This window comes from Marinomonas aquiplantarum (assembly GCF_003314975.1).
GTDB classification, from domain to species: Bacteria; Pseudomonadota; Gammaproteobacteria; order Pseudomonadales; family Marinomonadaceae; genus Marinomonas; species Marinomonas aquiplantarum.
Genome location: NZ_QNRF01000001.1, coordinates 634388 through 692058 on the forward strand (window position 1 = coordinate 634388; position 57671 = coordinate 692058).

General features: G+C 45.8%; 54 protein-coding genes and 2 riboswitches (2 of these 56 running past the window's edge). Of the genes, 22 read left to right on the plus strand and 32 right to left on the minus strand.

The annotated features are described in order from the left end of the window. Positions 1-550: the beginning of an MFS transporter gene (locus tag DFP76_RS02990; RefSeq protein ID WP_113873178.1), read on the minus strand. The gene continues 656 nt to the left of window position 1, outside the view; only the first 550 of its 1206 coding nucleotides appear in the window; its start codon is at positions 548-550; the stop codon falls past the left edge of the window. Positions 551-599: 49 nt separating this feature from the next. Next, a complete protein-coding gene (locus tag DFP76_RS02995) occupies positions 600-917 on the minus strand; it encodes a DMT family transporter (protein ID WP_113873179.1) in 318 nt (105 codons plus the stop codon). A gap of 90 nt (positions 918-1007) precedes the next feature. Here DFP76_RS02995 and DFP76_RS03000 point away from each other — a divergent pair, with 90 nt between their 5' ends. Beyond that, entirely contained in the window at positions 1008-1892 is an 885-nt protein-coding gene (locus tag DFP76_RS03000) for a LysR family transcriptional regulator (protein ID WP_113873180.1), read from the plus strand. A 77-nt stretch (positions 1893-1969) separates the two neighbouring features. Further along, positions 1970-2380: a winged helix-turn-helix transcriptional regulator gene (locus DFP76_RS03005; RefSeq protein WP_113873181.1), complete on the plus strand. Its 411-nt coding sequence runs from the start codon at positions 1970-1972 to the stop codon at positions 2378-2380. On the opposite strand, the gene DFP76_RS03010 is transcribed toward DFP76_RS03005, so the two are convergent. The 4 genes from DFP76_RS03010 to DFP76_RS03025 form a co-directional block, all read right to left on the minus strand. Further along, a complete protein-coding gene (locus DFP76_RS03010; protein WP_113873182.1) occupies positions 2372-3370 on the minus strand; it encodes a DUF2955 domain-containing protein in 999 nt (332 codons plus the stop codon). The genes DFP76_RS03005 and DFP76_RS03010 overlap by 9 nt on opposite strands. After that, entirely contained in the window at positions 3370-4275 is a 906-nt protein-coding gene (locus DFP76_RS03015) for an efflux RND transporter periplasmic adaptor subunit (protein WP_113873183.1), read from the minus strand. Before DFP76_RS03015 ends, DFP76_RS03010 begins: the two co-directional genes overlap by 1 nt. A gap of 89 nt (positions 4276-4364) precedes the next feature. Beyond that, on the minus strand, positions 4365-5042 hold the full coding sequence (locus DFP76_RS03020) for a type 1 glutamine amidotransferase domain-containing protein (RefSeq protein WP_113873184.1): 678 nt from the start codon (positions 5040-5042) through the stop codon (positions 4365-4367). 34 nt (positions 5043-5076) lie between these two features. Continuing rightward, positions 5077-6582 (minus strand): coniferyl aldehyde dehydrogenase, encoded by a 1506-nt coding sequence (locus DFP76_RS03025; protein WP_113873185.1) that lies wholly within the window; start codon positions 6580-6582, stop codon positions 5077-5079. Positions 6583-6610: 28 nt separating this feature from the next. On the opposite strand from DFP76_RS03025, the gene DFP76_RS03030 reads away from it, so the two are divergent. Next, positions 6611-7513, plus strand: coding sequence for a LysR family transcriptional regulator (locus DFP76_RS03030; protein ID WP_113873186.1), 903 nt, complete (start codon positions 6611-6613; stop codon positions 7511-7513). Between the two features lie 31 nt (positions 7514-7544). On the opposite strand, the gene DFP76_RS03035 is transcribed toward DFP76_RS03030, so the two are convergent. Together DFP76_RS03035 and DFP76_RS03040 are read right to left on the minus strand one after the other, a co-directional pair. Further along, positions 7545-7856 (minus strand): hypothetical protein, encoded by a 312-nt coding sequence (locus DFP76_RS03035; protein ID WP_113873187.1) that lies wholly within the window; start codon positions 7854-7856, stop codon positions 7545-7547. Positions 7857-7963: 107 nt separating this feature from the next. Next, a complete protein-coding gene (locus tag DFP76_RS03040) occupies positions 7964-8539 on the minus strand; it encodes a histidine phosphatase family protein (RefSeq protein ID WP_113873188.1) in 576 nt (191 codons plus the stop codon). Between the two features lie 685 nt (positions 8540-9224). Between DFP76_RS03040 and DFP76_RS18185 the strand changes: the two genes are divergently transcribed. The 4 genes from DFP76_RS18185 (at position 9225) to DFP76_RS03055 (ending at position 12091) form a co-directional block, all read left to right on the plus strand. Continuing rightward, positions 9225-9716, plus strand: a complete 492-nt coding sequence (locus DFP76_RS18185; RefSeq protein WP_220150971.1) for a Fic/DOC family N-terminal domain-containing protein — start codon at positions 9225-9227, stop codon at positions 9714-9716. Beyond that, positions 9717-10304: a Fic family protein gene (locus DFP76_RS18190; RefSeq protein WP_220150972.1), complete on the plus strand. Its 588-nt coding sequence runs from the start codon at positions 9717-9719 to the stop codon at positions 10302-10304. A 238-nt stretch (positions 10305-10542) separates the two neighbouring features. Next, positions 10543-10869 (plus strand): helix-turn-helix domain-containing protein, encoded by a 327-nt coding sequence (locus DFP76_RS03050; protein WP_113873189.1) that lies wholly within the window; start codon positions 10543-10545, stop codon positions 10867-10869. Then, positions 10862-12091, plus strand: a complete 1230-nt coding sequence (locus DFP76_RS03055) for a type II toxin-antitoxin system HipA family toxin (protein WP_113873190.1) — start codon at positions 10862-10864, stop codon at positions 12089-12091. Before DFP76_RS03050 ends, DFP76_RS03055 begins: the two co-directional genes overlap by 8 nt. Before the next feature lie 92 nt (positions 12092-12183). Here DFP76_RS03055 and DFP76_RS03060 read toward each other — a convergent pair whose 3' ends face one another. Then, on the minus strand, positions 12184-13050 hold the full coding sequence (locus DFP76_RS03060; RefSeq protein WP_113873191.1) for a YicC/YloC family endoribonuclease: 867 nt from the start codon (positions 13048-13050) through the stop codon (positions 12184-12186). 147 nt (positions 13051-13197) lie between these two features. Between DFP76_RS03060 and rph the strand changes: the two genes are divergently transcribed. The 3 genes from rph to DFP76_RS03075 all read left to right on the plus strand — a co-directional run bounded on the left by rph (position 13198) and on the right by DFP76_RS03075 (position 15806). Beyond that, complete coding sequence (gene rph, locus DFP76_RS03065) at positions 13198-13917, plus strand: ribonuclease PH (RefSeq protein WP_113873192.1); 720 nt, start codon at positions 13198-13200, stop codon at positions 13915-13917. Between the two features lie 239 nt (positions 13918-14156). Then, entirely contained in the window at positions 14157-14663 is a 507-nt protein-coding gene (locus DFP76_RS03070; RefSeq protein ID WP_113873193.1) for a hypothetical protein, read from the plus strand. Between the two features lie 129 nt (positions 14664-14792). Continuing rightward, positions 14793-15806, plus strand: coding sequence for an alpha/beta hydrolase (locus DFP76_RS03075; protein WP_113873194.1), 1014 nt, complete (start codon positions 14793-14795; stop codon positions 15804-15806). Between the two features lie 70 nt (positions 15807-15876). On the opposite strand, the gene ushA is transcribed toward DFP76_RS03075, so the two are convergent. The 7 genes from ushA to DFP76_RS03110 all read right to left on the minus strand — a co-directional run bounded on the left by ushA (position 15877) and on the right by DFP76_RS03110 (position 24464). Continuing rightward, positions 15877-17484, minus strand: a complete 1608-nt coding sequence (ushA, locus tag DFP76_RS03080) for a bifunctional UDP-sugar hydrolase/5'-nucleotidase UshA (RefSeq protein WP_113873195.1) — start codon at positions 17482-17484, stop codon at positions 15877-15879. Positions 17485-17731: 247 nt separating this feature from the next. Further along, a complete protein-coding gene (locus DFP76_RS03085) occupies positions 17732-18841 on the minus strand; it encodes an ABC transporter ATP-binding protein (RefSeq protein ID WP_113873196.1) in 1110 nt (369 codons plus the stop codon). Between the two features lie 69 nt (positions 18842-18910). Next, positions 18911-19795: a carbohydrate ABC transporter permease gene (locus tag DFP76_RS03090; RefSeq protein WP_113873197.1), complete on the minus strand. Its 885-nt coding sequence runs from the start codon at positions 19793-19795 to the stop codon at positions 18911-18913. Beyond that, complete coding sequence (locus tag DFP76_RS03095) at positions 19788-20717, minus strand: carbohydrate ABC transporter permease (RefSeq protein WP_113873198.1); 930 nt, start codon at positions 20715-20717, stop codon at positions 19788-19790. Before DFP76_RS03095 ends, DFP76_RS03090 begins: the two co-directional genes overlap by 8 nt. Before the next feature lie 91 nt (positions 20718-20808). Next, positions 20809-22056, minus strand: a complete 1248-nt coding sequence (locus tag DFP76_RS03100; RefSeq protein ID WP_113873199.1) for an ABC transporter substrate-binding protein — start codon at positions 22054-22056, stop codon at positions 20809-20811. A gap of 211 nt (positions 22057-22267) precedes the next feature. After that, the gene (locus DFP76_RS03105) at positions 22268-23734 is read right to left on the minus strand and encodes an ATP-binding protein (protein WP_113873200.1); all 1467 of its coding nucleotides are present in this window, start codon (positions 23732-23734) and stop codon (positions 22268-22270) included. After that, positions 23724-24464, minus strand: coding sequence for a response regulator (locus DFP76_RS03110; RefSeq protein WP_113873201.1), 741 nt, complete (start codon positions 24462-24464; stop codon positions 23724-23726). Before DFP76_RS03110 ends, DFP76_RS03105 begins: the two co-directional genes overlap by 11 nt. A gap of 203 nt (positions 24465-24667) precedes the next feature. Between DFP76_RS03110 and DFP76_RS03115 the strand changes: the two genes are divergently transcribed. The 7 genes from DFP76_RS03115 to DFP76_RS03145 all read left to right on the plus strand — a co-directional run bounded on the left by DFP76_RS03115 (position 24668) and on the right by DFP76_RS03145 (position 33782). Continuing rightward, positions 24668-25639, plus strand: a complete 972-nt coding sequence (locus DFP76_RS03115) for a carbohydrate kinase family protein (RefSeq protein ID WP_113873202.1) — start codon at positions 24668-24670, stop codon at positions 25637-25639. 453 nt (positions 25640-26092) lie between these two features. Further along, positions 26093-27445, plus strand: coding sequence for an ABC transporter substrate-binding protein (locus DFP76_RS03120; RefSeq protein ID WP_113873203.1), 1353 nt, complete (start codon positions 26093-26095; stop codon positions 27443-27445). A gap of 118 nt (positions 27446-27563) precedes the next feature. Next, positions 27564-28574: a carbohydrate ABC transporter permease gene (locus DFP76_RS03125; RefSeq protein WP_113873204.1), complete on the plus strand. Its 1011-nt coding sequence runs from the start codon at positions 27564-27566 to the stop codon at positions 28572-28574. A gap of 1 nt (position 28575) precedes the next feature. Beyond that, the gene (locus tag DFP76_RS03130; RefSeq protein WP_113873205.1) at positions 28576-29718 is read left to right on the plus strand and encodes a carbohydrate ABC transporter permease; all 1143 of its coding nucleotides are present in this window, start codon (positions 28576-28578) and stop codon (positions 29716-29718) included. Positions 29719-29789: 71 nt separating this feature from the next. Continuing rightward, a complete protein-coding gene (locus DFP76_RS03135; protein WP_113873206.1) occupies positions 29790-30884 on the plus strand; it encodes an ABC transporter ATP-binding protein in 1095 nt (364 codons plus the stop codon). A 72-nt stretch (positions 30885-30956) separates the two neighbouring features. Beyond that, positions 30957-32576 (plus strand): alpha-glucosidase family protein, encoded by a 1620-nt coding sequence (locus tag DFP76_RS03140; protein ID WP_113873207.1) that lies wholly within the window; start codon positions 30957-30959, stop codon positions 32574-32576. Positions 32577-32723: 147 nt separating this feature from the next. Continuing rightward, positions 32724-33782, plus strand: coding sequence for a LacI family DNA-binding transcriptional regulator (locus DFP76_RS03145; protein WP_113873208.1), 1059 nt, complete (start codon positions 32724-32726; stop codon positions 33780-33782). Between the two features lie 6 nt (positions 33783-33788). Here DFP76_RS03145 and DFP76_RS03150 read toward each other — a convergent pair whose 3' ends face one another. The 11 genes from DFP76_RS03150 to DFP76_RS03205 all read right to left on the minus strand — a co-directional run bounded on the left by DFP76_RS03150 (position 33789) and on the right by DFP76_RS03205 (position 46910). Next, a complete protein-coding gene (locus DFP76_RS03150) occupies positions 33789-34499 on the minus strand; it encodes a 3'-5' exonuclease (RefSeq protein ID WP_113873209.1) in 711 nt (236 codons plus the stop codon). A gap of 3 nt (positions 34500-34502) precedes the next feature. Next, positions 34503-36359 (minus strand): DUF294 nucleotidyltransferase-like domain-containing protein, encoded by a 1857-nt coding sequence (locus DFP76_RS03155; protein ID WP_113873210.1) that lies wholly within the window; start codon positions 36357-36359, stop codon positions 34503-34505. Between the two features lie 11 nt (positions 36360-36370). After that, entirely contained in the window at positions 36371-36937 is a 567-nt protein-coding gene (locus tag DFP76_RS03160; RefSeq protein ID WP_113873211.1) for a TMEM165/GDT1 family protein, read from the minus strand. Between the two features lie 84 nt (positions 36938-37021). Continuing rightward, positions 37022-37129: riboswitch (yybP-ykoY riboswitch) on the minus strand. 69 nt (positions 37130-37198) lie between these two features. Next, complete coding sequence (locus tag DFP76_RS03165) at positions 37199-38782, minus strand: BCCT family transporter (protein WP_113873212.1); 1584 nt, start codon at positions 38780-38782, stop codon at positions 37199-37201. Between the two features lie 374 nt (positions 38783-39156). Next, positions 39157-40326, minus strand: coding sequence for a radical SAM family heme chaperone HemW (hemW, locus tag DFP76_RS03175; RefSeq protein ID WP_113873214.1), 1170 nt, complete (start codon positions 40324-40326; stop codon positions 39157-39159). Then, complete coding sequence (locus DFP76_RS03180) at positions 40323-40928, minus strand: XTP/dITP diphosphatase (RefSeq protein ID WP_113873264.1); 606 nt, start codon at positions 40926-40928, stop codon at positions 40323-40325. Before DFP76_RS03180 ends, hemW begins: the two co-directional genes overlap by 4 nt. Before the next feature lie 51 nt (positions 40929-40979). Further along, on the minus strand, positions 40980-41576 hold the full coding sequence (metW, locus tag DFP76_RS03185; protein WP_113873215.1) for a methionine biosynthesis protein MetW: 597 nt from the start codon (positions 41574-41576) through the stop codon (positions 40980-40982). Further along, entirely contained in the window at positions 41566-42747 is a 1182-nt protein-coding gene (gene metX / locus DFP76_RS03190; protein ID WP_113873216.1) for a homoserine O-succinyltransferase MetX, read from the minus strand. Before metX ends, metW begins: the two co-directional genes overlap by 11 nt. Before the next feature lie 159 nt (positions 42748-42906). Next, the gene (locus DFP76_RS03195) at positions 42907-44793 is read right to left on the minus strand and encodes a methyl-accepting chemotaxis protein (RefSeq protein WP_113873217.1); all 1887 of its coding nucleotides are present in this window, start codon (positions 44791-44793) and stop codon (positions 42907-42909) included. Between the two features lie 195 nt (positions 44794-44988). Then, positions 44989-45594, minus strand: coding sequence for a 16S rRNA (guanine(966)-N(2))-methyltransferase RsmD (gene rsmD, locus DFP76_RS03200; protein ID WP_113873218.1), 606 nt, complete (start codon positions 45592-45594; stop codon positions 44989-44991). Beyond that, positions 45594-46910, minus strand: a complete 1317-nt coding sequence (locus DFP76_RS03205) for a peptidase M16 family protein (RefSeq protein WP_113873219.1) — start codon at positions 46908-46910, stop codon at positions 45594-45596. Before DFP76_RS03205 ends, rsmD begins: the two co-directional genes overlap by 1 nt. A 171-nt stretch (positions 46911-47081) precedes the next feature. Here DFP76_RS03205 and ftsY point away from each other — a divergent pair, with 171 nt between their 5' ends. The 4 genes from ftsY to rpoH all read left to right on the plus strand — a co-directional run bounded on the left by ftsY (position 47082) and on the right by rpoH (position 51039). Continuing rightward, entirely contained in the window at positions 47082-48329 is a 1248-nt protein-coding gene (ftsY, locus tag DFP76_RS03210) for a signal recognition particle-docking protein FtsY (RefSeq protein WP_113873220.1), read from the plus strand. 36 nt (positions 48330-48365) lie between these two features. Then, complete coding sequence (gene ftsE / locus DFP76_RS03215) at positions 48366-49037, plus strand: cell division ATP-binding protein FtsE (RefSeq protein ID WP_013797893.1); 672 nt, start codon at positions 48366-48368, stop codon at positions 49035-49037. Then, complete coding sequence (gene ftsX / locus DFP76_RS03220; RefSeq protein WP_113873221.1) at positions 49037-50044, plus strand: permease-like cell division protein FtsX; 1008 nt, start codon at positions 49037-49039, stop codon at positions 50042-50044. Before ftsE ends, ftsX begins: the two co-directional genes overlap by 1 nt. Positions 50045-50172: 128 nt before the next feature. Then, positions 50173-51039: an RNA polymerase sigma factor RpoH gene (rpoH, locus tag DFP76_RS03225; RefSeq protein ID WP_113873222.1), complete on the plus strand. Its 867-nt coding sequence runs from the start codon at positions 50173-50175 to the stop codon at positions 51037-51039. 75 nt (positions 51040-51114) lie between these two features. Here rpoH and DFP76_RS03230 read toward each other — a convergent pair whose 3' ends face one another. The 5 genes from DFP76_RS03230 to metK form a co-directional block, all read right to left on the minus strand. Then, positions 51115-51975, minus strand: a complete 861-nt coding sequence (locus DFP76_RS03230; RefSeq protein WP_113873223.1) for an energy transducer TonB — start codon at positions 51973-51975, stop codon at positions 51115-51117. Between the two features lie 4 nt (positions 51976-51979). Then, a complete protein-coding gene (gene gshB / locus DFP76_RS03235) occupies positions 51980-52927 on the minus strand; it encodes a glutathione synthase (RefSeq protein ID WP_113873224.1) in 948 nt (315 codons plus the stop codon). Positions 52928-53145: 218 nt separating this feature from the next. Further along, positions 53146-54648: a TolC family outer membrane protein gene (locus DFP76_RS03240; protein WP_113873225.1), complete on the minus strand. Its 1503-nt coding sequence runs from the start codon at positions 54646-54648 to the stop codon at positions 53146-53148. 97 nt (positions 54649-54745) lie between these two features. Continuing rightward, positions 54746-55480 (minus strand): 16S rRNA (uracil(1498)-N(3))-methyltransferase, encoded by a 735-nt coding sequence (locus DFP76_RS03245; protein WP_113873226.1) that lies wholly within the window; start codon positions 55478-55480, stop codon positions 54746-54748. Between the two features lie 88 nt (positions 55481-55568). Then, positions 55569-56732, minus strand: a complete 1164-nt coding sequence (gene metK, locus DFP76_RS03250; RefSeq protein WP_113873265.1) for a methionine adenosyltransferase — start codon at positions 56730-56732, stop codon at positions 55569-55571. 77 nt (positions 56733-56809) lie between these two features. After that, positions 56810-56885, minus strand: a riboswitch (SAM riboswitch). Between the two features lie 214 nt (positions 56886-57099). Here metK and tkt point away from each other — a divergent pair. Continuing rightward, a protein-coding gene (gene tkt / locus DFP76_RS03255) for a transketolase (protein WP_113873227.1) crosses the window boundary here: on the plus strand, positions 57100-57671 show its 5' portion. The gene runs 1429 nt beyond the window's last position; 572 of the gene's 2001 nt are visible here — the first part of the coding sequence; the start codon lies at positions 57100-57102; the stop codon falls past the right edge of the window.

Here is a 57671-nt window from a genome sequence, read left to right on the forward strand (position 1 = left end):
TAATCACCGCCTGACAAGCCAAGGCAAATGACCAACCGCTGATGGGAAGTTGCGCTTGATTGGCGAAGTCGCTTAATGGCACAGCAAAACTCGACATCACAAAGCCGCCAACGCCCATCATCAAAACGTAAATGGCGGTGAGCTGTACGACAAACTGAGGAAACTCGCGTTTTAATAAGCTTGGTAGCAATACATTGCCAATGGCAATGCCTGCACCGATCAAAAGTGCGCCCAAGTAAAGGCTACCTATCGAGCCGGTGGTGCGAATCAACATACCGATGGCGATCAGCGCCACACCACTGGCGAGAATCTTTTCAATGCGAAAAAAACGCGTTAGCCAGGAAGCCACAGGGGCAAATAGCGCAAAGGCCAGTAAAGGAATACTGACCAGTAAGCCGGATTGTGAACTATTTAATTGTAATTCCTGACTGATACGATCCAGTAGCGGTGGTAACCCCGTGACTGGGCCACGCAAACACAGGGCAATGAGAAAAATAAAGAGTAGCAAGAACCAAGCATCATGCTTCATTAATTGTTTTATTGTATTCATGGATGTCCTTAATATTGCTTATTACTAGCGCAAGGTCGCCATTATACGCTCAAGCTGCGAACTTAAGTAAGGCCACGCCAAGAATGATCAGCAGTACGCCCATGTAGCGCATTAATGAGGTCGGGTCACCATAAAACCAGACGCCGACGAGGAACGTACCTGCAGCGCCGATGCCTGTCCAGACGGCATAAGCGGTTCCCATCGGAATGTCTTTTTGTGCCATCCATAGCAAGCTGCCACTGATCAACAAAAAGATCACAGCAATGCTGATGCCTAACAAACGTGACTCACTGGACTGGGCCATTTTTAGACCAATGGGCCAACCAATTTCGGTGAAACCTGCTAACAACAAATACAACCAACTCATGACAATTCTCTCCCAATGCAGAGACTATTTGCCGTGCATACTATCAACAACTAAGATGATTAAAAGTTAGTAACTATCGAAATAATTCATATGTTGAATCTAGAACAAATAAACATGCTGGTTTTGTCTGCTGAGCTCGGCTCCTTTTCTGCGTGTGCGAGGAAGTTGGGCAAGGTGCAGTCTGCGGTCAGTCATGGCATCAATAATTTAGAATTGGATTTGGGCGTCACCTTGTTTGATCGCTCGTCACGCAGTCCGAAACTCACGCCCGAAGGTGAGCGCTTAGTACGCAGTGCCAAGGCACTGCTAACGCAATCGTTAGAATTTGAAAAAATTGCAGAATCCATCATACGCAAGGAGGAAAGTGCACTTAGCATAGTATTGGATGACGCTTTGTTGGAAACGCCGGTTGCCACAGTGCTAGCGGATTTTGCCGAGCAATTTCCTCATCTACAACTAGATGTTTTGTCCATGGCGTCGGTGGAGGTGACGCAAGCGGTAGCCGCGGGCGCGTGTGATTTAGGCATCATGTTTTCCGAGGTGGACATTAATAAGCAAGTGGACTTCTGCTATGTTGGCGGTGTGGATTTTATTGCGGTTTGTCATCCTTCTTTTGCCTTGGCGACGAAAAAAGTGGTGTCGGAGTCCGATCTGGCGCCTTATCGACAAATTTCTGTGCGTGGCAAAAGCAAACAAGAATCGCAGATTCTCATCAGTATGACGCCCTCTGTGTGGTGGTGTTCCAGTTATTATTCCGTGTTGGCATTGGTGGAGCGCCAGATTGGTTGGGCTTATGTGCCTGTCTCATTGGCACAACCCAAAATCGCTCAAGGGCGTTTGGTGAAAATGGATGCGGCGTTTGATCACAAGCCTTGGTCAGTACCTGTGGATTTGGTGTTTAAAAAAGGCGGCGAGCGTGGACCGGCGTTGCAATGGTTGTTTGATGCGTTCAAAAATGCCTTTTCTGCAGGATAGAAAAATTTGGTATGAAAGGGGTTTATCTGTAGAATATCACATACAAACTTTTAGTAAGTATGAGAAAGAAGGTGAGTATGGGTGTTTCTATAGAGACGCAAGAAGGCAAGGTTGTTGAATTCACACGCGGGAATGTGCTGTCGACTAAATGCCCTTCACGAGAAATTTTAAAGCACGTTACCAGTCGTTGGGCTGTGCTGATTTTTATGGTGCTGCGAGACGGTGAACGCCATAGATTCAGTGATCTGCGTCGCACCATTGAAGGGGTAAGTGAGAAGATGCTCGCGCAGACTCTGCAAACCCTTGAGCAGGATAACTTTGTACAGCGTACTTCTTATCCTGTGGTGCCGCCGAAGGTGGAATACAACTTAACGCCAACCGGGCTGAAAGTGGCGGATCATGTTATCGAGCTAGTTTCTTGGCTGGAAGACAATATCTTTGATATCTTGCCAGCGGACAGCATCAAGGCATCACAGACTTCAAACTGACGTCTGTGATAGGGCTTTTTGCCCGAGTCGGTTCAGCCAATGGGCCAAGGTATAAATAATCAACAGGGCAATTAACAGCTCTACCGCTCGCAAGGCAATGGCGCTCAAGCCAAAATCATTACTATATCGTGCCACGTAGAGCTGATATGGAATTAAAAAGCCCATCAAGGCGTCCGCATGAATGGCACGATCTCCCACTTCAGCGTAATGACTCCAGTGTAAAATCAAATACACCAGCAGAAATGACACCACAAAATAGGTGAATAAATTCACTTCTGTCCCAGAGTAAATCAGTGAAGCAATCACCGCCAAACTACAGCCGCCAATCTGTGACAGTATCTTCTCGGTAGCGTGTTGTTTCATGTGAGCATGGGTTGGTTGCATCGCTGAGGTAATCAAAGGCACCAAACAAAACACAGCACTGGTGATTTCATTAATCATAATGAAAGCTAATCCACCACCTACCAGTACCAGCATTTTCAAACGATCATTGCCAGTAACGGGCTGTGGAACAATAACGGGCTTAGCTGGCTGTGCTTTCACTGGCATTAAATGATTCACTAAACTGGCTACCAAGGCCGCCAATAGGGCGCTCAATACCACGTCACGGATAATGTTTGGTATGGCTAAGGTGTAATCACTGCTGTTGTGATAAGTGGTAATGAAAATGATCATGAACAAAGGCAGGGTTGCCATGCGAATGCGCAGATTATTGTCGGCGTGACGACGAACGTGATCAAAATACAGAACACAACAAGTCCAAATAATAAAAGGATGTGCCGCAAAGGCCTGATTCACTAAAACCGCTCCGATTGCTGCCACCACCGACGGCGTTAAGCGCTGCAATAGGCTGGATAAGTGCTTAGAAAAGCTGGTGGTTGCGACCACGATGGCGAACAACACCACATAGACACTGACACTAAGGTGCAGCATTTTGCTCAACATTAAGCACAATACGATGATCAGGGTTTTGCGAATCAGTTCGTACATTAGTAGATGTACCTCATCCAACTCAGTATGGTCATCCAAATATCAGCCACATGACTGCCATCGCGGACCATCACACTGGCACGACTTCCCGCCACTAATAATGCAGGCGCTTGATCAGCTTGAATGCGTACCCGAATTTTTTGTTGAGGGCGAATCCAGCGAGTTTCTTCCTCAACTTGTGCCAAATTAGCCGTGCTTTCGGCACCAATGGAAATAGCCGGATCAACAGAACGGATATGACCTCGAAATACTTGATTGGGATACGCATCAAATACGATGTTCACTTCGCGATTGGTGGTCAGTGCCGGTAAGCCTTTTTCCGTAAAGTCGGCGGCGATCCATAAGCCTTGTGGGTTCACTATGTGTACTAAGGTGTCAGCTGGCGTGACATACATTCCAGCCTGATAGGTCAGGTTAGTCACAATACCGTCTTGCGTAGCCGTAATGGTGGTGTGTTCTAGATTACGTTGGGCAATCTTTAAATCGGTTTTAGCGGCTTGTAAATTGGCACTGGCACTTTGCTCATTCGTAAGGGCTTCATCACGCTGCTCCTTGCTGGTGGAGGCCGATTGGTACAAAGACTGAATACGTTGCAAGTAGCGATCCGCTTGTTGCCATTGGCTTTGTGCTTGTTGAAGATTTGCTTGCGCTTTGTCCACGGCCAATTGGTATTGGCTGTCGTCTAACTCAAATAAACGTTGACCGGCGACGACACGATCCCCTTCATTGACTAAAACTGTGGCAATGTGACCAGAGACTTCGGGAGACAAATCTAAGGCTGCCGTTTTAACGCGAGCCTGAGTGGTGAAAGGAACCTCGTTGTCACTGATCACCAAAAAGACACTAAACGCAATGGCCAAAATCAGCACAAAAGACGTTAGGTAAGCATAAATATCACGTTTCATAAGTGTGCCTGTTATTAATAAGAACACCCCACCAGAGGGCTATCAGGAGTGGGTTGATAACCGCAATGGCAGGGTGAAAACGTAAGAGGTTACGCCAGTTGCTTAATCAAAGCCTGCGCCACCGCTTCAGAGCTGGCAGGGTTTTGACCTGTGATTAAACGGCCGTCTTCCACCACATGTGATTGCCAATCAGCTCCTTTTTCATAAAGACCACCAAGGCGAATGAATTCGTCTTCGATCAAGAAAGGCACCACATCAGTCAGTTCCACACCGGCTTCTTCACCATTGGTAAAGCCAGTAACTTTACGACCTTTAATCAGTGGCTCGCCATTGGCGGCTTTCACTCGACGCAATACGCCAGGCGCATGACAAACGAAACTGATTGGCTTGCCAGCTTGCTCAAAGGCTTCGATCAATGAAATCGAGGTGGTTGACTCGGCCAAGTCCCATAGTGGGCCGTGACCGCCTGGGTAAAATACGGCGTCAAACTCATCCTGTGACACGTCATCCAATTTCACTGTATTGGCCAACACTTGTTGTGCTTGCTCGTCTTGCTTGAAACGCTCAGTGGCTGGTGTTTGGAAGTCAGGCAAATCACTTTTTGGATCAAGTGGTGGTTGACCACCTAGTGGAGAAGCGAGAACCAGTTCTGCTCCTGCGTCCAAAAAGGTGTAGTAAGGTGCAGCGAATTCTTCTAACCAAAAACCGGTTTTTTCGCCTGTGTCGCCTAATGTATCGTGTGATGTCAGTACCATTAAAATCTTCATATTATCCTCTCTGTCTAATTTGTATGCTGATGAATTAGCTATTAAAAAATGCTTCTACGGCCGCTTGTTTGTCGCCGTAAGGCGCTCTCAAACGTAGGTTTGATGCCCCTTCTTCGCTTTGAATAACCACGGCTTTAGCGTGTGAGAATTGGCGGAAGCCATGAATGCCGTGATACGCCCCCATACCAGATGGGCCAACACCACCAAATGGCAGTTCATCAATGGAAACGTGTGTCATCACATCGTTGACCACCAAAGCGCCGGAGGTAGTTTGTTGGGCAAACTCTTGTTGTGCTGCGGTGTCTTCATTGAAGTAATACGCCGCTAACGGTCGTGGGTGTTGATTGATGTAATCAATGGCATCGCTTTCTTCTTGGTAGAGACGAATAGGCAGCAATGGGCCGAAGATCTCTTCTTGCATGATGGCCATGTCGTCGTTTACTCCGATGACCAAATGCGGCGCAATTTTTCGGCTTTTGGCATCGTATGCAGGCTCGTCTTGTGGTGCCAGCTTAACGATTTCAGCGCCTTTTTGACGGGCGTCTTCTAACAAGTTCACCAAACGCTGATAGTGACGTTCATTGATAATGGCGGTGTAGTCAGCGTTGTCTTGAATGCTTGGAAAAGTACGCGCCATAAAGTCACGAGCTTGCTCTTTAAAGGCTTGTGTCTGCGCTTCGGGCAATAAGACATAGTCAGGTGACAAGCAAATCTGGCCCGCGTTGAAAGATTTGATGGTCAAGGTGCGCTCAACGGCTTTGCTTAAATCAGCGGCTTTGGCCACCATAACGGGGGATTTACCGCCCAATTCTAAGGTCACAGGAACCAAATTCTCGGCCGCAGCGCGCATCACGTGCTTACCGACCGCCGTACTGCCGGTGAAGACTAGGTGATCGAATGGCAAGCCACTAAAGGCTTGTCCTACGTCCGCATCTCCTAACACCACGGTGAGTTCTTCTGGGCCAAAATAACGAGCGACTAGCTCAGCCAACAATTCGGATGTTTTCGGTGTTAGCTCAGACGGTTTTAACAGGGCGGTGTTACCAGCAGCGAAAATGCCAGCCAAAGGACCGAAAGCCAAGTTAATAGGGAAGTTCCAAGGACTGATTACACCAATCACACCTAATGGTTGAAACTGTATTTCGGTGTGCATTTGTGGGTCGTGCGCGGTGGTTTCTTCCGCTTGCATCCATGAATCCAAATGGTCAATGGCGTGTTGCAGCATTTTGCTGGTAGTGACCATGTCGGCCACATTGGATTGATACAAGCTACGATGACCAAAGTCTTCACTCATGGCTTTGGCGAGTGCTTTATGATTTTCACGAATCAATTTTAAGCAGCGTTGTAGGCGATCTTTGCGTAATTGAGCTGACGCTGGACCGCTTTTTAATTGCTGACGTTTCATACTTTTTAGAATCGTCTCAAGTTCGCCTTGAATAGTGACATTTGACATACATCCCCCTGTACTTGGGTGGTTTGTTTTCGATGTGTGTATGGTAGAAGTGATTGAGGTGAGGGTGGTAACAATGCTATTTTGCATAGGGTATAAATAAATTTATGGGGTGTTTGTGTCTTTACCAAGAATGCGTACTTTTATGGAAGTCTATCGCCAGCGTTCTATCAGTGGTGCGGCACGCTCGCTCAATTTAACGCAACCTGCGGTATCCCAGCACATTGCTGGCTTGGAAGTGGCTATTGGTCGGCCGTTATTTGAACGCTCTCCCAGCGGGGTTGAACCGACCTCTTCGGCCGACGAATTAGCCATGGACATTGGCGACAAATTGGATGCAGCAGAAGCTGCGTTAGCCTCTGCCCGCGCTCGATCCATGGACATTTCTGGTGTACTTCAAATCGTTGGGCACGCTGACTTTATAGCGGAAATTCTCAGTGAACAGATGTTGCCCTTGTTGGAATCTGGGGTGAACATTCGTATGCACACGGGCAACGGCAGTATGGTGTCGAGCATGTTGCTAGAAGGCCATTGTGATTTGGGTATTTCCGCTCTTCCTGTGATAGATGACCGTTTAAAAAGCGAACGTATTTACACCAGTCGTGTATTGCCTGTGGCGGCACCCAGTGTGGTAGAGCGAATCTTATCCGCAGGAGATTTTGCCACCGCTGTTCGAGCGGAACCTTTATTGGCCTACAATTTGGAATTATCTTTGATTGAGCCTTGGTTGATCAAAAACCAAATCAGCGTGGCATCCCTTGTGCCTGCGGTGGTGAGCCAAGATTTACGTGCTCAACGCAAACTGCTGACAAAAGGTTTTGGTTGGTCAGTCATGCCGGAGTTCCTTTGCCAAGAGCAAATTGCCCGCGGTGAATTAATGGAAATTCCATCACCAGTGGGCACGCGTGAGATTCATTACTTTCTGATCTGGGCGCCAAGCGCATTGCGCCAAGTACGTGTGGCGCATGCAAGACAAACCTTACTGACGAAGTTGCGGGAATTAGAGCAACAAAAGCGTTAAATTCAAGTGAATGACGTGCTTGGAATGGCAGCTAGATCGATGTTTTTTCGGTGATGGCATCGCACCAAAATTCAGCGTAGGAGTCACAAAAGAGTTCGATTTTTATGGTGCAGAAATCGCGCTCGGTTTGTACTTCTTCACTAATCGTAATCTGCTGAAAATCCATCATTTCCATCACATTTTGCGGATCATCAATCCGCTCGAAGGCTAAGGTGATGCTTTGTCCTTCACGTTCAAAAGTCACTAACAAAGTGCTTTGCACTTGGTCTAAAGCGCGCTTTACCACTAATTGAGTGACTTTCCAGCTAGCATCAAATTCATACAGGGTGTTGTATTCAGACACGGATTTTCCTTGTAAATAAACAAATTCAACAACGGTGGTTGAAGAATAAAATACGCCTAATCAAAACAATGAGCTAGTGTATTTTACTGGTATTCCTAGTCCGCGACTCATTGAGTATTTGGCAGGTAGCGCCCTATGACTTCAATGGTTTGTTGTGGAGAAACCGCGATAAGAATCATCTCCCCAGAGCGAGGAAATATGCCAGTTAATGCCGTGATGTTGACTTGGTGCGTGACAAACAGAGCTTTTTCTTGTGGCGGCAGTGTGATCAACTTCTGACGTAGCGCTTGCGTTTGCGACTCCGCGGTACTGCGATCCGCGAAAAATGAATTCAACATGGGCTCGGGTTGCACATTCCCCATTGCCATTAACTGAGCGGTCTCTAAACATCGACACCACCGACTACTGAACACATAATCAAAACCCACACCCTGATCTCGTAGCGTTTGACCAATTTGTCTTGCTTGCTCTCGTCCAGTGTCATTTAAAAGGCGCTGAGTGGAACAGTCCTCGACACGAAAATGACTAGGATCACCCGTTCCTGGCGCAAGTGCATGACGCATCAACACATGCACACCTGGCTTTAATAGGGATTCGGTAATGGTTGGCTCGGCTTGTAACCCAGAGCAAAAAAACACCAACGCGACAAATATCCAATGGCGAATTTGAGTCGAGCTTTGCATCCTGACTTTCTCCTAGTAACCGACAGTATTGATTAAGTGTATACGAGAGAAAATGGCATGTTGGGTTAGAAAGAGATGGTTGGAAAGAAATGAAAATACAGACCCGTTTTTGTGATGGGAATGGCCGTCTTGAAAGGCTTTATCGAAAGGATTTCTGTCAACATAGCTTGGTTATTTTCTTAAAAATAAGCTCAACATGGATGCTTTGGTGTCCAAGAGTGATAAATCAAAGTGTCGAATATCATATATCAAGGTCTACAGATTATTACCTTTGAGGTAGCTTTGTGTAGACCTCTAACCTCTGGATTTTCCCGTTCAGTAAAATACACTGACGAGTACTCGATTTGCATTTCACACTTTTACGCGCAGAAAAGTGCGAGTTTTTACATTTTTATGCGCATAAAAGTGTAGCTTGGTTCTGGTTGAGTATAAAACGGCCGCTTAATATCCATCTTTCTTCTTTAAGTTGCCCTTGTTGGTTAAGTTTTAACCATGTGGGCATGGACAAATACTATATGAATATCACGCTCTTATTTTTGTTCAGCAATGTGAATGAGCAGATATGTAAAGTTAAAAAGATATAAAAAAGTGCGAAAGCTATATATTTGATGCGATATATGTATGATTTTTTATGAAATTTATACATTACCTTTTGGCCAAGTATAAAAAAGGAAGGGATTGAATCATGTCTACGCCCATTGCATCACTGCCACTGGATAATATAGAACAATGGGAGACGCGTGCGGTGCTTAAAAAAGCGGCCGAAGCGCATCGCTACTTGGCTGAACTGAAAGGTGTGGCTGCGAGTATTCCTAACGAAGCTATTTTAATAAATACATTGTCTTTGCAAGAGGCAAAAGACAGTTCTGAAGTTGAAAATATCGTCACCACGCACGACGAGCTGTATAAAGCCAACTTGTTCGAAGAAGCCATTGTTAACCCTGCTACTAAGGAAATGCAAGATTACGCTTTTGCTTTAAAACAAGGTTTTCAACGTGCTCGAAACAGTAAATTAATCCGCCTAAGTGATATCTTATCCATCCAGCAAAACTTTGAAGATAACAATGCTGGGTTACGTAAACTACCAGGCACCGACCTTAAAAATGCTCGAACTGGTGAAGTCGTGTACACGCCACCACAGCATGCGGATGAGATTGCTAACTTGATGGATAACTAAGTGCAGTTTATCAATGATGATGAGCTGAGTGATGCTGACCCATTGGTAAAAATGGCGATTATCCATCATCAATTTGAAAGTATTCACCCTTTCTATGATGGTAACGGTCGAACAGGCCGCATATTGAATATTCTGTATTTGGTAACACAAGATCTGCTCAACTTGCCCGTGTTATACCTAAGTCGTTTTATCATCCATAACAAGGCGGACTACCATGCTAACTTGCAGGCGGTAAGGGATACAGGAGAGTGGGAGTCTTGGTTACTGTTTATGTTAGATGGAATCATCGATACGGCACAAAACACAGTATCTCTTATTACAGAAATGAAAACCCTAATGCATAACGTCAAACGGGGGATTCGTGAGCAGCTACCAAAAATTTACAGCCAAGATCTGCTCAACAACTTGTTCTACCACCCCTACACAAAAATAGACTTCTTGGTTGAAGAGCTAGGTGTGACACGCATTACCGCAACGAAGTACTTAGAATTGTTGGTCGAACATGGATTCTTAGTAAAGCAAAAAGTAGGGCGAGCAAACTACTACATAAATGAGCCACTGTGTGCGTTGCTGATAGCGCATAGTTGAGTTTATAAAAAGGTTACTGAGTTAAGAGGCATCTTGAGTAACTTTGAGATCGTATAAAACTCAGAAACTTATGTTATGTATTGCGTGACGATAGAACAAACTACGGTAGCAGTCGAAGTCACTATCACATATAAAATATCCTTTATGATATATGCTAGTTAATCATTTTTGTTTTTTGTGATAATTTGATCTGTTTTGATGTATATTTTATTTTTAAGATATAGAAAGGCATATCGATATGAGCTATGTAACAGAGCAGATACTAGAAAGCCTTCGAGAAGCTCGGATACGTAAGGGGTTTAGCCAAAGAGAGCTGAGCACGCGTTCGGGTGTGCCGCAAAGCCATATTTCGAAAATCGAGTCTGGTGGCGTTGATTTAAGAATATCCAGTTTGATAGCCCTTGCCCGTGTGCTCGACTTAGAGCTATTTGTCGCACCTAAAAAGTCTGTACCTGCCATTAAGTCGATTATCCGCAGTAGCAAGGGTACTCAGAATAACAGCCTTAGCGATGAAGGTGAGCCAGTGTCGCCTGCCTACCAGTTAGAGGAAGACGACGATGACTAATCCTGTCTCTACGCTCAATGTTTTGCTTTACGGTGAACTCATTGCGACGATCACTAATGTGGGCAATGACAGAACGCTATTTGCCTTTACGGATACGTACATTGATGATGAATCGCGGCCTATGTTGGGGCTTGGCTTTAAAGATTCGCTAGGTGGCTTGCTGACTAACTTCAAACCGACCCAAACCAAGTTAACGCCGTTTTTCTCCAACCTTTTGCCAGAAGAAACCATGTGTCATTATTTGGCAGAACGTGCCGGTGTGAACCCTGCGCGGGAGTTTTTTCTATTGTGGGTATTAGGACAGGATTTAGCAGGTGCGATCACGGTTGAACCGGCTGATGGTGACGCGCTGCCGCCTAATGTGCATCAAGATATTGAAGATGAAACAAAAATTGAAGCGCCAATGCGCTTCTCATTGGCGGGAGTGCAGTTGAAGTTTTCAGCCGTGCAACAGGCTAACGGTGGTTTGACCATTCCTGTAACAGGCAAAGGTGGCTCTTGGATTGTGAAATTGCCATCGTCTCGATTTGACGCTGTGCCAGAAAATGAATATTCGATGATGGAACTGGCTCGAATGTTGGGAATGGATGTGCCAGAGACTCAGCTACTTTCCATTAATCAGATAGCAAACATTCCGAAGGGGATTGGTAAATTCGGCAGCTCTTTTGAAAATGCACAGGCCTTTGCGATAAAACGCTTTGACCGTGTTGATGGTCAAGCTGTGCATATTGAGGACTTTGCGCAAGTGTTTGGCGTCTATCCGCAAGATAAATACAAAAAAGCCAGTATGCGCAATATTGCTCAAGTGATTGGTATCGAAGGACAAGACAAAGACATTGCCGAATTTACTCGCAGATTGGTGTTCAATACTCTCATTGGGAATGCTGATATGCATTTGAAGAATTGGTCTGTGATTTACAAAGACAAGCGTACCGCATCGATTGCGCCTGCTTATGACTTTGTCTCGACTATTCCTTATATCCCCGATGATAGTGCGTCGTTAAAGGTGAGTCGGAGCAAGAAGTTCAGCGATTTCACGCTGGATGAATTATCACACTTAGCGGCTAAAGCCATGCTGCCAGAAAAATTGGTGTTGGACACCGCCAAGCAAACAGCGGAAGGCTTTCGTGAAGTATGGGCGAAAGAGAAAAATCATTTACCGCTGACCAAATCCATGATTGAAGCCATAGATACGCACTTAAGAAGCATTCCGCTAGGCTAACATGAGAACCGACGCGTACAGAAATGCTGAGGCGTCGGCCACATTAGGTTTAGGTGAAGAGTTCTGAGAGAGGTAACTCTCAATCTAGGAACCTATTCAATATTCTGGATCTGTTCTCTCATCTGTTCAATCAATACCTTCAATTCTACTGCGCTCTGCGTGGTTTCCACCACAATCGACTTAGACGATAGCGTGTTGGCTTCGCGGTTGAGTTCTTGCATTAAGAAGTCTAAGCGGCGGCCAATCGGGCCTTTTTGTTTAAGCTGACGGCGGACTTCTTTGGTGTGGGTCGCGAGGCGATCCAGTTCTTCGGCTACGTCGGCTTTTTGGGCCAATAGGACGATTTCCGCTTCCACGCGCATTGGGTCGAGTTCGACTTTGGCGGCTTCCAGTTTGTCGGTCAGGTTTTGTTTTTGCGCAGCAATGATACCAGGCAGTTTGTCTTGCACTTCGGCCACAATGGCGTCAATGCTATCAAGACGTTGTTCTATGATGGCGACCAGTTGTTCGCCTTCGCGCAAACGCATTTGGATGAGTTCGTCTACCGCCTTGGCGAAGAGTTCCGCTACGGCTTTTTTGATGGTCTCGGCGTCGTCGCTGGTGTCACTTAAAATGCCCGGCCATTGTAGAATTTGCAGTGGCGATGGGGTTTTGATGCCATCAAACCAAGTGCCAAGTTGTTGTACGGCGTTGGCCAAGGCTTGGGCGTTTTCTGGTTTGATGGTTAAGCTGGTGGCGGCTTTGTCGACCGCTTGGAAGCGCAGTTGGCATTCTAGCTTGCCGCGGTTTAGCTTTTTTCTTAACAGGTCGCGAAAGGAAAATTCCAATTCACGAAAGGCTTCCGGTAAGCGGAAGTTAGGTTCTAAATAGCGTTGGTTTACTGAGCGAACTTCCCAACTGATAGTGCCCCAGTCGTAGCTGGCTTCTTGGCGTGAGAAGGCGGTCATGCTTGCTGTCATTTTGAATACCTAAGTTAAGAAAAATGTGGCGTTATTGTAGCTTATGCCATTGCAAGACGACAGTTTCCCCATTGTAAGGGGGGCAATTTTATGAGGGTTCGTTATAATTGCGGCTTTAGTGAAGATTAACCAATAGAGAGAGCTAGTATGCGTCCAAGTGGAAGAGCCGTTGATCAATTACGTCCCCTTAAAATCACTCGAAATTTTACCAAACACGCCGAAGGTTCTGTATTAATTGAATGCGGTGACACCAAAGTCATTTGTACGGCGACGGTTGTGCCGGGTGTGCCGCGCTTTTTGAAAGGCAAAGGTCAAGGATGGATCACGGCAGAGTACGGCATGTTGCCGCGTTCTACTGGCAGTCGTATGGATCGTGAAGCGGCGCGTGGTAAGCAAGGCGGCCGTACGGTTGAAATTCAGCGTTTAATTGGTCGTTCATTGCGTGCGGCAGTGGATTTGAAAAAACTAGGCGAACACACCATCACCATCGATTGTGACGTGATTCAGGCTGACGGCGGCACGCGTACGGCGTCTATCACGGGTGGTTTTGTGGCTTTAGCCGATGCCATGCGTCATCTTGTGGAGAATAAAAAGGTTAAAGAAAACCCGATTGTTTCTCAGATCGCTGCGATTTCAGTGGGAGTTTACAAAGGTACGCCGGTATTGGATCTGGATTACCCAGAAGATTCTAATGCCGAAACCGATATGAACGTCATTATGAATGACAAAGGCGGTTTCATTGAAATTCAAGGCACAGCAGAAGGCGAGGCCTTTGGCGATGAGCATATGATGGGCATGCTGTCGGTGGCGCGTAAGGGCATCGCCGAAATCATTGAGCTTCAACGCGCGGCTCTCTTTGAAAAATAACAGTTGAAAAGTAAGCGCTGATAAACAAGAAACGAAAACAAGGCTGCGATAAATAAGCCTTTGTTAACGTTGAAAAACCTGATCATCGAACTGGATGGTCAGGTTTTTTTTTGGTCTAAAATTTGTCTAAAAAAGAGAGGTTTGGCGTTAATTGTCAGTCATTTTGGGTGTTTTTGCACCTCACATCATGAAACTTCTCTGCGATGATCAGATGACAATAACAATAAAGGAGAAGGCAAGTGAAGAAAATAGTAACCATGGGTATGTCGGCTATGTTGCTGAGCGGTGCTTTGCAGGCGGCTAATTTAGAAGGTGAGTGGCAGTTGCAAAATGCGGCCAATACGCAAGCTAAGCTGGATGAAGCGGTTGAAAATGTGGTGCAAGAAATGAATTTTTTCATCCGAGCGTTGGCAAGACCTGTATTGAAAAAGCAGACACAAATTTGTCAGCAGTGGCTATTGGCTAAACAAGCGGGCGAGTTCTCTTGGCAATGTGATCAAGAAGAGGCCGACATGATCCCTCTGACCGCCAAGGGCGAAGTCTTTAAAACCGATGAAGAAGACATTGAGATTTCCGGCAGTTTTACCGAGAGTGCCCAAGCCATTGTGGTGGTTGTGGAATCAGAGCGAGGTAAACGTACCAATACTTGGCAGCAAGTGTCTGATAACGAGCTAACCTATACGGTTAAGTTAGAATCTGAAAAACTGCCAACACCATTAACTTGGACATTAACTTACCAACGTTAGGTCATGTCTTTATGCTGCGCAAAATGAATCGTTAGAGCAGAGATTGAAATGGCTTAATACAGACTCCGGACAGATACTGAATAGACGCTAATCAGCGTCTATTCAGATAACAATAAAAAGGAGTTTGATATGAAACCTTTATGGTCTCTACTGGCCTTGTCCATCGGACTAAATGCTTGGGCCGCCGCCCCTATTATCCCTGCTGAGCCTGCTAGCTATGATGATTTCCCCTATAGTCGTGTGGTCATCGATGGGATGGAAAGCTTGGATGCAAAGCGGCTGCGTCGTTCGCTCAATACTGTGTTCAATGTCACCTATGCCCACAAATCTGGAAGAGATTTAAAGTTACATATTATTCGTCCAGTACTTCGAGAGGCATTGGGAGAGAAAGCGTCTACAACGACTTTCCCTATTATTGTCTACGTCCAAGGCTCGGCTTGGTTTAAGCAGGATTTGGGGCTGAGTATGGCGCAGTTATCGCGCTTTGCAGAGAGAGGATATGTGGTCGCTATGGTGGAATATAGACCTTCACCAGTGGCGCCTTTTCCTGCTCAGGTAGAGGATACGAAGTCCGCTATTCATTTCATTACTGAGCATGCCGAGGAATATTATGGTGATGCGAATAACATCATAGTCTGGGGGGATTCTTCTGGAGGCCATACGGCAGCAATGGTGGGGGCAACACTGGATACTCGGGATTTTGATGACGTATCGAAATCGGCCATTAAATTAAAAGCTGTGATTGATTACTATGGCCCGACGGCGCTTGATCAAATGAACGAAGAGCCTTCTACCTATGATCATATACAAGCGAACTCCCCTGAAGGGATGTTATTGGGTGGTGTCAATGTACTGAACAATCGAGATAAGGCAAAGCTTGCTAGCCCAATGCATTACATCTCGGCCAACGAAGACATGCCGCCTTTTTTAATTCTTCATGGCGATAAGGATCGACTGGTACCGTTTGGGCAAAGTGTCAAACTGTTTGCTCGACTGCAACAGGATGGACATCAAGCTAGGCTAATTCGGTTACATGGCGCTGATCATGGAAGGGCACCCTTTTGGCAAGATGAAGTGTTAAATATAGTCGATCAATTCATCCGAAAAGCATTAGCTGCTGGGCCAAGAGGAGCACAGGGTTAATAATCTTGGTGGCAAAAAAAAGCCCTGAGCTTAACAGTCAGGGCTTTTTTATAACATGTTATTGATTGGATTAGCGCTTAACCGCACCGTTTGGTGCGAAGTCTGCAACATCAAGAGGCGTGTTGTTTTGCACGTATTCCACTAAGACATCCGCGTCAACGTAACCTGAGTTCACGTAGTTAGCGTGGTCGATGACTTTAGGGTAACCGTCGCCGCCTGTCGCAACATAGCTGTTGATCGCGATACGGTAGCTCTTAGCAGAGTCTAATGGCTGACCGTTCACCATGATGTTAGTCGCTTTACCGTCTTTCAATGTCAGTGCAACACCGTCAAATTGACCGAAAGCACCTGTACCAGCTTGTTTGCTTGCAACAGCAGATAAGTAGTCAGTCAATTCGGCTGCGGTAAGGTCAACATAAGAAACAGCGTTACCGAAAGGCTGTACTTTTAGGACGCTCTTGTAAGTAATCACGCCAGCTTCCATGTCATCACGGATACCACCAGAGTTCATGATACCAATATCAGCGTTCACTTTTTCTTTCATGGCGCGTGAAATCAAGTTACCTAGGTTGGTTTCTTGGTTACGAACTACGCCACGTTCACCGATGAAATCACCATTAGAGAAGCCAATCTCAACGTTTAGCTCTTCCTGACCTTTTTCTTGGAAAGGCGTCAACATGGCTAGCATTTCTGGGTCTTGAGCAATTTCTTCTTCGATGAAGACGCGTTCTGTTTTACCTTCCGCGTTTTTCACTTTTTTCTTCAAGTTAACTGGGATTAGGCGGTATTCAGACCATACGATGTCACCGTTTTTGAAGACAAAGTCTAGACGGCCAACGTATTTACCCCATTCGTGGGCTTGTAGGATCAATGTGCCGTTTTGCTCATCTGGTTCGAACAGTGGGTTTTGAGAGTGACCACCCACAACCACGTCAATGCCTGGTACGGTACGAGCAAGTGTCACATCACCTGGTGCGTTGCCACCGTAGTTACCATTGTTGTAGTGACCCATGTGCGTCACTGCAATGACGATGTCGGCTTTTTTGCGCAGTTCAGGAACCAATTTTGCAGCCACTTTGATAGGTGATTCGATCTTGATGCCTTCTAGGTACTCAGGATTACCCAGTTTAACGGTGTCGTCTGTGGTGAGACCCATTACCGCTACTTTTAGGTCATTTACTTGGAAAATTTTGTAAGCGTCGAATAAAGGCTCACCGGTTTCAGCGTCTGTGATGTTCGCCGATAGGAATGGGAAACCAGCCCATTCTTGTTGTTGCTTCAGTACGGAAAGTGGGTTATCAAATTCGTGGTTACCCAATGCCATAGCATCGTACTTCAGCATGTTCATGCCGCGGAAATCTGGCTCAGCGTCTTGTAGGTCAGACTCAGGAACACCAGTATTAATGTCACCGCCAGATAACAATAGAGAATTGCCATCGTCCAGTGCCACTTCTTCACGAATGTTATCGATCAGAGTTTTACGAGCAGCCATACCGTATTCGCCACGGCTACTTTGCCAGAAACGACCGTGATGGTCATTGGTGTGCAAAATGGTCACTCGATATTCTTTATCTTCCTGCCAATCGGGTTGTGTTGGGCCCATCATTGAACAGCCTGCAATGGCTAGTACAACACTGGAGACCGCAATATGCGTAACAAAACGCTTCGTTGATTTCATGCTGTGATTCCTTGAATGTGATACTTGGATTGGTTGAACAAACATATTAATCGAGTGCATTTTTGTAATAGCACTTCTGATCAATTATTACAGAAATGTATCTCATATTTGTGACAAGTTCGAGGGATTAAGGAAAAAAACTGACCATTTGTGCAAAATTTAATCATGAATGTAAAAAAGCCCATACAAAACGTTGCGGTTCTGTATGGGCTTAAACGTTAAATATTGTATCGTTAATGACGCAATATTATATGTCTAGACGTTGACCTGAGGCTTGATCAAAGACCACGGCTTTAGAGGTGTCAAACATCATTTCGATTACCGATCCTGGTGCTGCAGGATAAGCAGGGTTAGAGCGGCAGTTGATTTCAGCGTCGTTGACGCGTGTGATGATCATGGTGTCAGCACCCATAGGCTCGGTGACTTCTACCTTAATGTCTGTGGTTGTAACGAAGTCTTGACCCACTTTGTGAGGCTGAGGCTCGGTAATCATTTCAGGACGCAAACCCAGTAATACGGTTTGGCCAATGTGATTTGCTAGGGCTTCAGGTTTCGGGAACGGCAAGGTTACTGTTGAATTGGTTGCCAATTCCAACATAGGATTGCCATCTTGAGAAACCACTTTAGCAGGAATGAAGTTCATCGCTGGAGAGCCCATGAAACCGGCAACAAATAGGTTCGCTGGGTTGTCGTAGATTTCCTGTGGTGTGCCCAATTGTTGTACTTCACCGTCTTTCATGACCGCAATACGGTCAGCCAAAGTCATGGCTTCGATCTGATCGTGAGTTACGTAAACAATGGTGGTGCCCAGTTTTTGGTGCAGCTTTTTAATTTCCGTACGCATTTCCACACGTAGCTTAGCGTCCAAGTTGGATAACGGCTCATCAAACAAGTAAAGCTGAGGACGACGTGCTAACGCGCGACCCATGGCAACACGTTGACGCTGACCACCAGATAGTTGCGCTGGCTTACGGTTTAACAGATGGCTGATCTGTAGTAGTTCTGCCACTCGTTGTACTTCTACTTCGCGCTCTTCTTTTGGCACTTTGCGCATTTCCAAACCGAAGGAAATGTTTTGTGCAACGGTCATATTTGGGTACAAAGCGTAGGATTGGAACACCATGGCGATGTCACGATCTTTCGGACTGGTGTAGGTAACGTCGTTGTCGGCGATTAAAATACGACCTTCCGATACGTCTTCTAGACCAGCAATGGAGTTCATCAGCGTCGATTTACCACAGCCCGATGGTCCAACTAGGATCAGAAACTCACCGGCTTCGATGGCGATATTGATGCCTTTCAATACTTCCGTCGTGCCGTAGCGCTTTTTAACATTATCAATGACTAAGTTTGCCATGTTATTACTCCAAAATTTTGTATTCCCTAAGCGGTTTGTTGCGCTTAGGAAGTGCGGAACGGTATAGGCTTAGCCTTTTACTGCACCGGCTGTTAAACCACGGACGAAGTATTTGCCTGCTAGCACGTACACAGCCAGAGTTGGTAGGGCTGCGATAATGGCGGCGGCCATGTCCACGTTATATTCTTTACCACCGAAACTGGTATTGACTAGGTTGTTCAAGGCCACGGTTACCGGTTGAGTATCAAAGCCAGAGAAAGCCACGCCAAACAGGAAGTCGTTCCAAATTTGTGTGAACTGCCAAATGACAGTTACCACAATGATGGGGGTCGATAATGGCAAGATGATGCGGTAGAAAATAGTAAAGAAGCCTGCGCCATCAAGACGGGCTGCTTTCACCAATTCGCCTGGAATCGCTTGGTAGAAGTTACGGAAGAACAAGGTCGTGAAGGCGACACCGTAAACCACGTGAACGAACACCAAACCTGTGGTGGTATTGGCAATGCCTAACCAACCAAGAGTACGAGCCATCGGCAGTAGGATTACTTGGAAAGGAATGAAACAACCGACCAACAGTGCAGCGAAGAATAAATCACTGCCTCGGAACTTCCATAAGGAAATAACATAACCATTGATGGCACCCAGTAAGGTTGAAATTAATACCGCTGGAATAACGATTTGGAAAGAGTTTAAAAAGTAAGGTGAAATCCCGCCACAGTTATTGCCGGTGCAGGCTTCGCCCCATGCTTTGCTCCAAGCGCTTAAATCTAAAGTGCTTGGTAAAGACAACAAGGTGCCAGTACGAATCTCTTCCACGTCTTTAAGTGAGGTTAATAACATCACCAAGAATGGCATTAGATAAACCGCTGCCATGATCAGTAGAACCGTATACAGGGCAACACGCAGCGCCTTTTCTACCCAGGTAGTTTGGCGGCCAATAGATGCTTTACTCATGGCGTTCACCTCGTAATTCTGAGTACAGGTATGGAATCAAAATGGCTAATACACAGCCGAGCATTACCATGGCAGAGGCCGAACCTAGACCAATTTGGCTACGGGTAAAGGTGTGGGCGTACATGAAGTTAGCCGGTAGGTCTGAAGAATAGCCCGGACCACCGTTGGTTAAAGCGGCAACCAAGTCGAAACTCTTGATAGCAATGTGAGACAAGATCACCATGGCACTGAAGAAAACAGGCTTCAATGACGGCAAAATAATACGACGGTATGTGGTAAAGGTGCTGGCTCCGTCTAGGTGTGCAGCTTTAATTAAATCGCCATCCACGCCACGTAAACCGGCTAGGAATAAGGCCATTACAAAGCCTGACGCTTGCCATACGGCGGCAATAACCAAACAGTAAACCACCATGTCTGGGTTGATTAGCCAGTCGAATTTAAAGTTCTCAAAGCCTAAGTCGACCATGAGTTTTTCAAAACCGTTGGTTGGGTTAAGCAACCACTTCCAAGCGGTACCTGTGACGATGAATGAAATCGCCATAGGGTATAGGTAGATGGTACGAATCGCCCCTTCGGCACGAATCTTTTGATCTAAGAAAATCGCTAATACCACACCAAGGAACAGGCAGATCAGGATGAAAAGTCCGCCAAAAATACCCAGGTTGGTCAGTGCAACGATCCAGCGGTCGTTGTTGAATAAACGCTCATATTGATCCACGCCAACAAATTTATAGCTGGGTAACATACGAGAGTTGGTAAAAGACAGAACGGCTGTCCAAATCATATAGCCGTAAATGCACACTAGTGTCACGACTACGGTTGGTGCCATAACAATTTTTGGCATCCAATCAGCCAAGCTAAGGCGTGCAGGACGTCCTGACTGAGTCTTTTGGGACCCAGAATTGGCAGCTTTTGTATTCATAATTGATGCTTCACTACAGAGAAGAAACGAAGAGGCTGGCTTGAGGGCCAGCCTCGTTTACTTATTGCAAGACAGGCTTGCGAATAGGTGCTTACATGCTGGCTTTGATTGCACGAGCTAGCTTGTCTACGGCTTCTTCAGATGTCATAGAGTCATCGTTGAAGAAGTTAGTCACGACGTCAAAGATAGCGCCCTGAACCATAGAGTTTACTGCCATGCCATGCGCCATACTTGGTACAAGGTTGCCTGTTGTTGAACTGGCTAGGAAAGAATCCATTGCAGAGTGCGCGCAAGTATCAAACTTATCACGAGGCATGTTCAAGCGTGTTGGGATAGAACCCTTGTTCAAGTTAAAGGTTTCTTGGAACTTAGGCTCAAGAATCAAACGAGCAAGGTCTTTTTGTGCGACTTGCTGTTCTTTACCGTCAACTTTAAACATCGCTAGAGAGTCGATGTTGAAGGTGAACGCATCGCTTGTACCTGGTGCAGGGTAGCAAACATAGTCGATACCGGCTTTTTTGCCCGCCGCAGTGAATTCACCTTTGGCCCAGTCACCCATGATTTGCATTGCTGCTTCACCATTGATCACCATAGACGTAGCGATGTTCCAGTCGCGACCAGAGAAACCTGTGTCAACGAATTCACGCATTTGTTTGAATGTGCTGAATACGTCGATCATGTCTTGGCTGCGTAGGGTTTTGTCAGATAGACCAATGAACGCGCTGTTGTAGAACTTAGAGCCTTTAGACAGTGCAATGGCTTCGAACAAAGTCGCGTCTTGCCAAGCTTGACCACCGTGAGCTAATGGTGTGAAACCAGCGGCTTTGATTTTTTTCGCTTCAGTGATGAATTGATCCCAAGTAGTTGGGATAGAAGCGCCGGCTTTACGGAATACTTCAGGGTTCGCCCACATCCAGTTTACACGGTGAACGTTTACTGGTGCGGCAACGTAGTGACCATCGTACTTCATGACTTCGCTGACAACACCAGGCAGGATGACATCCCAATCGCCTGCTTCAGCAACATCGTCAAGGTTGGTTAGGAAACCTAGATCGCCCCATTCTTGAATAGTAGGGCCTTTGATTTGAGCGGCAGAAGGTGGGTTGCCAGCAATGGCGCGAGATTTTAGAACTGTCATGGCCGACTCACCGCCACCACCTGCGACTGCAAAGTCTTTCCAAGTGTGACCAGCGTCAACCATTTCGTCTTTAAGAACGTTGATGGCTGCGGCTTCACCGCCTGATGTCCACCAGTGAAGAACTTCCACTTCACCAGCTTGGCTTTGTGCCGCCGCTAATGAAAGTGCAACAGATGTTAATCCTAAGGCAATTTTTTTCATGATAGAAACCTTTGTTATTGTTATTTCATCTTGTCAAATGCGCGTTGGCTTTGACTATGTTTGATTATTCTTATTTCGTACAAGTTTACTGAAAGTCAGCTTAAGCCTTTATACGAGTTAGTGAATTTAGCAAAGTAAGTCAAGGGAAGGGGTAAAGTAGAGCAACCTAATGTAACAAAGTCTTGCAAGACTGAGGATTAACTATGATTTTCTAGTGGCGAGGCAGCCAAACTTTGGCTTCTAAACCTTGCACTGGTTGGTTGCTCAAGGTGACTTCACCGCCGTGAGCGCGTGCGATATTTCGCGCAATACTCAAGCCTAAGCCCATACCGGTGGGGTGGCCATTGTGTTCATCAATAAGACGAGTATAGGGTTGAAAGACCTTGTCGATTTTGTCGATTGGAATGCCTGGGCCTTGGTCGCAAATACGAATGCAAACGCCTTCTTCATCGTCTTCTATGTGAATGGTGGCACGTTTACCATAGTACAAAGCGTTATCGACCAAGTTGCCTAAGCAACGTTTAATGGCCAAAGGTTTGCCAATATAAGGGTGTTTTAATTCTCCTTTGAGAATGATTTTAATGCTGTGTAAATTGGCCGTTACCTGCATGTCTTTGAGCATGCGGCTAATGTCGACTTCGACACGATTTTCATGAATATCTGTCTCTTTTACGCTTTGTAATGCGCCTTTTACCAGCATGTCCAAATCTTCTAGGTCACGGATCATGGCATCGCGAATGTCATCTTCGTCGAGCATTTCTGCCCGTAATCGTAATCGAGTAATAGGGGTTTTTAAATCGTGGGAAATGGCAGCGAACAGCCTTTCTCTGTCATTTAAATAACGTTGAATTCGACGTTGCATATCATTAAAGGCTTTGGCGGTATTTCGGACTTCGACGCTGCCATTTTCTTTCATCGGGCGCCAATCACCTTGCCCGAAACGTTCTGCCGCTCTGGCCAGTGTCGCCAAGGGTCTGGTCACACGTCTTAGAATAACAATGCTCAATAACAGCACGGTAATAACCGACATGGCCATGGAAAAGAGTCGGTCACCACTGACTGCTGTGGTGTCATCTAAAAAGTAAGGGTCAGGCATTAAGCTGGCAAGATAGAGCCAATCTTTCTCGTTAATGGGGATCTGAATCACAATAATCGGTGGAGTGAGTGGTTTCACAAGCAAACTATGATGTCCCCAACGCTCCGGCAAGTCCATCAAACGGGTCTGGTTATTGATGACATGTAAGTCACTGGGGCTAGAAAAAGCGATTTTGGCGTTATGAATACCAAGTTGCTTCACCAGAGTGTCATTCACTTCCTGTTTTACAACGTCTTTTAACGGAGACGGTTCCAAAGGGTTGATAAGGATCTCTTCTTTGTTGAGAGTAACAAAAAAGCGGGTGCCGCCCATGTCTTGTAATTGGTCTATGACAATGTGGCGATAGTTGGTTGGCAATGAGGTGAAATAGCTGACTGTCGCTGCAATACGAAACGCCATATGTTTAGAGACTTCGCGTACGTTTTGTTCGGTATCTGATTCCAACTGTCGTAGCCAGAAAGTCGAGCTAATAAATTGCGCGCTCGCCACCCCTAACGCCATGATGATAAGGATCTGTCCTGTTAAAGACTGAGACCAGCGCTTTAGTCGTTTGGACAAGAGAGGAGAGGCGTTAGTTGACATGATCGAGGGCGTTGACCGAAGCGGTTAATATATAGCCCTGGCCGCGAACGGTTTTGATTAATTGTGGGTGACGAGCGTCTTCCCTTAGTCTATGACGTAAGCGACTAACATGCACATCGATAAAACGATCAAGAGGCGTACTGTCTCGTCCGCGAGTATTTTCGGCAATGTGCTCTCGGGTAAGTACTTCGCCTGGGTTTTTCAAAAACAACATAAGTAGGTTGTAGTCGGCCCCTGAGAGGGATTCTTTTTCATCAGCGTAATGAAGCTCGCGAGATAAAGTGTCGAGGGTGAAATCGGCGAAATGATAAAAGCGATGCGCTTCGTTCGCATGATGGTGTTCACTGACTTCGATTTGCTCCATGCGACGTAAAATGGCTTTCATTCTCGCCAGTAGCTCACGAGGATTAAAAGGTTTAGCCAGATAATCGTCCGCACCAATTTCGAGACCAATAATACGGTCCATTTCATCGGAATTGGCCGTCAACATAATCACAGGGACTTGTGATTGCTCTCGTAGTCCGCGACAGACAGAAAAGCCGTCCTGGCCAGGTAACATGATGTCTAAAATGACCAGGTCTATGTGTTGGTTCGGATCAAAGTCCGCCAAAAAGGCTTCCCCCGACTCGGCGGTGAAAACCGTAAACTGATGCTTTTCTAAATAGGATTTGAGCAGGGTGCGAATCTCGTCATCATCGTCTACCACATAGATATGTTTGGCTTTGGTCATACTTTTGCTCAGTTACTCGCGGACAAGTTAAATTGTAATTGTTATCGGCTTCGAGTCTAGCAAGAAAGTACCATTGAACCAATTGGCTAAAGAGGGTTTGCCGTTCTGGAATTTAAATAAATTAAATTGATTTAATTTCTTCCCACCTGCATAATTTTTCGACTAATCTTACCCTTGTTTATGAAATTTAAGAGATAAAGACAATGACAACAAAAGTGATGGCGTTCGGTGAAGCCCTGATTGACTTCCTATCTAATGGTGCAACTAAAGCCGGTGAATTAGAGTCTTTCACCAAATTTCCGGGCGGCGCTCCGGCCAATGTGGCGGTTGCTGTCGCGCGTTTAGGCGGTAACAGTCACTTTGTTGGTCAAGTTGGTGATGACGCCTTCGGTCACTTTTTAAAAGCGTCACTAGAAGATTATGGTGTTGAAACCAGTAAAATGCTGATGACTCAAGAAGCGAAAACCGCTTTAGCCTTTGTGAGTTTGGATGACACTGGGGAGCGCAGTTTTGAATTCTATCGCAGCCCGTCAGCGGACATCTTGTTCCGTGAGAAAGACTTTGATGCGAGTTGGTTTGCCGATGCTAAAGGGGTATTCCATACCTGTTCGAACACCTTAACTGATGCTGATATTACTAAAGCTACCTTGGCTGGTATCAAGATGGCGAAACAGGCTAATTGGATTGTCAGCATCGATGTGAATTTGCGTACTAACTTATGGCCGAATGGTCAGGTTGATACGCAACGAGTGATTGATTGGATGCAGTCGGCGGATGTCGTCAAAGCCAGTTTGGAAGAACTGGCGGTTATGGCTGAAGATCCTTTTGCGTTAATTGATGAGTCTTTAAACGCTGGAGTCACCTTATTTGTATTAACAGATGGTGGCAACCCAATTCGCTTCTACACTAAAGGTCAAGCAGAAGGCACAGTCACCACGCCTAAAGTGGAGGTGAAAGACACGACGGCGGCGGGTGATGCATTTGTTGGCGGCTTGTTGTACCAATTGGCTGAGCAGGGTGGTGATCGTCAAGCTTTGGCGAATTTGTCGCAACAAGACCTGCATAACGTGATCCGTTTTGCGGCAGCCTGTGGTGCGGATTCTGTGACGAAGTTGGGTGCGTACCCATCGTTGCCCAACTTGGCGCAAGCGGAAGCGCAACTGAAGCAGTTCTAATGCCGCTGTTTGACCGTGCAATTCGGTTTTTGAGTTAAACGGTTAAGAATAAATTCAGTGTGTTCAGAATTCTATTAAGAGCGTGGCTTGGCCACGCTTTTTTTGTGCCTGTTGGACAGCGTACTAAAACCAAGAAATGTTAGAAAAAATGACCACTTATTCGATTTTACAGGACGTTGAGTGTCTAAAATCTCCCCAAAAAAACCACTCTGTTGTATTTTTGTACAAAAAGTGAAATGAAATATTGCTCGCTTTTTTACCAAAACATACTAAATTGAAAATAGAATTAAGATAATATTAAGGATATCGGAAGCTTGAAGCTGGGGCTTTGATTGTTAATAATCAAAAACCTTCTTAATCCTTATAGAAGAAGTGAGAACCTTGTTTCGACTCATGATAATAACAAACAAAGGCAAGCTTAGGGTTTCCTTAGCGAGTCTGTAAGGAGCAATGATGAAAAAATCCATTCTGTCTATGGCAGTTGCCATGACTCTTTCCGCGACCTCTGCATCTGCAGCCGATCTTGTTTTCAAGCCTGGCGAAGACTCTCGTTTCCATTGGGAAAATTACGAAGCGTTGAAATCGACAGATTTGTCCGGTGAAACCATTTCTGTATTCGGTCCTTGGATGGGCGATGAGAAAGCCAACTTCGATCGCGTAATTGCGTATTTTGAAGAAGCAACAGGCGCTAAAGTAAGTTACGCGGGTTCCGACTCTTTCGAGCAGCAGATTGTTATTGATGCTCAAGCGGGCAGTGCACCAAACGTTTCCGTCTTTCCTCAGCCAGGTTTAGCGGCTGATTTAGCGGCGAAAGGCTTTCTGACGCCACTAAACGATAACGTTAAAGAGGCCGTAGCGAAAGATTACGCTGCGGGTCAATCTTGGGTTGATTTGGCGACCTTTGAAAATGGTCAAGGCAAAGATGAATTCTACGGTGTTTTCTACCGTGCGGATTTAAAATCTTTGGTTTGGTATTCGCCTGATAACTTCGCTGACGCGGGTTATGACATCCCAGAAACCATGGAAGAATTAAAAGCACTGACCAAAGAAATCGTCGCTGACGGTGGTACGCCTTGGTGTATTGGTCTGGGTTCTGGTGCGGCGACAGGTTGGCCAGCAACAGACTGGGTAGAAGATTTGTTACTTCGTACTCAACCAGCGTCTGTGTATGATCAATGGGTTACCAATGAGGTGAAATTTGATGATCCACGTATTGTGGGTGCCATCGAAGAGTTTGGTTGGTTCGCGCGCAATGATGAATACGTTGATGGTGGTGCCGGTGCGGTGTCTTCGACTGACTTCCGTGACAGCCCAAAAGGCTTGTTCCAGTCGCCGCCAAAATGTTACATGCACCGTCAAGCGTCTTTCATTCCAGCGTTCTTCCCAGAAGGAACAGAGCTTGGTTTGGATGCTGACTTCTTTTACTTCCCATCTTATGAGTCGAAAGGCCTAGGTAATCCAGTATTGGGTGCCGGTACTTTGGTGAGTATTACCAATGACTCTAAAGGTGCTCGTGCGTTTATTGATTTCATCCGTTCGCCTATTGCTCACGAGTTGTGGATGGCACAAACCGGTTTCTTGTCGGCTCACTTGGGTGCTAACCCAGAGCTGTACTCAAGCGACGCGGCGCGTAAGCAGGGTGAAATTTTGCGTTACGCTACCACTTTCCGTTTTGATGGCTCTGATTTGATGCCAGGTAAGATCGGTGCGGGTTCTTTCTGGACTGGCATGGTCGACTACACTGGCGGTAAAGAGGCTGAAGAAGTTGCGAAAGACATTCAGAAAACCTGGGATGCGTTGAAGTAATCCCTTTTGTTAAGCCCCCAAGTAATCTTGTTTGCTTGGGGGCTTTTTGTAATTTATTTGCCAGATAAAAGATGAAGGACGTGAGTCCTGTTCATCGTAAATGTACCTTGGAGATGTTATGGCCCAGCTCGCTTCTGCACTAGCGATTATGATAATGGGTGTATTGGGATGCGCTGCCTATTTTTACGGATCTAATTTTTTATTAGATAAACTATTTCCGACTAAAGACCGACCTTATGAGCAGATTGCGCGAAATTTGCGTACTGCGAATATGGTTCGCCCTTGGTTGTTTTTAGGCCCTGCTGTTCTACTGCTAACCTTTTATTTATTCTATCCTGTGATCGATTCTTTCCGTCTGTCTTTCTTTGACCGAACGGGCGATGAGTTCGTTGGCCTTTCCAATTACGTTTGGTTGTTTGGCAGTGATGAGTTCTTTGAGTCGTTCCGCAATAACATGTTGTGGTTGATTGTTGTGCCGACGGCGGCGACCTTTTTTGGTTTGATTATCGCCACTATGACCGACCGAATTTGGTGGGGCAATATCGCCAAAAGTCTGATCTTTATGCCGATGGCCATTTCTTTCATTGGTGCTTCGGTGATCTGGAAATTTATTTACGATTTCCGCAGCGGTGATGATGCGCAGATTGGTTTATTAAATGCCATTGTGGTGTTTTTTGGTGGTGAGCCGCAAAACTGGATCACCATTCCTTTCTGGAACAACTTTTTCTTAATGATCATCCTCGTTTGGATTCAAACCGGTTTTGCTATGGTCATCTTGTCTGCTGCGTTACGTGGTATTCCTGATGAAACCATTGAAGCAGCGGTATTGGACGGTGCCAACGGCTTGCAAATTTTCTTCAAAATCATGGTGCCGCAGATTTGGGGAACCATTGCCGTGGTTTGGACAACCATTACCATTCTGGTACTAAAAGTATTCGATATCGTGTTGGCTATGACGAATGGTCAGTGGGATACACAAGTATTAGCCAATCAGATGTTTGATTGGATGTTCCGTGGCGGCGGCGATTTCGGCCGTGGCGCGGTTGTTGCAATTGTTATTATGGTGTTGGTAATTCCTATCATGATTTGGAACATTAAGCGTGCAAACGCAGAAATGGAGGGACGTTAATATGGTTGCCTCTTCAAAGCGTACGCCGCTGACTTTTTTAGTACATGCCACTGTGTTGTTTTTGGTGGTGCTGTGGACCATCCCAACAGCAGGTTTGTTTATTTCATCGATTCGCGATAAGGATCAACTTTCGGTATCTGGCTGGTGGACGGCCTTATCAACCTCTGAACAACGTCTTGTGGCAAGGGCTTATGAGCCTAAATCACAAGTACAACAAGGTGATCGCTTTGAGATTCGCGGTAACTTGTTGGAAGGTGGTAACGGTGAGATCGCGCGATTTGGTTTTAGCTCACTAAAGCCTGAAGCTTATGCGGCTGGTGACGTAGCCGAGATGAAAAAAGGCCGCACTTTGCAGGTCAATGCAAATGGCGATTATGTTTTGTCTTCACCGACTGAATGGAAAGGCTCTCGTGGCCAGCGAATTTTCTACACCGCCGAAATCCCACCGCGTTTCACTTTAGATAACTATCGCGAAGTGTTGAGTGCGGAAGGTCTAGGCCAATCTTTCATTAACTCTCTGACGGTGACCATTCCAGCGACCATTATTCCTATTTTGGTGGCGGCGTTTGCGGCTTATGCCTTGGCGTGGATGCGTTTTCCTGGACGTGCCTTGCTGATTGCTGGCGTCGTAGGTTTACTGGTTGTGCCGTTACAGATGTCATTGATTCCGTTGCTTAAGAGTTACAACTTGATTGGCGAATTTTTTGGGGTAGGTTCAAAAACCTATGTGGGGATTTGGCTTGCACATACAGGATTTGGCTTACCGCTGGCGATTTATCTACTGCGTAATTACATCTCGGGTTTGCCGGGCGAAATTATTGAATCGGCACGTGTCGATGGGGCCTCTGACTTTGATATTTTCCGCAAAATCATTTTGCCTTTGTCTTTCCCTGCGTTGGCGTCTTTTGCCATCTTCCAATTCCTTTGGGTATGGAATGATTTGCTCATTGCCATGGTGTTCTTGGGCAATAATCAGGAGCATTTGGTACTGACTGGGCAGTTACGTGAGCTCTTGGGTTCTCGTGGCGGTAACTGGGAGATTCTGACGGCGTCTGCCTTTATCACCATTATTATTCCGTTATTGGTCTTCTTTAGCTTACAGCGCTATTTAGTGCGCGGTTTGCTGGCAGGCTCTGTGAAATAAAACCACCTAGGCGAGTGGGTTGAGCCAAGCTCCCCACTCAAGGTAAGCATTTAGATTGAGGCATTTAAATCATGGCTGATGTTAAGTTAACCCATGTAAAGAAAATTTATTCAAATAAAGTTGAAGTCCTAAAAGACATCAACTTGGACATCAAGCAAGGTGAGTTCATTGTGTTTGTTGGTCCATCAGGCTGTGGTAAGTCTACCCTATTGCGCATGATCTCTGGTCTGGAAGATATTTCGGCTGGTACGTTGGAGATCGACGGTCAGGTAGTGAACGACATTCCACCTGCTTTGCGTGGCATTGCCATGGTATTCCAGAGCTACGCTTTGTACCCGCACATGACAGTGTATGACAACATGGCATTCAGCTTGCAAATTGCTAAAACCAGCAAGGAAGACATTGACCAGCAAGTACGTAAAGCTGCTGATATGTTGCAATTGACCCCTTACCTTGACCGTTTGCCAAAAGCTTTATCAGGTGGCCAACGTCAGCGTGTGGCCATTGGTCGTGCGATTGTTCGTCGTCCAAAAGTGTTCTTGTTTGACGAACCTTTGTCTAACTTGGATGCAGCACTTCGTGTCGCAACACGTATGGAAATTGCCAACCTGAAAGAAAGCATGCCGGATTCCACCATGATCTATGTTACCCACGATCAGGTAGAAGCCATGACATTGGCAGATCGAATCGTGCTGTTGTCAGCCGGTAATATCGAGCAAGTCGGCTCACCGCTTGAGCTTTATGAACACCCTGCAAATGTTTTTGTAGCGAAATTTATCGGTTCTCCGGCAATGAATATTTTGCCGTGTCGAATCGAAAAAACGGGCGAGCAAACCGAAGTGTCTTTGTCGGCGAAAATGTCAGTGACTGCGCCAATTACCACTGACGCAAGCGAGCAATCCAAAGCGGCGTTCTTTGGTATTCGTCCTGAAGATCTGAGTGTGGTGGCGAGCGAAGAAGAAGGCATCTTGTCTGGGACAGTGTCTTTTATCGAATCTCTTGGTGAAGCGACCCTATTGTACGTGCAGGTGCCAGGTTGTGAAGACATGGTGATTGCGAAAGAGTCGGGTACTTTGAGTATCCAACGTGGTGAACAGGTTCATTTGTCGACTTCACCAGAGAAAATGCATTTATTTGACGATAACGAACTGTCTTATCGTCGTTAATTTTATAGGTCTTATTGTTGATTGGGATAAGGCGCTGCCTTATCCCAAATTTTTTGTTTTTGGAGAGTCAGTATGACAACCAACTTGAACTGGTGGAAAGGCGGGATTATTTATCAAATTTACCCGCGTAGTTTTATGGATGCGAATGGCGACGGTGTAGGCGACTTGGTGGGTATCACTAGCAAGTTAGACTATGTTGCTTCGTTGGGTGTGGATGCCATTTGGTTATCGCCTATCTTTACTTCACCAATGAAAGATTTTGGTTACGACGTATCGGATTACTGTGACATTGATCCTATGTTTGGTAGCTTGGACGATTTCAAAAAACTAGTGAATCGTGCTCACGATCTGGGTTTGAAAGTCATGATTGATCAGGTGATCAGCCATTCGTCTGACGTGCACCCTTGGTTTGAAGAAAGCCGTCAAGATAAGACCAACCCGAAAGCGGATTGGTACGTTTGGGCCGATCCTAAGCCAGACGGTTCACCACCAAATAACTGGTTGTCGATTTTTGGTGGCAGTGCTTGGAAATGGGACAGTCGTCGTTTGCAATACTATTTGCACAACTTCCTAGAGTCTCAACCTGACATGAACTTCCACAATCCAGAAGTACGCAAGGCGCATTTGGATAACATGCGTTTCTGGTTAGAGTTGGGTGTCGATGGTTTCCGTCTGGATACAGTAAACTTCTACTTCCACAGTGAAGGTCTAGAAGATAACCCACCCGTACCGCCAGGTGAGCCAAAAACCAAAGGTGCACCAGAGGACAACCCTTACACTTACCAGCGTCATGTGTATGACTTGAGCCGTCCAGAAAACTTGGCATTCTTAAAAGAGTTGCGCGCTCTGATGGACGAGTTCCCAGGCAGTACGACTGTGGGTGAAATCGGTGACGATTTCCCTCTAAATCGCATGGCTGAGTACACGTCAGGTGGCGATAAACTGCACATGGCGTACACGTTTGATTTATTGAACAAGCCACACTCACCAGCTTATATCCGCGATGTACTAAAAAACATGCAAGATATTGTTGGCGATGGTTGGCCATGTTGGGCTGTGTCAAATCATGATGTGGTGCGTGCCCGTACTCGTTGGGGCGCAGATGAAGATGGTGAAGCTTACCCATTGATCACTACGGCCTTGATTGCCTCTATTCGTGGTAGCGTGTGTCTATATCAAGGGGAAGAGCTTGGTTTGCCTGAGGCGGATGTGCCTTACGATCGTATCCAAGACCCTTATGGTTTTCCTCTATGGCCCGTTTTTAAAGGCCGTGATGGTTGCCGTACGCCTATGGTGTGGGAAAACAAAGCTCAGGGTGGTTTCTCTACAATCGAGCCTTGGCTGCCAGTGGACAAAGACCATCTGCCATTAAGTGTGGCGGAGCAAGAAGCTAAGTCGAACTCTCTATTGCATAAAACCCGTCAGTTCATCAAATGGCGTCAACAGCAACCTGCTTTGGTAAACGGTGAGTTAACGCAAATCGACGTTGCTAATGGTGAGTTGATTGCGTTTGTTCGTGATTACCAAGGGGAATCTTTACTTGTGGTATTGAACATGACAGGTGAAGAGCAAGTTGCCAACTTGAGTTCTGGTGACATTGAGCTTCTTGAGGGTCACGGTTTCCAATGCCAGTTGTCGGGTCAAACTTTGACCTTACCTGCTTATCAAGCTTGCTACGCGCGTCTGCGTTAAGAAAAATTCACGAAAGCCGCATCAAGTCCTTAAAGTGAATGTGGCTATTCGTACTTTTCAGAAAGCTTGATAGAATGTTTGAGTCTTATCCAGAGTGTCAAATGGACTATTGGGTGGGTAAGACTCTTAATTCTAGTGAGTGCTTGTATGAAAAAAAGTATAAAAAAGCTGACCTTAAAAGACGTTGCAGAACGTTTAGAGGTATCAACGGCAACCATATCCAATGCCTTTAATCGCCCCGATCAACTGTCAGCCAGTTTGCGCGAAAATATTCTTAGTGAATGTGAAAAAATGGGCTATTTTGGTCCAAATGCCGCTGCACGAAGTTTACGAACTGGACGTACAGGGATTGTCGGCATCGTATTGTCGGATGATTTGAGTTACAGCTTAACTGACCCGGTTGCGAATCAGTTCCTGAAAGGCATGGCAGAGGTGTTTGAGGCCAATGAATATAACATGCTGTTGTTGTCTTCAGATGAAGTGGAACAGGATGCTCAAAGTCGCATGCAATCTTCGATGGTGGACGGTTTTATTGTATACGGCCATAAACCTCAACAGTGTATTAATGCGCCTTGGTTAATGCCGAACAAAAATATCATTACCGTTGACAGTTTTATCCCCGGTACGACCTCGGTGAACGTGGAAAATCACAGTGGTGCTTATACCATTGCGAAACATGCTTTGCAGCATAATCCTGAAACTGTGGCTATTCTGGGGTTGAGTCTATTGGATACTGACAGGGTTTGTCGGATTCGTGAGGACGAGTTGTTTGATCGTGCTGCTTCTATTTCGATTCAGCGATTGTATGGTTATTTTGAAGCGTTAAAAGAACATCAAATTACAGTGCCATCTGAGTGCATTTGGAACATTCCTGAGAACAATCATAAATTGGCTTATCAAGCGGCTCGTGAAGCGCTTACTATGGCCAGTCGTCCTAAGTTATTGCTTTGTATGAGTGATTGCATTGCCATTGCGGCGGTTCAAGCGGCATTGCAATTGGGTATTCGCGTGCCTGAAGACCTACAAGTAGTGGGCTTTGATGGTATTGCTGAAAGTGAGAATTTTCATCCATCCATTACGACGATTCACCAGCAAACCGTGGAGAAAGGTCGAGTCGCCGCGGAAGTTTTCTTAGGTCTACGTGAGGCCAAAGACGTGGTACTGGAAACCGAGTTAGTGATTCGCGAGAGCTGTCCAGCCCTGTAAGGGCTGTTAAAGCCAATAATCGCTAATGTCGGCCTCTAGGTTCATGTGATAGGCAATTTGAGCCTGTAGTAACTCAGCAGATGACAGCGCGTCCGTCAGAGCATGGTGCGCTTTATACCTAGGCAAATGATAGCGTTGTCGACAAGCATCTAAACGTAATGATGTTGGCTTGCCAAAGCGTTTCCACCAAGGTTTATGTTGTACCTGCCGCTCGATGTCCATGGTGTCTAATACGGGAAAATATAATGGGTAGCCGTAGCGTTTAAGCGAAGCTTCTAGTAAGAACTGACGCTCAATCGAGACACAATGTACGACAACGACTTGTTGAATTAGAGCGTCCAAAATCTCATCCAAAATACTGTCCAATCTTGGCGCTTCCGCCAATTCAGCGTGAGTAATTTCATGAATGGTAACGGATTCGGCATGTAAATCACGCTTGGGTTTGGCCATCCAATAACGTGCGCCCTGACAACGAATAGCATTATGGGTCATGGGGATTAACCCCAAACTGATGATCTCATCGGTTTTTGGGTCTAACCCTGTGGTTTCCAGATCCAGTGCGAGCAAGGGTGTGTCTTTAAGTGGTGTTGTGCTCTTGATCATCCCTGCTTGATAGTAACGTTTTAAAGCGCCTTCTGGTGCTTCCTCAGCCCATTGTTCAAAGTTAGCTTGCCAATCTTGGAAGGAAACGTCTTTATTTAACTCAATGTTAGTCATAATTTAACTGCGTTTACCGGCATAGCGGAATTTGATGAACTCTTGTTGACGCGACACTATGTCAAAAGCATCCCTGAGGTGGCGCTTTTCGAAAGAGGATAAGTTAGCTGGGTTCACATGATTATTGGGTGTTTCGCCAGCATCAATTTGGTCTTTCTGGTGACGAATACGCACCATACCAATCATTTCTAAGGCGAGAGCCAAATCTTTTGCGCGTCCATCAGGAAGAAGCCCTTCCGCTTCGATGTCTTCAAGTCGTTCTAAGGTATTGAGCTTATCACTGCCAATCGCCAAGGCATGCACTCGTACTATGTCGATAATTGGCGCAATGCCTCTTTCTTTCAAGTTAAAGGTGCGTGATTGTTTGCCTTCACCATCCAAGACAAACTGCCGGAAGAAGCCTAATGGCGGCTTTCTTTGGTTTGCGTTGCGGGCCATAAAGGTCAAGAAGCCCGAATGTGCTTTGGCTTCTGCGCGAATGTGACGATTGAGTTTGGTGGCTAGGGTTTTGTCCCCATAAATACCGCGTAAATCGAAGAAGATAGACAAACGCAGTAATGCTTCTGCTTTGGGCTCACGTATCCAATCCGTAAAGTACTGTTTCCATACAGAAATCGGCTGACGCCAGCGAGGGTTTGACGCCATAATGTCGCCGCTGCATAAATCATAGCCACATTTATCCAGATTTTGACACACCCATTCACTGAGTTTCTCGAAATACTCACCGTGAAGGCTTTCATCGTACTTATCGCTGAGAATCAAAGCATTATCTTGGTCCGTCTTTATGATTTGTTCTTCGCGAGCCTGTGATCCTAGGGCGACAAAGCAATAGGGCACGGGAGCTTTACCAAATTGATCTTCGGCCAATTGTAATAAACGCTTCACAAAAGCTGTTCCGATGTGTGACATGGCATTGCCTATCATCTGTGTATTGGCATCTGCGACGACTAATTGAGTGAAGGTATGCGTCATCTTACGGCTAATGGCTTGTAAACCTTCTATGTTGGATTGTTTGAAGATGTCGCTGATTAAATACACACTGCCGTGACTTTCTTTTTGGACAATGTCACCTGTACTAACCACCCCAATGGGACGATTGTCTTTAATAACAGGTAAATGGTGAACATTACGTTCCATCATTTTGAGTACGGCTTCAGAAGCGTAGTCACGACTGTCCATGACGATAGGATCAGGTGTCATAATGTCTGAAATGGGGGTGTCAAAAGGAAGCCCTTTGGCTAAGGCTCTAGTACGAAGATCTCGATCGGTGACAATGCCAATTAACTCATCCTGTTCGGTTATTAACAAACTGGAAACACGCTTGTCGGTCATGATTTGCGCGGCAGTGAGGATGTCTGAATCGGCTGTTGTGCTAACTGGCTGGCGTCTTAATAAGCTCATGACAGGACAAGTCATTAAAGAGACATCGGAGCTTTGCGAGTCCATGGCAAGACGCAGACGAACTTCTCGCGCGAGTTCGAAGAAGTCAGAGAAGGTATCGTTTTCTTCGTACAGCTTGAGAAACCAACGAGCAGGAATACGGTACAACAAGCTGTCTTCAATGGCTCGCATGGATTGTGAGGATTTGCCGCCGCGTAACAAAGAAGCATAACCAAACAATTCACCTTCGTTCATACGACGAATGAGTTTGTCTTTTCTGCTCAAGGCTTCAATGGCGCCGCTACGAATAAAAAACAAGGTGTTGTTGAGTGTGCCAGGGGAAATAACCCATTCGCCTGCACGAACGTATTGGATTTCGATTTCCTTTGTCATCTCACTCAGCAGGGCTTCTTCTGCAATATCATTGAAGGGCGCGTGCTGACAAATGGCTTCCAAAATTTCAGTTAACTCAACGTCCATAACTAGGCCTTTTAAGTGAGTTGCGGAGTCACAATGGTAATGATGCCGATGATGATAAAGAGTATACAAGCCAGTTTCCGTGTGCAGTTGGCGTCGACTTTATCCATTAACCAGCGCCCAGCAAAAACGACTGGCACATTGGCCATCATCATTCCTAAGGTAGAGCCTATCAAGACCGCCCATACACTGCCATAGTGAGCGCCTAATAAAACCGTGGCGATTTGTGTTTTATCGCCAATTTCAGCCAGAAAAAACAGCATAAAAGTAGCGCAGAAAGCCCCGTATTTTAATAATTGATTGTCCTCGCTATCGTCTTTGTCTGGGATTAACAGCCAAAAACCCACCGCGATAAAGCTGAATCCCACAATCCAGCTAGCGAAATAGGTTGGAATCCAGGCGGCAATGGTTGAACCAAACCACGCCGACACTGCGTGATTCAATAACGTGGCAATGAGAATGCCGAGTACAATTGGAGTTTTTGAGGCAAATCGTGTTGCTAGAAAGAGTGCCAATAACTGGGTTTTATCACCCATTTCAGCTAAGGCAACGGTTGAAGTAGAAGTAAACAGCGCTTCCATTTTGAGATGTTCCTAGGTGGGCGATAATACAAAAGACAAACAACTTGAGCCCACCTGAGTCAAGTTCTTGTCTTAAGTCTCATCAATCCTGCGAATGGCGTCAGGACTTCTTTGCCATGAGCATGTGGCTCAATTATGTTGACAAAGAATCTTTGCAAATAGCAAAGAAGATTACTCCCCTAAGATGAGGTGATGATAGTGTATTTTACGTACTGAAACAAGAAGGGCGGCCGAAGCCGCCCTTGGTATATCTGTTAAGTTTTACTTATACAGATGCATGTCACTGCTTAAGCCTTTCCACAAACTGACACACATAACCAGCATCAATAGGGTGAAAGGCAAGCCAATGGTGATCGCAGCGGCTTGAATTGCGCCCAGCGCTTCAGAGCCACCACCGACTAGTAAGGCAATCGCAATGATGCCTTCCAATACTGCCCAGAACACACGTTGGATCATAGGTGCATCGGTTTTACCGCCCGCAGTAATACCATCAATAACCAAAGAGCCTGAGTCAGAAGAGGTGACAAAGAATACCAAGACAAGAATGATGCCTACGAAAGAAGTGATCGCCGTTAGTGGTAAGTGTTCAAACATTTGGAACATAGCCAAAGAAGAATCACTGATACCGTTTGCCAATTCGCCAACACCGTTTTGAACTTGTTCTAGTGCTGATCCACCGAACACAGACATCCACACAAGTGTCACCAAAGTTGGTACAAGTAATACGGCGATAATGAATTCACGTACAGTACGGCCGCGAGAAACGCGTGCAATAAACATCCCGACGAAAGGTGACCAGGAAATCCACCACGCCCAGTAGAATACAGTCCAGCCATGGTAGAAGGTTTCATCTTCACGGCCAATCCAGTTACTTAGAGGGATAATGTGTTCAACATAGTTCAGTAAGAATGATCCCATCGCGGCAAAGATGGCACCAGTATGGCCAACAATTACGATGAAGATTGCCAATGCTGCAGCAATGATCATGTTGACATTAGAAAGTAGCTTCACACCACCTTCCAGACCACGAGCTACGGATACGATGGCAACCGCTGTCACACCACAGATAACGAAAATTTGTGTGGTGAGGGTGTTTGGAATATCGAACAAGAAGTTCAAACCACTCGTGGCTTGCTGCGCACCAAAACCAAGAGACGTTGCCAAACCAAAGATGGTGGCAATGACAGAAATGATGTCAATGAAATGACCAATAGCGCCCCATACTTTTTCACCAAATAGTGGGTAAAAAGCAGAGCGGATCGTTAGCGGTAACCCTTTGTTGTAAGCAAAGAAAGCCAATGAAAGTGCGACAACTGCGTAAATGGCCCAAGGGTGAAGACCCCAGTGGAACATAGTGGCGCCCATGGCTAGATCTTTTGCTTCAGGTGTGTTTTTCATGACTTCGAACGGTGTACCGTACCAGCCTGTGTAGTACGCAACAGGTTCTGCCACACTCCAGAACATCAGACCAATACCCATACCAGCAGCGAACAGCATGGAGAACCAAGTGATGGTCGAGTGTTCTGCTTTCGCTTCAGTACCACCAAGACGGATACGACCAAAAGGCAACAGAATCAAAGCCAAACAAAATAGAACAAAGATGTTACCAGCGACCATGAAGAACCAATCGAAGTTATTTATCGACCAGCTTTTGGCACCGGAAAGAACAGCGCTTGCATCGGCAGGAAATAAGATACTACCAAGAATGAAGGCCAAGATGATCAAGGCACTGGTGGTGAACACTGGGTTTAGGACGTCCAAACCAAGAAATTGGATATTGTCCTGTCCAACCTTGTAAGACGTGTTGTACTCCGCCCGACCACTGTCAGGTGCTTTATTACTCATAATATTCTCCTGATGAAGTGAAACTTTTCCAATCTCTCAATATGCAACAACATGCGTGAATGTCACGACTTATCGCTTAACCCTATAAGAATAAGACTTCTTAAATTGTTCTTTAAACGACTTATTTTGTTCTGTTTTGGATCATAGGAATGCTTAGTATCGCACTCGGCTTACAAGGAAACTCATGGTTCAAAACAGAACGCAATCATATGCTTAACATTGAGATTGTTGATGGAAACATCACTAATTTGATATTCCAATTAAGCCAAAAAAGGCCATCGAAGACGGCCTTTTTTGAATTATCGGGGCAAGAGTTACATCAATTTAGTTAGATGTCAAATTATAGTAAATGCGATGCACCCTTGTTGCAGGAATTAATGGAGAAAGAGTTCAAGCAGTTCATTGAGAAAGAGTTTGCCTTTTTCTGTGGTTTTAATGTGTTCTTTTTGCCACGCGTCTTCGTCGAGTAAACCTCGCTGTAGACCGGTTTTACAGGCTTGAATCAGTGATTTTGGTAACTCACTTTGTGCATATCTTCGATATTCCTGCAAATCAAAGGATTCAAACAAGCGTAAGCGATTCATCATAAACTCCAGTGGCATGTCCTCTGGGTTAATGGCTTCTTTAATAACGAGTGCCTCTGGTAGGTTGTTGAGATAGTGATTTGGGTGGCGAGTCTTTCGAGTACGAAATATTTGACCATTAACTAATGTGATCTTGCCGTGGGCCCCTGCGCCGATGCCAATGTAGTCACCAAATCGCCAATAATTCAAATTGTGCGCGGCTTGGCGTCCTTGTTTGGCATTAGCAGACACTTCATATTGCGCATAACCTTGCGCAGCCAATAAGGCTTGCCCTGCATCTTGAATTTCCCACAGGGTATTGTCTTCTGGTAAGGCTGGAGGACGACGATAGAACTCAGTATTGGGTTCTATGGTGAGTTGATACCAAGAAAGATGCTCAGGGTTTAGGGTCATGGCCAATGTTAAATCGTCCATTGCCATGTCTAAGCTTTGGTCTGGCAAACCGTGCATTAAATCTAGGTTAATATTGTCGAAGCCTGCGGCTCTGGACTTATCCACAGCGTGAATGGCTTCTTCGCGGTTGTGGATTCTTCCTAGGGTTTTCAACAGCTTTGGCTGAAAACTTTGGATGCCAATGGAGAGGCGATTGATGCCTGCTTGTCGAAAATGACGAAATTTTTCTTGTTCAAAGGTGCCTGGGTTGGCTTCCATAGTGACTTCAGCGTTGTCAGCCCAAGTTAGTTTGTCACGCAAGGCATCCATTAGGCGGTAATAAAAATCTTCGCTCATTAAGCTGGGTGTACCACCACCAATAAAGGCGGTTTGTATTGGCCGCCCAGCGATGTAAGGTAAATCGACCTCAAGATCTGCCAGTAGTTGTGCGAGATAGGCTTCCTCTGGCAGCTGATCGTCTTGGGTAAAGCGATCTGCTTGATGGGAGTTAAAATCACAATAAGGGCATTTTTTCACGCACCAAGGTAGGTGAATGTACAAGCTGAGCGGTGGCAGTAATCGACTCACAAGGTGTTATCCTGCTGAAACGCCGTTAATAGCTGCTGCAGAGCTTTGGCTCTGTGACTGATCTGATTTTTGACTTCTTTCGGCAAACTGGCGGCGCTGCAATCGCATTCAGGTACGAAGAACAGAGGATCATAACCAAATCCTTCTTGGCCTTCTGTTGATGTTAAAATGCGACCTTCCCAAACGCCGTGAAAGACTTTAGGTGTCGGGTCATTCTGGTGGCGCATATAGGCCAGCACACAATGGAAACGAGCCGTTCTTTGCTCTGTTGGAACACCGTCTAACTTTTCCAATAGCAAGTCATTATTGGCTTGGTTATTACCGTGTTCGCCGGCAAAACGAGCGGAGTAAATACCGGGAGCACCCTTTAGATAGTCGACTTCAATGCCTGAGTCGTCTGCCAGAGCGGGTAGGCCTGTCTTTTCACAAGCATGGCGTGCTTTCAAAATGGCATTCTCGATGAAGCTGAGCCCTGTTTCATCGGCGTCTTCTACCTGGAATTCTTTTTGAGGTTTGACATCAAAGCCTATATTGCTCAGCAAAGCATTGAATTCTTTGATTTTTCCGGCGTTATTACTGGCCAGTACGATGGTTTTTTTCACGTTTTTGTCCTCTTGCAACGGCGTCCTAAAATGGCGACGATGTCTGCTGATTTAGGCTTTTCGGCTGATATGGAAAATAGCCGTTTCACTGAATAGATTAGGCATAGAGCGAATCCACCAATGGTCTTTTAGGTGGCCATCTACCGCTGCCCAACGCAATACCTTAATGTCTTTTTCGTGGCACAAGCGTTCAAAGTCTTGAAAGGTGAAAAAGTGAATGTTGGGTGTGTCGTACCAGTTGTAAGGCATAAACTCTGATACAGGCATGCGACCTTTTAGCGCCAGATGTAAGCGACTGCGCCAATGACCAAAGTTAGGGAACGTAATAATGCATTCTTTGCCGATGCGTAGCATTTCATCGATCAACAAATCTGGGCGACGAAATTGCTGCAAAGCATGGGTCATTAGTACGAGATCAAAACTCTGATCTTCAAAGTTTTGTAGACCTTCATCAATGTTTTGCTCCAACACTGGAATGCCTTTTTGAATACAGGTGTTCAGATCTTCTGGGCCAATTTCTAAGCCATAACCACTGATTTGCTTGTGATTGATTAGATGATAGAGCAGTTCACCGGGACCACAGGCTAAATCGAGTACGCGAATATTGGGTTGAATCCATTCGTCTATGATTTCTAAATCAGCGCGCATGTTCAGACTCTCCTTGGCGAGCAGGTAGCGTTACTTGATCCGCGATGCGTGTTAAAAAACTGTTTACCGCCTGCATGTAGCGAGGAATGGGAAATAGGAAAGCATCATGGCCTTCAGTCGCTTCAATTTTGGCATAAGAAACCGCTTTGCCTGCTTTAATCAGCGCATTGACGATTTCTTCACTTCGCTCTGGTGAAAAGCGCCAATCGGTCGTAAAGGACACTAAAAGGAACTCGCATTGAGCACGGCTTAAAACAGCCGCCAAGTCACCATTGGTTTGCGCGGCGGGGTCGAAATAGTCCAGTGCCTTGGTCATTAGCATGTAGGTATTGGCATCAAAACGTTTGGTGAAGGCTTCCCCTTGATAACGTAGGTAGCTTTCGACCTCAAATTCTATGCCGTAGTTGTATTGATACTGCTCATGGCGCATCTGACGACCAAACTTCTCCCCCATGGCATCATCGGACAAATACGTTATGTGGCCTAGCATGCGTGCCAAACCAAGACCATTGGTCGGTACTGATTCATTGTCTAGGTAGCGGCCATCAAAGAAATCGGGATCACGTCGAATTGACTGGCGAGCCACTTCATTGAAGGCAATATTCTGCGTCGACAATTTCGGTGCTGAGGCGACAATCACGGCAGATTTGAGACGCTCAGGGAAACGAATGCTCCACTCAAGAGCCTGCATTCCCCCTAAGCTACCACCAACAATCGCGGCAAAGGTGTGAATGCCTAGCAAGTCAGCTAAGCGGGCTTGGCTTTCGACCCAATCTTCTACAGTCACAATCGGGAAGTCCGCTCCCCAAACTTGATCGGTCTCAGGGTTGATGCTGGTAGGCCCCGTTGAACCGCAACACCCTCCAAGGTTATTTAGCGCAATGACAAAGTAACGATTGGTGTCGATGGCTTTGCCTGGTCCAATGGCCGAATCCCACCACCCCGGCTTTTTATCTGCCATATCGTGGTAGCCCGCTGCGTGATGGTCACCACTTAATGCGTGGCAAATTAAGATGGCATTGGAAGCGTCTTGGTTTAGCGTGCCATATGTCTCATAGATGAGTTGGTACGATGCCAAGGTTTGCCCGCAGGTAAGCGTCAACGGCTTGTCGAAGTGCGCAATCTGTGGTGTGACTAGGCCCACAGAATCGACTGGAATGGCGTCTGGCATGGGTGTTGGTAATCCTAATGAAATACTCGTGTTCCCGTGAAGATAAGCGAGGAACTAGACCAAAAAATGAATCCACACAGTCTAGCGGCTGCATGGTTTACCATCAAGGGATAGAGAAGGAAATCCCCTTTATTTGGTGGTAATAAAGGGGATTCTATATTAGGCCAGAGTGAAGATGTTGGTTTTTTGCGCCAATTGTTCAGAAAGTCGCTGAATTTGTTGGGTTTTGTCCGCCAAAATATCAATCGAACTGGTGTCTTGGCTAAGTTGTTGTGCGATTTGCTCCATTTCGGTGCTCATTTCAACAGCGGTGCTGGCGACGTCTTGGATGGCGTTTGCCATGGAATCTGTTGATTGCGTGCCTGTCATGGCGAACTGCTCAATGTTGCGCATGGCTTCTTCCGCTTTGCTGCCATTCTCACTAATGATGCTGAGGTTTGATTTACCGCTTTCCATCGTAGTGATGGCCGAATGGGTTGAGCGCTGAATGGTATTGACGATTTCAGTGATTTTCGCCGTGGCATCTACGGTTTTTTCAGCTAAGGCACGAACTTCGTCAGCGACCACCGAAAAACCGCGTCCGGCTTCACCGGCTCGAGCCGCTTCAATCGCGGCATTGAGTGCTAATAAATTCGTTTGGTTGGCGAGATCATTAATCATGGCGATGACGTTATCAATGTCTTTTGATAATTGTCCGAGTTGATTTAATTGATCGCTGGTAACTTGGACGATGCTCACCGTATCGTTAATACTGGTCAATACAAGGTTAATGGTATCGGCACCAGACTTAGCGGATTGGTAAGTATCATTAGACTGGTTTTTAAGTGTGTCCGTGGTGTTCGATAATTCCGTTAAGCGATTTGAGATATCATCTGTTGCTGTGGCCAAAGAGTGAGTACGCTGGTTCACTAAATGGTTACTGGTGGTGATGTCACTAATGCTGCTGTTTAGGTCGCTGGACATGGTATTAAAGGTATCCGTTGTGGTGACCACATCTTTGAGAACATCGCCTAACCCCTCGGTCATTTCGTTTAGTGATTGACCTAACTGATCAAACTCATCCAAACGTTTTAGATTGACGCTGGCTTTAGAGGACATGTCTCCTTGCTTCACTTTATTTAAATCACTGATGATGTTTTTGAGTGACTCATTGACACTGCGTCCTATGGTCATCATTAACAAGGTGGCAAATACAATCACAGCAAAGCTTACTGTAAGCAGTGTCGCGTTGGCTTGTGTGGAGCGACTTTCAGCCTCTTGTTCTGCGGCCGTCATAAGTTGTTCGATGACTTGACTGGCGTTGGTTTGACTGTCTCGAAAGGCCAATTTTTGCTGGTTAAACAGGTTTTCCGTTGTCAGCAGTTTTTGGTACTCCTGACCATACTTAAGTATCGCATCACGATAAGCATTGGCGGTGACACCGTGAGTACTTTGGAAGCCAAAATTAGAAATACGACGATCAAATTTTTCAAAATTACCGGTGAATTTTTCTAAATTGTCTGCAGTCGGGTCTGAAAGGTAGCTGGCTTCTGCTTGGCGTACGCTAGAAAATTCACGCTTGAGCAAGCTTAGGTTGCTGATGTCGTCGGTTATTTTATTGCCAAGCTGATCGATCTGGCCACGCATCCCTGATGTTGAGCCGAATCCGATAATGTTTTGTTCGCGAGCGAGGTCTAACAAAATTGCGCTGTATTGGCGGGTAATCTCAAGGTTGTCTTGTAATGTCGTGCTTAAACCAGCGTCTTGGCTTCTTTCAATATTGGCTTGTGTGCGTTCGGCATTTTGTTGCTCTTGGTTTTTGACCTGCTGAATATAGTCTTCGACGTTATCGCTTGAAATTGACCGAAAACGGTCGGCTATGGCCAATAAATTGATGCTAATTTGATCATTAGATGTTTGGATTTTAGACAGTGTTCGAACGTCGCCATTGGCGCTTTGTTGAGCAGACAGTCCTTCAATGGCCACAAAAGTGACAATGACAAAGCCGATAACGGCGGACACGAGCAAAAGCATGAGTTTGATTTTGAAAGAAAGGTTCTTCAGCATTATTAGACCTACCTGCCTTGTGAGCGGCTGATGAAAACATGAATAAGTAAAGTAATCTTACCTATGCAAATACCGTGCACATATCAATGACTTGTGCTGAGGCTGGTGATGTCTAGGGGGGGCTAGTCGATGATAGAGGGCGTTTGCCTCTTAATGGGGCAAACGCATTTGTAAAAGGTTATCAATAGCGCTTATTTAACTTGGCCGCGACACGTTAAATAGTCGGTAAACAAGTTGTCCGGCGACTTTTTCTTTACTGAGTTGCCAGTGTTCCGGTAAGACGGTAAGAGGTGTTTCTTTTTCCATTTCAATGTAGACCAATGCACGTTCGGCTAGCCATCCTTGTTCCAATAGTGGGATGACTTTCTCCAGCCAACCTTTTCGAAATGGCGGATCCAAGAATACGATATCAAATGCTTGATTGGCTGGTTGGCTTAGATAGGCGTCTGCCGCCTGTTGAATGACTTGGGCCTGCGATGCTTGCAAGGTGGCCAAGTTATCGGTCATTTGTTTGGTGACCAATTTGGCGTTATCAACAAAGGTCAAATGCTTGGCACCACGGGACAAGGCTTCTAAACCTAGGGCACCTGAGCCACAAAATAAGTCGGCGCAGACTGCGCCAGGTAGGTATGGGTTGATCCAATTAAACAGAGTTTCACGTACTCGATCAGGTGTGGGGCGCAAACCTTCGACGTTTGGGATAGGTAGCTGACGAGAGCGCCACTCTCCTGCAATAATTCGCAGTTTGGTTACCTTGTTCTTGGTTTTGTTAGCGTGATGGTTAGAGGCGTTTTTTCTCATTATTGGTAAACCTGAATCTCTTGGTAAGTTTGCGCATTGATTAGTTGTTTTAAAGCGGCCTGGTAGTCTTCATAGCGAAAATTATCGACGGCTTCCTTGTAGTCTTGTGCAAAGGTTTCCAGTGTCAGCTCGCTGTCTTGGTGGGTGAATTGCCCTGCAATGACACTCCACCAAGTGGGTGACAAGGTGTTTTCCTCTAACTGAATAATGAGGCTCTCCAACAATTGCTCAAACCTTTTCTTATCCTTAATGGAAGGAACTTGTTCAACAAACACAAAGCTTTTTAGGCTGATGTCTGGCTCTCCTGTCGAAATGTTGCTGACGTCAGCGTGCTGATTCGCAGGGCTGTATTGAACGTTCCACCAGACCCATGGGTGGTGCGGAGATAGGGCTAAGTCGAGTTGAACAAAATCGATACGTTCTTGGGCGTTTAAACTGTCGACAAGGTCGGCGCCCCAAATTTGCAAACTTAACCATTGCTGAACCGTGCTAACAGGGGGCAGAGCAAGCGCGCTTCGGGTTTGCCATAAAATGCCTTGGTTTTGTTGAATCAGAGCACTTAAGGAGGCTAACTCAATGCTTTCTGAATGGCTCTGTTCAGCAGCAAAAGCAGGGGAAAATTGCTCTGTAATCGCATTTAAACCGGCTTTCACAATGTTCTGGCTTTGTTCAGACATGTCACCAACGAGATAAATGGTCGCGACTGACTGCGTCATTTTTTGATAATACTCTTTCACGTCCGTTAAAGAGATTTGCTCAATCGGTGGTGTGTTTTGTTGAAAAAAAAGTATCTGCTCTAACTCATGTTGAACGGTTTGCTGATAAGGGTTGAGCCCTTGCCAATTGTCGAAGGTGCGACTTTTGAATGCTGTTTGCGTTAACCAGTTATTGGCGAGTTTGAGGCTTGGGACGAGGTATGATGGGTTGTTACTGACGGTTAGCCCAAGTATTTGGTTTTCATGATCATAGTAAGTATTCGCCTTCGCTGCCAAAGGGGACAGTCTTTGGTTAATTGAGGCGGTACTTAGTGGCAGTGCATCACTCATTAGCATGGCGAGTGTTGACTGAATCAATTTTGTGTCTGTGGTGACGGCACGAAAAGAAAAACGAATTTCGAGTTTGTCGCTGCCTTGCCAAGTGTCTTGGTTAAGCCAAATAACAGGAATGCCAGAGTCGGTTGTCCATTGCTCAATGTTGGGGGTCGGCAATTTCGCGCTTGGCGCGGTAAGATTGAGCAGCCAAATCGCCAGTGTAGAGAACAACATAATCGCCGCCAAAACGGGGCGGCTAAAAAGAGGTTTATTTTTGTCGCGCATAATGAACCTTTAGACTGCCTGTTAACAGGGTAATTTGTGTAAAACAGGCCTGATTGCGAATCAGAATGATGATAAAATAGTCATTTTCTGCGTCCATCACAATGGCGCAAGTCCTTATGATAGCATTTCACTGGTGTTTACTGCATCAGCCAAAACAAAGAGACGAATTGAATGGAAGTTGTTAATCAGATTATTGTTTTTTTTACTCCCTATCTTGGTGAATACGCCCGTTATGTTCCTATAGTGATTGGCGCCTTGATGGCTTTGTTGGCGTTTGTGATTCGTCGTCGCTTTGTGAAAAAAATGAGTGCAGATATTGCGCAAGCAAAGAAAAAGGATGCAGAAGCGAAAGAATTGCCAGTTGAACCACAAGAAGCCGTTGCATCTAAAGAAACGACTGACTCGCATGAGACCGACAGCGCCTCAGTGGCGTCGCAGCCACAAGAAGAAGCCGTTGCTACGCCAGTTGACGTAACAGAAGACGTCTCGACTCTGTCTTGGTCTGAGCGTATTAAATCTGGCCTAACTCGTACCCGAAGCGGTTTGGGGAAAGGGCTGTCTTCAATCATTAGTGGCAGTCGAAAAGTAGACGATGAACTGATAGAAGAGCTAGAAACTCAATTGCTGATGGCGGATGTGGGCATTGATGCGACTCGCACTTTGATTGAAGGTTTGACGGAAAAACTGAATCGCAAAGAGCTTAAAGATGCGGATGCTTTATTAACCCATTTAAAAGCAGACATGGCGGCGATTCTAGGTCAATCCCAACAGGAGTTAGAGCCGACGAATACTGACGGCCCATTTGTGATCTTGATGGTTGGGGTGAATGGTGTGGGCAAAACCACCACCATTGGCAAGCTAGCGAAGAAGTATCAAGCTCAAGGTAAGAGTGTGATGCTTGCTGCTGGGGACACTTTCCGTGCCGCGGCGGTTGAGCAGTTAGAGGTTTGGGGCGAGCGTAATAATGTGCCTGTGGTGGCTCAACATACCGGTGCGGATTCGGCGTCGGTAATTTACGATGCGATTGAATCGGCAAAAGCGAAAAACATTGATATCGTCATCGCTGATACCGCAGGTCGTTTGCAAAACAAACAAAATCTCATGAATGAGTTGTCAAAAGTCGTTCGTGTGATGAAAAAGCTGGATCAGCAAGCGCCCCATGAAGTTATGCTGGTATTGGATGCAGGAACTGGTCAGAATGCTATCAGCCAAGCCAAGTTGTTTTCAGAAGCGGTTGGGGTCAGTGGTATCACACTGACGAAACTTGATGGTACTGCAAAAGGCGGTATTATCTTTGCGATAGCGAAACAGTTTGGTCTGCCAATACGTTACATCGGTGTTGGCGAGCAAGCGGACGATCTGCGCCCGTTCGTGGCGCAAGAATTTATTGATGCTCTGTTCACAGGGGATCAAGACTAGACTCAAGCCATCTAATAATCAGGACAGTGAAGCAGAGTGGAAATCGAATTTCAGCGCGTTGGTAAGAAATACGACAGTGGTCAAGAAGCCTTATCGCAAGTGAGTTTTCATTTGCAGCAAGGTGAAATGGCCTTTTTGACCGGTCACTCTGGTGCCGGCAAAAGTACACTGATGAAACTCATGATGATGATTGAACGTCAGACTTCCGGACAAATTCTGATCGATGGTGTGGATTTGCGTACCTTAAGTCGACGAGCGATTCCACAACATCGCCGTCGTGTTGGGGTGGTGTTTCAAAATCACCAATTATTATTGGACCGCAGTGTGTTTCATAACGTGGCCTTGCCGCTGCAAGTCAGTGGTGCAGATCACGAACAGATCGCAAAACGAGTGCGTGCTGCGCTAGACAAAGTTGGGTTGTTGGAAAAAGAAAAGTTCAATCCAATGGCGTTGTCCGGTGGTGAGCAACAACGCGTGGGGATTGCGCGAGCAGTGGTGAATAAGCCGCAACTGCTGCTGGCCGATGAACCGACAGGTAACCTTGATCCTAAATTGTCCGCTGAAATCATGAACCTATTTCAAGAGTTTAACCGTGTCGGTGTGACTGTATTGGTGGCGAGCCATGATTTGGCATTAGTGGCGCGCATGCGCCATCGTGTATTGACCTTAAATCAAGGTCGCATGGTCAACGATGGGGGGTTCGCTTAATGGCACAAAAGCCAAGTCAGCGAGGCGCCACTCGTGCATCAGTAAAGGCTTCGAAACATCATTGGCCGACACGTTCCCGTTTTAACGCGAGTCTATATTTTCTACAGCATAAAACGACCTTGAAAGAGAGTTTTATGCGTTTGCTCAGTTACCCTTTAGCCAGCGTGATGACAGTGATGGTGATTGCTATTGCCTTGTCTTTACCCGGTGGTCTTTATGTGGTGCTGAAAAATGTCCAAACCGTGACTGATCAATGGGAAAGGCAATCGGTCATTACGCTTTATCTGTTTCCTAATTTGGAAGACACGGAGGCGCTGGCATTGTCTCACCAGATTTCGGCACAACCTGATGTGGCGTCTGTAGAATACATTTCTAAAGAAGAAGGCTTGCGTTACTTTGAGCGTTCTAGTGGTTATGAGCAGACGCTTTCTTCCTTATCTGAAAACCCTTTACCTATTGTGCTAAGAGTGATCCCGAGAGAGGCTGTGGATGTCACGACCTTGTCGAGCCTACAGGCGCTACGAGATGAGTTAGCGACTAAGCCTGAAGTAGAAATCGCCGAATTAGATGCACAATGGTTACAGCGCCTTGCCAATATACTGAGTTTTGGACAGCGTTTTTCATACGCTTTGTCTGTATTGCTGGTGATTGCCGTGTTGTTAATTGTCGGTAATACCATTCGTGTGGCGGTGGAAAGTCGTCGCGATGAAGTCTTGGTAATGAAATTGGTTGGTGCGACAGATGCCTATATTCGTCGGCCTTTTTTATACATGGGATTTTGGTTTGGTATTTTAGGCGGTGTGTTCGCTAGCCTTTGTATTCTGGTACTTAGCTGGTGGGTGAGTGCGCCAGCAGAGCGCTTGATTGATTTGTATCAAAGCGACTTTCAACTGCAGACTTTTAATGCAGATGAGATTGTTTTATGTTTAACTATTAGTGCATTTGTTGGCGTTTTTGGGGCTTGGATTGCCGTTAATCGACACATTGCCAACATTGAACTGCAGTGACATGAACCGGCGGGTTATGTTCAGATTGGATTCGCCACGTTTTATTCACATTTATGTCACACATACGCAGAATTAACTTGTTAGTATTTTGTCATACAGAGTATGAAAATTAAAAGGTGGAAATAGAGATGAGTAAAGCTCTTCAGCCTATCGATATGATGACTCCAGGTCAAAACCTTGAGTCTTATATACAAACCGTTGGTCGGATTCCAATTCTGACAGCGGAGGAAGAAAAAGCACTGGCAGAACGTTTATATTATCAAGAAGACTTAGAAGCGGCCCGTACATTGGTTATGTCGCATCTGAGATTTGTTGTGCACATTGCGAAAAGTTACTCTGGTTACGGTTTAGCTCAAGGCGACTTAATCCAAGAAGGAAACGTCGGCTTGATGAAAGCGGTGAAGCGTTTTAACCCAGAAGTGGGTGTGCGTCTGGTGTCGTTTGCTGTACATTGGATTAAAGCCGAAATACACGAATTTATTCTAAAGAACTGGCGCATTGTGAAAGTGGCGACCACCAAAGCGCAGCGTAAGATGTTCTTTAATCTACGCAGTGCGAAAAAAAGCCTGTCTTGGTTTAGTAATTCCGAGGTGGAATCGGTTGCCAGTGATCTTGGTGTAACGCCAGATGTTGTTCGTCAAATGGAAGGTCGCTTAAGTGCTTCTGACATGGCGTTCGATGCGTCTGCAGATGACGATGATGATAGCGCGTATCAAGCGCCTTCTCAGTTCCTAGAGGATCATCGCTCTGACCCAGCTATGTTGCTGGAGAATGGCAATTGGGAAGAAGACTCCAATCAACGCCTTGAGCTTGCTATGGCTGATCTTGATGAACGTAGTCGAAATATTTTGGTACAACGTTGGTTGTCTGATGGTAAATCGACTCTGCATGAATTGGCGGATGAATATGGTGTCTCCGCGGAGCGTATTCGCCAACTTGAAAAGAATGCGATGAAGAAGATTCGTGTTGCCATGGGCGATGGTCAATTCGACTAAATAAGCCTGTTCTAAATATCAAAAAGCCCTCCTAGCGAGGGCTTTTTTGTGTCAGTGGTTTGTGTTGACGTGCTTTTATTGGCTGCGCAATTGGTTACCCGGAATGAAGCGCCAGGTGCGGATAATCTCAAGCTTATCCACTTCTTTTTTGAGTTCGCTGGGAAAGACTTGGAAAGGCTCCGCTAAGCGGACGATCCGCATGGCTGCGTCATCCAACACGCGTACGCCAGAAGAGTGTAGCACTTCAATGTCGTCCACATAGCCATTTGGTAAGATAATGACCGCGAGACGAAGTTCACCATATAAGTGATTGCGCTTTGCTTCTTCTGGATAATGGATGTTACCAATCCGCTCAATTCGACGACGCCAGTCGTCTAGATATTTTGCATCGACTGCGGCTTTCGCTGAAACGGATGTTAGACGTCTAATACGAGGGCGTTTGGCGTAGGATTGACGTTGTTGATCGAGCAAAGCTTCTAAGGTAGCAATGTCATTGGACAAATGACTGGGGATTTGAGTTTCCCCTCGAAAACGTTCTTCTAATGTTTTCGGCTCCTGCTCAACTTCTTTTGCGACTTCAAGGATGGCTTGTTGGTCTTGCGTGGCTAATAAGCTGGGTTCTTCAATGGGTTCCGCTGAGGCCAGCTGTGGTTGCACTGGTGGCGAGATGTCTTGAATGTTATCGGATAAAAATTGCGCTTCTTCGGTAGTGGTTAATTTCTGTTTTCGTAGCTCAGTACCACTTGCCTCTTGGTTTGCTTGAGCTATAAAGTCCGCTTCTAATGGTGCTTTGCTAGTGTGCTGAACTAAGGTGACTTCGAGCGTGTTGGGCTTGGGGGCGGGTAATTCGAAGTCGAAACTGACCAGCATTGCCATTAGCAAATGCAAACTAATGGCAATGAAGAGAGTAACGGAAAATTTATCGATAACTCGCATGATATTAGATTAAGCGTTTCTCTATGGCTTCAATCAACGTCATGGCAATGTTTAGATCAAATTGATTGTCTAATTCCCTGACACAAGTTGGGCTGGTGACATTAATTTCCGTTAAATAATCACCGATGACATCTAAGCCAACAAAGAGTAAGCCCTTTTCCTTTAACGAGGGGATCACTTGTTGGCAAATCCAACGATCTCGCTCTGTTAAAGGACGACCTTCCCCGCGACCGCCAGCGGCTAAGTTGCCACGAGTTTCTCCTGACGCTGGAATACGTGCCAGAGCATAAGGAACTGGTTCGCCATCCACAATCAAGATGCGCTTGTCACCTTGCTTGATTTCAGGGATGAATTTTTGTGCCATGATCTGCTCTTGGCCCATGTTAGTGAGCGTCTCAATAATGACGCTAACGTTTGAGTCATCCGGTTTTAGTCGGAAAATAGATGTGCCACCCATGCCATCCAAAGGTTTGAAAATCACATCGCCATGTTCTTTATGAAAGCTTTTTAGCAGATCTGCTCGGCGTGTTACTAAGACTGGTGGGCAGCACTGAGGGAATTGAGTTGCAAACAGCTTTTCGTTGCAATCACGTAGGCTTTTCGGGTCGTTTACTACTAGGCAGCCATCACGTTCTGCTTGTTCAAGAATCATGGTGCTGTAAACAAATTCGCCATCAAACGGTGGATCTTTGCGCATTAAAATAACGTCTAAGTCTCCCAAGGCAATACGTTCTTCTTCGCCAAGATCGTAGAAATGCTCAGGGTCCTTGTGAACGCTTAAAGAGCGAGCCATGGCATACGCTTTGCCATTGTCTAGAAAGAGATCTTTTTGTTCCATGTAAATAAGTTCCCAGCCTTTTTCGGCGGCGGCCCATAACATGGCGAGGGAGGTGTCTTTTTTGTAGTTAATGGATGAAATTGGATCCATTACCATGCCGAGTTTAATGGTCATTGTGGTACTTCCTCAAAACGAGTAGACGGCGATGTTTAGATACAGCCGATTAATATCTATTGATGCTATAGAAATATGGGGGCGCTGAGAAGAAAAAACAGCCCTGTTTTCTCAATAGTTTGAATCAGTGAGATATTCAGTGATGGGGATTAGCTTTCGTAAAGGACATCGATCCTCGTCAACAAAAAGGGCGAATAGAAAATCCGCCCTTTCGATACTTACCAACTCCCTGAGTTTTCATCGGCTTCTAGGAATAACTCACTTTCCTGCGGCGTTTGACTTTCAGTTGATGAGTTGCCTGTTGCGTCAGGGGTATTGTCTGGCAACACATTAGATTCAATGGTTTGTAGGTCCTCTGTCGCACTTTGTTTTTGCTTAGCGTTTGTTTGAGGCGTGACAAACTCGTCTTCAAAACCCAGTAGAGGTGGACGATAAATTCGGAAGGCACGCATTAACTCGCCTTTGGCGTTGAATAAACGGAATTCTGAAAAGAGCTCATCGTAGTCAGCATTGACATAGTCTTGGCGTGCTTGAAAGAGTTCATTTTCACTGTCTAGAACGTCTAGAAGTGTTCGGCGACCAAGGCGAAATTGCTTTTCGTAAGCGACTTGCGATTCTTTGGTGGCAATAACGTATTGACGGATGTGCTCTTTTTGACCTGTGGTGGCTTCAAAGGCCGCCCAAGCGAGTCGAACCGTTAGCTCTGTATCACGTATGGTGTTACGACGGATTTCCGTAGCTTGAATATTTTGCTGTACGGCCGCGTATTTTTTACGCTTATATGAGCCGCCATTATAAAGGTTGTAATTCAATCGAATCATGGCAATCAAGTCTTCACTCGGACCTTCATCACCATCAATATTATTGTTCCACGTTCTTTCTAAGACGAAATTGATATTGGGGTATTTATCCGCTTCAGCAATTTTTTGGATGCTTTCAGTTGCCGCAATATCCCAATATGCACCTTCAATGGCAGGGTTTTTTGCCAAAGCTTGGCTAATGGCACTGTCTAAATCTTCGGGCAATAAGGCGCGATCGGGAACCGGGTAGATAAGGTCTTTTGGCGGCATTTCGCCGACAACTTTATTGTAGTTACTTTCAGCATCACGCAAATTGTTTACGGCGGCCAAATGGTTGGCGTGTGCTTTTGCTAAACGTGCGGTGATTTGGCTGAGATCAGATTGTCGTCCGATACCAGTATCTGTTTTCAATTTGATTTGTTTGTAGATGCGTTGGTGTGTGTCCAAGTTCATTTCAGCCAAATTGACCAATTCACGGAAACGCAAAATGTTGGCATACGCTTGGGCGACTTCAAGGGCGGTATTTTCAACGGATATGAGAGCACTCCAGCGATCGGCTTCCGCCTCGCTGTGTAAACGATCAACTTCATTCTGTGTGGTAAAACCACTAAAAATGGGCTGATTCAGGGATAATGATAGCTCTCGGCGAGTTAAGCCTATATCGTCCGATGAATCGTCATCGCCATAGGTAGTCTCATGGCCAATGCCTGCCGCTAGGTCAACGCTTGGGTAGTAGCCATTACGTCGCGCGAGGTCAGCATTTTCTTTAGATTCGCGGTATTTTGCGATGGCTTGCATGACGGAAGGACTGTTTTCAATCGCGGTGTAAGTGGCTTCTTCTAATGTCAGTGCATAGCTGTTTGCAGGCAGAACAAATGTCCCTATGTAGAGCATGCAAGTTAAAGCAATTCTGTAAAACATATGATCCTGTGTCCTTAAAACTTCACTGATTAAAATCTTAAAGGGATTCTCTTCAAGAATATGTAGCAGTTCTGTTAGCCATTATTAAATTTTACGTTTAGTAGATATCACCCCATAGGGTTTGGATGACACTGAGTGCGACGACAGGCGCGGTTTCTGTGCGCAGAACCCTTGGGCCTAATGTTATCGGATTAAATCCTTGTTTTTCAGAATGTTGCACTTCGTTTTCGGTCAATCCTCCCTCCGGTCCAATGAGCAAAGCAATTTGCTTCTGGCTTGGTAGTTCGAATTGTTTAATGGGCTTGGCACTGTGGTGGTGCAAAGTGAATTTTAACATATCGTTACAATTCTCAACCCATTCGGTTAACTCGATGGGAGGGTAAACGGTTGGCACTAGACCCCGGCCAGATTGTTCTGCAGCGCTGATGGCAACTTGTTGCCAATGAGCAAGGCGTTTTTCCATGCGCTTGTCTTCAAGTTTTACTTCACAGCGCTCGCTTAATAAGGGTTGAATAGCAAAGACGCCTGCTTCAACGGACTTTTGAATGGCGTAGTCCATGCGTTCACCACGAGATAGTGTCTGGCCTATGGTGACCTTTACAGCGGATTCATTGTCTAAGGCTTCAAATGCTCCGATGGCAATGTTTGCGGTGCGCTTTTCTACATCACACAGAGTGGCGTGATATTGACCGCCTTGACCATTAAAGACACGCAAAGGGTGATCAGATTTGAGCCTTAGTACTTTGCATAAATGTTGGAAACTGGTGTCAGGCAAGGTTAGCGTTTGGTTTTCGCTTAGTTCTGCATTGATATAAATTCGTGGGATTCGCATACCTTGTCCTAATGATAAAGAGATAAAAACACAAAAGCCTTCTTGTGGATCAACACAAGAAGGCTTTTTATAGCGGAAATTAACGCAATTATAAACCAGCGGCTTTACGCAATAGCTCGGCTTTGTCGGTTTTTTCCCAAGTGAAGTTGTCACCAGTACGGCCAAAGTGACCATAAGCTGCTGTCGGTAGATAAATTGGGCGTTTTAGGTCCAACATCTTAATCAAACCTGCTGGACGTAAATCAAACAATTCGCGTACCAACTCGACAATTTTCGCGTCGCTGATTTTGCCTGTGCCGAACGTGTTAATGCTAATGGACGTTGGTTCAGCGACACCAATGGCGTAAGACACTTGAATTTCACACTTGTCTGCCAAGCCTGCAGCGACGATGTTTTTTGCCACGTAACGGCCAGCGTAAGCAGCGGAGCGGTCAACTTTGGATGGGTCTTTACCAGAAAAAGCACCGCCGCCATGACGTGCCATGCCGCCATAGGTATCTACGATGATTTTACGACCGGTTAAACCGCAATCTCCAACAGGTCCACCAATGATGAATTGGCCCGTTGGGTTAATGAAGTATTTGGTTTCTTTCGATAGCCACTCTTCTGGTAAAACCGGCTTGATGATTTCTTCCATCACGGCTTCACGAAGGTCTGCTTGTTTAATTGCAGCGCTGTGTTGTGTCGATAAAACCACGGCATCGATAGCGCAAGGTTTGCCATGTTCGTCATAGCGGAAAGTCACTTGGCTTTTCGCGTCAGGACGCAAGAAGTCCAGCGTACCGTTTTTACGAACCTGTGCTTGGCGTTCTACTAGACGATGCGCGTAAGTAATTGGTGCAGGCATTAATACATCGGTTTCGTTGGTGGCAAAGCCAAACATCAAGCCTTGGTCGCCTGCGCCCAGCTCTTTTTCACCCGCTTCATCAACGCCCACGGCTATGTCAGCAGATTGTTTGCCGATGGCGTTCATCACGGCGCACGACTCCCAGTCGAAGCCCATGTCGGAACTGTTGTAGCCAATTTCACGGATCACGCCGCGTGCGATTTCTTCGATGTCGACCCAAGCATTAGTACGGACTTCACCAGCAACCAATACCATGCCGGTTTTTACTAGGGTTTCACAAGCGACTCGCGCTTCTGTGTCTTCCGCCAAAATGGCATCAAGAATGGCATCGGAGACTTGGTCGGCGATTTTATCTGGGTGACCTTCAGAAACGGATTCTGAGGTAAATAATGAATATTCTGACATGTTTAGTGCCTCAATCAAAAAATGAAAAAGCGCTAAAAAGGCATAAAAAAACCCGCTTAGCATGTAGGTCGCTAAACAGGCATCTGTGCTGCTTCTGTTTAGCTGATTTTATATAGCGTCCGCAAGCCGAAACAAATCGACGCTGTAGTGGTGGATGATGGCCGAAAATTGCACAGATGGCAAGATGAAAAACGGATTTATATGAGGCAAGAGGCGGTTTTTTTGTTAGGATGGTGCAGATTTAATAAGAATACTTTTTCTTGGCCCAAAAATGAGGCAAATGTGTAGGGTTGGCATTGCATGCTGGCTTTACCCTATGGAGAATGTTCTTTCTATTGTTCGTTAAGCTACCAGGAGTGGAACCAACATGTCGTCTCGGAAACAACTTGCTAACGCCATACGCGCACTCAGTATGGACGCCGTACAAAAAGCTAACTCAGGTCACCCAGGTGCTCCAATGGGGATGGCTGATATTGCCGAAGTACTATGGAACGATTATTTAAAGCATAACCCTTCAAATGCTAAATGGGTTGACCGTGATCGTTTTGTTTTGTCGAACGGCCATGGTTCTATGTTGATTTATTCTTTATTGCATTTGTCTGGCTACAACTTGCCAATCGAAGAACTAAAGCAATTCCGTCAGTTACACTCTAAAACACCAGGTCACCCAGAATACGGTTATACCGATGGCGTTGAAACCACCACCGGCCCATTGGGTGCTGGTATCAGCAACGCGGTGGGTATGGCCATTGCGGAGAAAACCTTGGCGGCGCAGTTTAACCGCGAAGGTCATGAGGTGGTTGATCACAATACTTACTGTTTCTTGGGTGACGGCTGTTTGATGGAAGGCATCTCTCATGAAGCTTGTTCACTTGCTGGTACTTTAGGCTTGGGTAAATTGGTTGCTTTTTGGGATGACAATGGTATTTCCATTGATGG

Coding starts and splice junctions, on each gene's coding strand:
- DFP76_RS03150 (WP_113873209.1), bottom strand. CDS start 34,499: ATGACTAACATTGAGTTAAATAAAGACGTTTCCTTCCAAGATTGGCAA.
- DFP76_RS03020 (WP_113873184.1), bottom strand. CDS start 5,042: ATGAAGATTTTAATGGTACTGACATCACACGATACATTAGGCGACACA.
- DFP76_RS03100 (WP_113873199.1), bottom strand. CDS start 22,056: ATGAAAAAAATTGCCTTAGGATTAACATCTGTTGCACTTTCATTAGCG.
- DFP76_RS03055 (WP_113873190.1), top strand. CDS start 10,862: ATGACTAATCCTGTCTCTACGCTCAATGTTTTGCTTTACGGTGAACTC.
- gshB (WP_113873224.1), bottom strand. CDS start 52,927: ATGACCATTAAACTCGGCATGGTAATGGATCCAATTTCATCCATTAAC.
- DFP76_RS03145 (WP_113873208.1), top strand. CDS start 32,724: ATGAAAAAAAGTATAAAAAAGCTGACCTTAAAAGACGTTGCAGAACGT.
- ftsX (WP_113873221.1), top strand. CDS start 49,037: ATGGCACAAAAGCCAAGTCAGCGAGGCGCCACTCGTGCATCAGTAAAG.
- DFP76_RS03115 (WP_113873202.1), top strand. CDS start 24,668: ATGACAACAAAAGTGATGGCGTTCGGTGAAGCCCTGATTGACTTCCTA.
- DFP76_RS03025 (WP_113873185.1), bottom strand. CDS start 6,582: ATGCAAAATAGCATTGTTACCACCCTCACCTCAATCACTTCTACCATA.
- rph (WP_113873192.1), top strand. CDS start 13,198: ATGCGTCCAAGTGGAAGAGCCGTTGATCAATTACGTCCCCTTAAAATC.
- DFP76_RS03155 (WP_113873210.1), bottom strand. CDS start 36,359: ATGGACGTTGAGTTAACTGAAATTTTGGAAGCCATTTGTCAGCACGCG.
- DFP76_RS03010 (WP_113873182.1), bottom strand. CDS start 3,370: ATGTACGAACTGATTCGCAAAACCCTGATCATCGTATTGTGCTTAATG.
- DFP76_RS03205 (WP_113873219.1), bottom strand. CDS start 46,910: ATGCGCGACAAAAATAAACCTCTTTTTAGCCGCCCCGTTTTGGCGGCG.
- DFP76_RS03135 (WP_113873206.1), top strand. CDS start 29,790: ATGGCTGATGTTAAGTTAACCCATGTAAAGAAAATTTATTCAAATAAA.
- DFP76_RS18185 (WP_220150971.1), top strand. CDS start 9,225: ATGTCTACGCCCATTGCATCACTGCCACTGGATAATATAGAACAATGG.
- DFP76_RS03130 (WP_113873205.1), top strand. CDS start 28,576: ATGGTTGCCTCTTCAAAGCGTACGCCGCTGACTTTTTTAGTACATGCC.
- DFP76_RS03240 (WP_113873225.1), bottom strand. CDS start 54,648: ATGTTTTACAGAATTGCTTTAACTTGCATGCTCTACATAGGGACATTT.
- DFP76_RS03165 (WP_113873212.1), bottom strand. CDS start 38,782: ATGAGTAATAAAGCACCTGACAGTGGTCGGGCGGAGTACAACACGTCT.
- DFP76_RS02995 (WP_113873179.1), bottom strand. CDS start 917: ATGAGTTGGTTGTATTTGTTGTTAGCAGGTTTCACCGAAATTGGTTGG.
- DFP76_RS03140 (WP_113873207.1), top strand. CDS start 30,957: ATGACAACCAACTTGAACTGGTGGAAAGGCGGGATTATTTATCAAATT.
- DFP76_RS03245 (WP_113873226.1), bottom strand. CDS start 55,480: ATGCGAATCCCACGAATTTATATCAATGCAGAACTAAGCGAAAACCAA.
- DFP76_RS03015 (WP_113873183.1), bottom strand. CDS start 4,275: ATGAAACGTGATATTTATGCTTACCTAACGTCTTTTGTGCTGATTTTG.
- metK (WP_113873265.1), bottom strand. CDS start 56,732: ATGTCAGAATATTCATTATTTACCTCAGAATCCGTTTCTGAAGGTCAC.
- DFP76_RS03105 (WP_113873200.1), bottom strand. CDS start 23,734: ATGTCAACTAACGCCTCTCCTCTCTTGTCCAAACGACTAAAGCGCTGG.
- metW (WP_113873215.1), bottom strand. CDS start 41,576: ATGCGCGCTGATTTAGAAATCATAGACGAATGGATTCAACCCAATATT.
- DFP76_RS03050 (WP_113873189.1), top strand. CDS start 10,543: ATGAGCTATGTAACAGAGCAGATACTAGAAAGCCTTCGAGAAGCTCGG.
- DFP76_RS03060 (WP_113873191.1), bottom strand. CDS start 13,050: ATGACAGCAAGCATGACCGCCTTCTCACGCCAAGAAGCCAGCTACGAC.
- rpoH (WP_113873222.1), top strand. CDS start 50,173: ATGAGTAAAGCTCTTCAGCCTATCGATATGATGACTCCAGGTCAAAAC.
- DFP76_RS03230 (WP_113873223.1), bottom strand. CDS start 51,975: ATGCGAGTTATCGATAAATTTTCCGTTACTCTCTTCATTGCCATTAGT.
- DFP76_RS03005 (WP_113873181.1), top strand. CDS start 1,970: ATGGGTGTTTCTATAGAGACGCAAGAAGGCAAGGTTGTTGAATTCACA.
- DFP76_RS03040 (WP_113873188.1), bottom strand. CDS start 8,539: ATGCAAAGCTCGACTCAAATTCGCCATTGGATATTTGTCGCGTTGGTG.
- DFP76_RS03090 (WP_113873197.1), bottom strand. CDS start 19,795: ATGAGTAAAGCATCTATTGGCCGCCAAACTACCTGGGTAGAAAAGGCG.
- DFP76_RS03120 (WP_113873203.1), top strand. CDS start 26,093: ATGAAAAAATCCATTCTGTCTATGGCAGTTGCCATGACTCTTTCCGCG.
- ftsY (WP_113873220.1), top strand. CDS start 47,082: ATGGAAGTTGTTAATCAGATTATTGTTTTTTTTACTCCCTATCTTGGT.
- DFP76_RS03085 (WP_113873196.1), bottom strand. CDS start 18,841: ATGGCAAACTTAGTCATTGATAATGTTAAAAAGCGCTACGGCACGACG.
- DFP76_RS03000 (WP_113873180.1), top strand. CDS start 1,008: ATGTTGAATCTAGAACAAATAAACATGCTGGTTTTGTCTGCTGAGCTC.
- DFP76_RS03110 (WP_113873201.1), bottom strand. CDS start 24,464: ATGACCAAAGCCAAACATATCTATGTGGTAGACGATGATGACGAGATT.
- DFP76_RS03125 (WP_113873204.1), top strand. CDS start 27,564: ATGGCCCAGCTCGCTTCTGCACTAGCGATTATGATAATGGGTGTATTG.
- DFP76_RS03160 (WP_113873211.1), bottom strand. CDS start 36,937: ATGGAAGCGCTGTTTACTTCTACTTCAACCGTTGCCTTAGCTGAAATG.
- rsmD (WP_113873218.1), bottom strand. CDS start 45,594: ATGAGAAAAAACGCCTCTAACCATCACGCTAACAAAACCAAGAACAAG.
- metX (WP_113873216.1), bottom strand. CDS start 42,747: ATGCCAGACGCCATTCCAGTCGATTCTGTGGGCCTAGTCACACCACAG.
- DFP76_RS03095 (WP_113873198.1), bottom strand. CDS start 20,717: ATGAATACAAAAGCTGCCAATTCTGGGTCCCAAAAGACTCAGTCAGGA.
- ushA (WP_113873195.1), bottom strand. CDS start 17,484: ATGAAATCAACGAAGCGTTTTGTTACGCATATTGCGGTCTCCAGTGTT.
- DFP76_RS03075 (WP_113873194.1), top strand. CDS start 14,793: ATGAAACCTTTATGGTCTCTACTGGCCTTGTCCATCGGACTAAATGCT.
- DFP76_RS03195 (WP_113873217.1), bottom strand. CDS start 44,793: ATGCTGAAGAACCTTTCTTTCAAAATCAAACTCATGCTTTTGCTCGTG.